The 57,671-nt window shown below is 71.4% G+C and carries 46 protein-coding genes, 3 tRNA genes and 1 pseudogene (1 of these 50 running past the window's edge); 37 read left to right on the top strand and 13 right to left on the bottom strand.

Annotation, left to right across the window (positions count from 1 at the left end):
• The 6 genes from NE235_RS30680 to NE235_RS30655 all read left to right on the top strand — a co-directional run.
• Positions 1–1,251 carry the 3' end of a substrate-binding domain-containing protein gene (locus NE235_RS30680; RefSeq protein WP_252809082.1) on the top strand. The gene continues 1,287 nt to the left of window position 1, outside the view, so the window shows 1,251 of its 2,538 coding nt (coding positions 1,288–2,538); its start codon lies beyond the left edge, outside the window; the stop codon is at positions 1,249–1,251.
• 190 nt (positions 1,252–1,441) lie between these two features.
• A complete protein-coding gene (locus NE235_RS30675; protein WP_252809079.1) occupies positions 1,442–2,956 on the top strand; it encodes a sigma-70 family RNA polymerase sigma factor in 1,515 nt (504 codons plus the stop codon).
• An 81-nt stretch (positions 2,957–3,037) separates the two neighbouring features.
• Positions 3,038–4,723, top strand: coding sequence for an AMP-binding protein (locus NE235_RS30670; RefSeq protein WP_252809072.1), 1,686 nt, complete (start codon positions 3,038–3,040; stop codon positions 4,721–4,723).
• A gap of 185 nt (positions 4,724–4,908) precedes the next feature.
• Positions 4,909–6,357, top strand: a complete 1,449-nt coding sequence (locus tag NE235_RS30665; RefSeq protein ID WP_252809070.1) for a hypothetical protein — start codon at positions 4,909–4,911, stop codon at positions 6,355–6,357.
• 231 nt (positions 6,358–6,588) lie between these two features.
• A complete protein-coding gene (locus tag NE235_RS30660) occupies positions 6,589–8,058 on the top strand; it encodes an RNA polymerase sigma factor (RefSeq protein WP_252809068.1) in 1,470 nt (489 codons plus the stop codon).
• Between the two features lie 76 nt (positions 8,059–8,134).
• A complete protein-coding gene (locus NE235_RS30655; RefSeq protein WP_252809066.1) occupies positions 8,135–8,926 on the top strand; it encodes an isocitrate lyase/PEP mutase family protein in 792 nt (263 codons plus the stop codon).
• Between the two features lie 7 nt (positions 8,927–8,933).
• Here NE235_RS30655 and NE235_RS30650 read toward each other — a convergent pair whose 3' ends face one another.
• Positions 8,934–10,001, bottom strand: a complete 1,068-nt coding sequence (locus tag NE235_RS30650) for a phosphotransferase family protein (protein WP_252809064.1) — start codon at positions 9,999–10,001, stop codon at positions 8,934–8,936.
• A gap of 300 nt (positions 10,002–10,301) precedes the next feature.
• On the opposite strand from NE235_RS30650, the gene NE235_RS30645 reads away from it, so the two are divergent.
• Positions 10,302–10,991, top strand: a complete 690-nt coding sequence (locus NE235_RS30645) for a hypothetical protein (protein ID WP_252809062.1) — start codon at positions 10,302–10,304, stop codon at positions 10,989–10,991.
• Here the strand turns inward: NE235_RS30645 and pdxR are convergent.
• Positions 10,915–12,333, bottom strand: a complete 1,419-nt coding sequence (gene pdxR, locus NE235_RS30640) for a MocR-like pyridoxine biosynthesis transcription factor PdxR (protein ID WP_252809060.1) — start codon at positions 12,331–12,333, stop codon at positions 10,915–10,917. The two genes, NE235_RS30645 and pdxR, sit on opposite strands and share 77 nt — an antisense overlap.
• Positions 12,334–12,401: 68 nt before the next feature.
• Between pdxR and NE235_RS30635 the strand changes: the two genes are divergently transcribed.
• The 6 genes from NE235_RS30635 (at position 12,402) to NE235_RS30610 (ending at position 15,974) form a co-directional block, all read left to right on the top strand.
• Complete coding sequence (locus NE235_RS30635; protein ID WP_252809058.1) at positions 12,402–13,061, top strand: pyridoxamine 5'-phosphate oxidase family protein; 660 nt, start codon at positions 12,402–12,404, stop codon at positions 13,059–13,061.
• 755 nt (positions 13,062–13,816) lie between these two features.
• On the top strand, positions 13,817–14,416 hold the full coding sequence (locus tag NE235_RS30630; RefSeq protein WP_252809056.1) for a hypothetical protein: 600 nt from the start codon (positions 13,817–13,819) through the stop codon (positions 14,414–14,416).
• Between the two features lie 20 nt (positions 14,417–14,436).
• Positions 14,437–15,033: an oligoribonuclease gene (gene orn / locus NE235_RS30625; RefSeq protein WP_252809054.1), complete on the top strand. Its 597-nt coding sequence runs from the start codon at positions 14,437–14,439 to the stop codon at positions 15,031–15,033.
• A 47-nt stretch (positions 15,034–15,080) separates the two neighbouring features.
• Positions 15,081–15,156, top strand: a tRNA-His gene (locus tag NE235_RS30620).
• 120 nt (positions 15,157–15,276) lie between these two features.
• Entirely contained in the window at positions 15,277–15,828 is a 552-nt protein-coding gene (locus NE235_RS30615) for a response regulator transcription factor (protein WP_252809052.1), read from the top strand.
• 73 nt (positions 15,829–15,901) lie between these two features.
• Positions 15,902–15,974 (top strand) — tRNA-Lys (locus tag NE235_RS30610).
• 304 nt (positions 15,975–16,278) lie between these two features.
• On the opposite strand, the gene NE235_RS30605 is transcribed toward NE235_RS30610, so the two are convergent.
• Together NE235_RS30605 and NE235_RS30600 are read right to left on the bottom strand one after the other, a co-directional pair.
• Positions 16,279–18,231 carry a WD40 repeat domain-containing serine/threonine protein kinase gene (locus tag NE235_RS30605; RefSeq protein ID WP_252809049.1) on the bottom strand — a complete coding sequence of 651 codons (1,953 nt, stop codon included), beginning with the start codon at positions 18,229–18,231 and terminating at the stop codon, positions 16,279–16,281.
• 5 nt (positions 18,232–18,236) lie between these two features.
• Complete coding sequence (locus NE235_RS30600) at positions 18,237–20,264, bottom strand: WD40 repeat domain-containing serine/threonine protein kinase (RefSeq protein WP_252809047.1); 2,028 nt, start codon at positions 20,262–20,264, stop codon at positions 18,237–18,239.
• A 427-nt stretch (positions 20,265–20,691) separates the two neighbouring features.
• On the opposite strand from NE235_RS30600, the gene NE235_RS38435 reads away from it, so the two are divergent.
• The 11 genes and pseudogenes from NE235_RS38435 (at position 20,692) to NE235_RS30550 (ending at position 29,443) form a co-directional block, all read left to right on the top strand.
• Positions 20,692–21,885, top strand: a complete 1,194-nt coding sequence (locus NE235_RS38435; RefSeq protein ID WP_252809046.1) for a sensor histidine kinase — start codon at positions 20,692–20,694, stop codon at positions 21,883–21,885.
• Positions 21,886–21,887: 2 nt separating this feature from the next.
• Positions 21,888–22,574 carry a response regulator gene (locus NE235_RS30590; RefSeq protein WP_252809165.1) on the top strand — a complete coding sequence of 229 codons (687 nt, stop codon included), beginning with the start codon at positions 21,888–21,890 and terminating at the stop codon, positions 22,572–22,574.
• Positions 22,575–22,701: 127 nt separating this feature from the next.
• Positions 22,702–23,625 (top strand): CPBP family intramembrane glutamic endopeptidase, encoded by a 924-nt coding sequence (locus NE235_RS30585; protein WP_252809044.1) that lies wholly within the window; start codon positions 22,702–22,704, stop codon positions 23,623–23,625.
• 140 nt (positions 23,626–23,765) lie between these two features.
• The gene (locus NE235_RS30580; RefSeq protein WP_252809042.1) at positions 23,766–25,373 is read left to right on the top strand and encodes an alpha/beta hydrolase; all 1,608 of its coding nucleotides are present in this window, start codon (positions 23,766–23,768) and stop codon (positions 25,371–25,373) included.
• A gap of 255 nt (positions 25,374–25,628) precedes the next feature.
• On the top strand, positions 25,629–25,973 hold the full coding sequence (locus NE235_RS30575) for a hypothetical protein (protein WP_252809039.1): 345 nt from the start codon (positions 25,629–25,631) through the stop codon (positions 25,971–25,973).
• 303 nt (positions 25,974–26,276) lie between these two features.
• A pseudogene (locus NE235_RS38430) lies at positions 26,277–26,480 on the top strand (helix-turn-helix domain-containing protein); the annotation flags it as partial.
• 252 nt (positions 26,481–26,732) lie between these two features.
• Positions 26,733–27,509 carry a DNA-binding protein gene (locus tag NE235_RS38425; RefSeq protein ID WP_252809167.1) on the top strand — a complete coding sequence of 259 codons (777 nt, stop codon included), beginning with the start codon at positions 26,733–26,735 and terminating at the stop codon, positions 27,507–27,509.
• A gap of 104 nt (positions 27,510–27,613) precedes the next feature.
• Positions 27,614–27,748, top strand: coding sequence for a hypothetical protein (locus tag NE235_RS37840; RefSeq protein ID WP_289849435.1), 135 nt, complete (start codon positions 27,614–27,616; stop codon positions 27,746–27,748).
• Complete coding sequence (locus NE235_RS30560) at positions 27,741–27,944, top strand: hypothetical protein (protein WP_252809036.1); 204 nt, start codon at positions 27,741–27,743, stop codon at positions 27,942–27,944. Before NE235_RS37840 ends, NE235_RS30560 begins: the two co-directional genes overlap by 8 nt.
• A complete protein-coding gene (locus tag NE235_RS30555; RefSeq protein ID WP_252809034.1) occupies positions 27,937–28,152 on the top strand; it encodes a hypothetical protein in 216 nt (71 codons plus the stop codon). The genes NE235_RS30560 and NE235_RS30555 overlap by 8 nt, the downstream gene beginning before the upstream one ends.
• 40 nt (positions 28,153–28,192) lie before the next feature.
• A complete protein-coding gene (locus NE235_RS30550) occupies positions 28,193–29,443 on the top strand; it encodes a tetratricopeptide repeat protein (protein WP_252809032.1) in 1,251 nt (416 codons plus the stop codon).
• 1 nt (position 29,444) lies between these two features.
• Here NE235_RS30550 and NE235_RS30545 read toward each other — a convergent pair whose 3' ends face one another.
• Entirely contained in the window at positions 29,445–32,990 is a 3,546-nt protein-coding gene (locus NE235_RS30545; RefSeq protein ID WP_252809030.1) for a ricin-type beta-trefoil lectin domain protein, read from the bottom strand.
• A 226-nt stretch (positions 32,991–33,216) separates the two neighbouring features.
• Here NE235_RS30545 and NE235_RS30540 point away from each other — a divergent pair.
• From NE235_RS30540 to NE235_RS30515, 6 genes are all read left to right on the top strand, one after another.
• Positions 33,217–33,289 (top strand) — tRNA-Lys (locus tag NE235_RS30540).
• A gap of 534 nt (positions 33,290–33,823) precedes the next feature.
• Entirely contained in the window at positions 33,824–36,025 is a 2,202-nt protein-coding gene (locus NE235_RS30535) for a S53 family peptidase (protein WP_252809164.1), read from the top strand.
• Between the two features lie 179 nt (positions 36,026–36,204).
• Complete coding sequence (locus tag NE235_RS30530) at positions 36,205–36,945, top strand: ABC transporter ATP-binding protein (protein ID WP_252809028.1); 741 nt, start codon at positions 36,205–36,207, stop codon at positions 36,943–36,945.
• Complete coding sequence (locus NE235_RS30525; protein ID WP_252809026.1) at positions 36,942–38,294, top strand: ABC transporter permease; 1,353 nt, start codon at positions 36,942–36,944, stop codon at positions 38,292–38,294. The genes NE235_RS30530 and NE235_RS30525 overlap by 4 nt, the downstream gene beginning before the upstream one ends.
• Before the next feature lie 72 nt (positions 38,295–38,366).
• Positions 38,367–39,887: a sensor histidine kinase gene (locus NE235_RS30520; RefSeq protein ID WP_252809024.1), complete on the top strand. Its 1,521-nt coding sequence runs from the start codon at positions 38,367–38,369 to the stop codon at positions 39,885–39,887.
• A 41-nt stretch (positions 39,888–39,928) separates the two neighbouring features.
• Positions 39,929–40,579: a response regulator transcription factor gene (locus NE235_RS30515; protein WP_252809162.1), complete on the top strand. Its 651-nt coding sequence runs from the start codon at positions 39,929–39,931 to the stop codon at positions 40,577–40,579.
• A gap of 95 nt (positions 40,580–40,674) precedes the next feature.
• Here NE235_RS30515 and NE235_RS30510 read toward each other — a convergent pair whose 3' ends face one another.
• The 7 genes from NE235_RS30510 to NE235_RS30480 are packed head-to-tail and all read right to left on the bottom strand — an operon-like array spanning position 40,675 to position 49,594.
• Positions 40,675–41,808 (bottom strand): CapA family protein, encoded by a 1,134-nt coding sequence (locus tag NE235_RS30510; protein WP_252809160.1) that lies wholly within the window; start codon positions 41,806–41,808, stop codon positions 40,675–40,677.
• A 15-nt stretch (positions 41,809–41,823) separates the two neighbouring features.
• Entirely contained in the window at positions 41,824–42,645 is an 822-nt protein-coding gene (locus NE235_RS30505; protein ID WP_252809022.1) for an alpha/beta fold hydrolase, read from the bottom strand.
• Between the two features lie 24 nt (positions 42,646–42,669).
• The gene (locus NE235_RS30500; protein WP_252809020.1) at positions 42,670–44,112 is read right to left on the bottom strand and encodes an alpha/beta hydrolase domain-containing protein; all 1,443 of its coding nucleotides are present in this window, start codon (positions 44,110–44,112) and stop codon (positions 42,670–42,672) included.
• Positions 44,109–45,149 (bottom strand): oligopeptide/dipeptide ABC transporter ATP-binding protein, encoded by a 1,041-nt coding sequence (locus NE235_RS30495; protein WP_252809018.1) that lies wholly within the window; start codon positions 45,147–45,149, stop codon positions 44,109–44,111. The genes NE235_RS30500 and NE235_RS30495 overlap by 4 nt, the downstream gene beginning before the upstream one ends.
• Entirely contained in the window at positions 45,146–47,074 is a 1,929-nt protein-coding gene (locus tag NE235_RS30490) for a dipeptide/oligopeptide/nickel ABC transporter permease/ATP-binding protein (protein WP_252809016.1), read from the bottom strand. The genes NE235_RS30495 and NE235_RS30490 overlap by 4 nt, the downstream gene beginning before the upstream one ends.
• Entirely contained in the window at positions 47,071–48,012 is a 942-nt protein-coding gene (locus NE235_RS30485) for an ABC transporter permease (RefSeq protein WP_252809014.1), read from the bottom strand. The genes NE235_RS30490 and NE235_RS30485 overlap by 4 nt, the downstream gene beginning before the upstream one ends.
• A gap of 40 nt (positions 48,013–48,052) precedes the next feature.
• A complete protein-coding gene (locus tag NE235_RS30480; RefSeq protein WP_252809011.1) occupies positions 48,053–49,594 on the bottom strand; it encodes an ABC transporter substrate-binding protein in 1,542 nt (513 codons plus the stop codon).
• Positions 49,595–49,988: 394 nt separating this feature from the next.
• Here NE235_RS30480 and NE235_RS30475 point away from each other — a divergent pair, with 394 nt between their 5' ends.
• From NE235_RS30475 to NE235_RS30455, 5 genes are all read left to right on the top strand, one after another.
• Positions 49,989–51,137 (top strand): 2-hydroxyacyl-CoA dehydratase family protein, encoded by a 1,149-nt coding sequence (locus tag NE235_RS30475; protein WP_252809009.1) that lies wholly within the window; start codon positions 49,989–49,991, stop codon positions 51,135–51,137.
• Positions 51,134–52,435 carry a 2-hydroxyacyl-CoA dehydratase subunit D gene (locus NE235_RS30470; RefSeq protein WP_252809007.1) on the top strand — a complete coding sequence of 434 codons (1,302 nt, stop codon included), beginning with the start codon at positions 51,134–51,136 and terminating at the stop codon, positions 52,433–52,435. Before NE235_RS30475 ends, NE235_RS30470 begins: the two co-directional genes overlap by 4 nt.
• Positions 52,436–52,483: 48 nt before the next feature.
• Entirely contained in the window at positions 52,484–53,740 is a 1,257-nt protein-coding gene (locus NE235_RS30465; protein ID WP_252809005.1) for a CaiB/BaiF CoA transferase family protein, read from the top strand.
• Positions 53,741–53,808: 68 nt separating this feature from the next.
• Positions 53,809–54,720 carry a PaaX family transcriptional regulator gene (locus NE235_RS30460; RefSeq protein WP_252809003.1) on the top strand — a complete coding sequence of 304 codons (912 nt, stop codon included), beginning with the start codon at positions 53,809–53,811 and terminating at the stop codon, positions 54,718–54,720.
• A 132-nt stretch (positions 54,721–54,852) separates the two neighbouring features.
• Positions 54,853–55,368, top strand: a complete 516-nt coding sequence (locus NE235_RS30455; RefSeq protein WP_252809000.1) for an SRPBCC domain-containing protein — start codon at positions 54,853–54,855, stop codon at positions 55,366–55,368.
• Positions 55,369–55,467: 99 nt separating this feature from the next.
• On the opposite strand, the gene NE235_RS30450 is transcribed toward NE235_RS30455, so the two are convergent.
• Positions 55,468–56,088 carry a cysteine hydrolase gene (locus tag NE235_RS30450; RefSeq protein WP_252808998.1) on the bottom strand — a complete coding sequence of 207 codons (621 nt, stop codon included), beginning with the start codon at positions 56,086–56,088 and terminating at the stop codon, positions 55,468–55,470.
• Positions 56,089–56,240: 152 nt separating this feature from the next.
• Here NE235_RS30450 and NE235_RS30445 point away from each other — a divergent pair, with 152 nt between their 5' ends.
• Both NE235_RS30445 and NE235_RS30440 read left to right on the top strand, forming a co-directional pair.
• The gene (locus NE235_RS30445; RefSeq protein ID WP_343887037.1) at positions 56,241–56,636 is read left to right on the top strand and encodes an MmcQ/YjbR family DNA-binding protein; all 396 of its coding nucleotides are present in this window, start codon (positions 56,241–56,243) and stop codon (positions 56,634–56,636) included.
• A gap of 460 nt (positions 56,637–57,096) precedes the next feature.
• A partial coding sequence (locus NE235_RS30440; RefSeq protein ID WP_252808994.1) for an RICIN domain-containing protein occupies positions 57,097–57,671 on the top strand: 575 nt, incomplete at its 3' end.

The following is a 57,671-nucleotide window of genomic DNA, read 5'->3' as shown; positions in this document are numbered from 1 at the left end:
GACATGCTGCTCAAGGCCACCGACGCCCTCGCCGCCGGCGCGGTGAGTAAGAACGACATGCTGCCGGCGAACTCCGTCCACCTGCAGATCCTCGACCCGACCCGCAACGCCGGCGGGCTCGGCGCGGTCGTCATGACCCGGATGCTGCTGAAGGGCGACCCGAACGCCGACGCGATCTTCACTCAGATCACGCGGAAGGTGCAGAACAGCCTCTCCCCGAACACGCAGGCGCTGTTCGCCAGTTTCCACCGCAACCTGCACGGCAGGGCGCCGGTGATCATCGCTCCGGAGCAGGCCGTCTGGAAGTACAACCAGGGCAGGCCGAGCGCGCCGGCGAGCGCGATCTATCCGAACGAGGGCATGCTCAGCCTCGACCACCCGTACACCCTGACGACGGACGACGACACGAAGATCCGCGCGGCGCAGGTGCTGGAGAAGGCGATGAGCACCGAGCAGGCGCACGCGGCGGTCCGCGCGCTCGGGTTCCGCACCCCGGACGGGCACGCCGGTGACGGGTTCGGCAGCAGGAGCGGGCTGAGCCCCCGGATCCCGCGGGCGCTCCCGACGCCGGGGTCGAGCGACGTGACCGGGGTCATGCAGGCCTGGACGAAGCTGTCGCTGCGCACGCGGATGCTGACGCTGCTCGACGTGTCCGGGTCGATGGCGCAGCCCGTCGGCAAGGGCGTCACCCGGATGGAGGCGACCGCCCAGGTGGCCCAGGGCGGCCTCGCGATGCTGCCGGACGACACCGATCTGGGGCTGTGGACGTTCTCCACGAATTTGAGGGGACACCAGGACTACCGGACCGAGGTGCCGATCGGCCCGCTGTCGACCCGGATCGGGTCGGGGACGCGCCGCCAGGCCATCCTCAGCGCGCTGGGCCGCGTACGGCCGAAGCCCGACGGCAACACGGGGCTGTACGACTCGGTGCTGGCGGCGTTCCGGTCGTTGAAGAGGACGTACAAGCCGGGTTACTACAACTCCGTCCTCGTGTTCACCGACGGGAAGAACGACAAGACGGACGGCATCTCGCTGAGCGCCCTCCTCCGGACGCTGAAGAAGGAGAACGACCCGGCGGCGCCGGTCCAGGTCCTGTTCATCGGCTACGGTCCGGACGTGGACATGGCCGCCATGCAGAAGGTCGCCGCGGAGACCGACGGCGCGGCGTACCAGGCGATGAAGCCTCAGGAGATCCAGCGCATCTTCCTGAACACGATCGCGCGCCGCATCTGCACGCCGGAGTGTCACTGACCTGCGAGAACCCGGCTCGGCGCCGTGGAGCGCCGGGCCGGGCGAAAAAAAATCCGGATTCTCTGGGGAATCCGGTGAACCTCTGAGACCGGCGCTGCGTCTCTCTTACGGAGGCCCGACGGGAGCGGGGCGTCGGGCCTCCTTCTTTTCTCCGGGGGCGCGTCCGACACCACACCTCCGGGAGGTCGCTGTGGCCGGTTGGCCCAGTCTCGGTCGCGTCGATGACCGCCGGTTCGCGCAGGAGCTGCGCGCCGGCGACGCCACCGCGCTCGCCCAGATCTACGACGTCTACGCGCCGCGCCTGTTCGACTACTGTCACGCGCTGCTGCGCGACGAGGACCTGGCGGCGGAGGCGCTCCGTGACTCGCTGATCGCGGCGCTCGCGCACGTCGGCGGGCTGCGGGAGCCGGAGCGGTTCCGCAGCTGGCTGTACACCCTCGTACGGAACGAGTGCCTGCGGCGGCTGCGTGACCCGCGGACGCCCGGGGAGCGGTATCCCGCCGCCGAGGAGGCCGACGACGCGTTCCTCGACGCGGAGGAGCGCGGTCGCCGCCTCGAGACCCGGCGGCTCGTGCACAGCGCGCTGGCCGGCCTGCCGGGCCGTCACCGCGAAGCCGTGGATCTCGCCGTACGCCACGAGCTGGCCGCGGAGGATCTGGCCGGCGTTCTGGGGATCTCCTCTCAGGAGGCCCTGGAGCTGGTGGCCGAGTCGCGTGACGAGCTCGACAACGCCCTCGCCGCCGCGATCATCGCCCGTACGGGCCGGGGCGACTGCCCGAGCGTCGCCGCGCTGGTCGACGAGCACGAGTGGCCACTGCCGCCGGAGGTGTCCCGCAAGCTCATCCGGCACATCGCCTCCTGCCCGGCGTGCCGGGACCGCCGCCAGCGGAAGGTATCGACCAACCGGCTCCTGCAGATGATGCCGGTCGCCGCGCTCCCGGCGCGGCTGCGCGGCGCGATCCTGTCGGCGGCGACCGACCCGGACCTGGCCGAGGCGCGGGCGCGCATCGCCCGGCGCGCGGAGCCGTTCGACGCCTGGGGCCGGCCGACGAGCCTGGACCGCGTCCGGCCCGCCCACGACGACGACCGGGGCGGTGTTCCCCGGCTGTGGCCGGTCGTGGGCGCGGCGGCGTGCGTCCTCCTCGTCGCCGGGGCCGTCTTCCTGGTCACGGGCGGGTCGTCCGCGCAGCACCCGTCCGGCGGGGCGCGCCGTCCGGTCGCGGCCGGCACGGGCGCCTCCCCGTCCGACAGCCCGTCCGCCGGGGACCCCGCCGACTCCGGTTCGCCCGACCCCACGCCGAGCAGCACGACGCCCACTCCGACCCCGACGCGTACGAGCAGGACGCCGACCCCGACGCCGACGCCGACGGCGACCACGCGGAGGCCGGCGCCGCGGCCGACGCACACGCGCAAGCGCCGGTCGCCCCGGCCCGTACCCGGCACGCTCGTGGTGTCCGCCGAGGGTCCGGGCGACGCGAAGACCATCACCCTGACCGCACGGAACGGCGTCGTCCACTGGGCGGCGAGCCCCGGACCGTACGTCACGGTCGGCGGCCCCACCAGCGGCACGCTCGCGCCGGGACGGTCGGTGACGCTCACCGCCACGGCCGACGAGGTCACCGCCTGCACGCAGACGACGCCGGTGGAGCGGTCGGGCGTCACGTTCACGCCGGGCGGCGCGGTCGCGCTGTCCTGGACCTGCTGACGCCCAGGTCGGGCCGGAAATCCGATCTGGGAGTGATCGGGTCCTTACGCGACGGGCGACGGTAGTGCCAGGATGCGGCCCATGACTCCTGACGTGGCCGCATTCCGATCCGCCCGTGACTTCCTGCTGGCGAACGCCGAGGACTACGAGACCGCCTACCGCGACTTTCGCTGGCCGGAGGTCGCCGACTTCAACTGGGCGCTCGACTGGTTCGACGGCGTGCTCGCCGCCGAGACCCCCGACCGGCCGGCGCTGTGGATCGTCGAGGAGGACGGCTCGGAGCTGAAGCTGACGTTCGCCGAGCTCGCCGAGCGGTCGAGCCGGGTGGCCGGCTGGCTGCGGGCCCAGGGCGTGGAGCGGGGCGACCGGATCCTGCTCATGCTCGGGAACCAGGTCGAGCTGTGGGAGACGATGCTGGCGGCGATGAGGCTCGGCGCCGTCGTCGTCCCCGCGACCACCCTGCTGACCGCCGACGACCTGCGCGACCGGATCGCGCGGGGCGGCGTCGCGCACGTCGTGACGGGGGCGGCCGACACCGCGAAGTTCGCCGACCTGACGGGCGGCTGGACGAGGATCTGCGTGGGCGCGGCGGACGGCTGGCTGTCGTTCGGCGACGCCTACGGGCACGAGCCGTACGACGCGGCCGGGACGACGACGCACGCGGGCGACACGTTGCTGCTGTACTTCACCTCCGGGACGACCGCCCGGCCGAAGCTGGTGGAACACACGTACGCCTCGTACCCGGTCGGGCACCTGTCGACGATGTACTGGATCGGCCTGCGCCCCGGTGACGTGCACCTGAACGTCTCCTCGCCCGGCTGGGCCAAGCACGCGTGGAGCAACGTGTTCGCGCCGTGGAACGCCGGCGCGTGCGTGCTGGTCCTCAACTACGCGCGGTTCAGCGCGCCCGCGCTGCTGGAGGTGATGCGGCGGTGCGAGGTGACGACGTTCTGCGCGCCGCCGACGGTGTGGCGGATGCTGATCCAGGAGGACCTGCGGTCCTGGGACCTGAACCTGCGCATCGCCGTCGCGGCGGGTGAGCCGCTCAACCCGGAGATCATCGACCAGGTCCGCGACCAGTGGGGCCTCACGGTGCGGGACGGTTACGGCCAGACCGAGACGACGGCGCAGATCGGCAACCCGCCCGGGCAGCCGCTGAAGCCCGGGTCGATGGGCCGTCCGCTGCCGGGCTACCGGATCGCGCTCATCGACCCGGTGAGCGGACGGCCCGCGGACGAGGGTGAGGTGTGCATCGACCTGTCCGCGCGCCCGGTCGCGCTGATGGCGGGGTACCGCGACGAGTCCGGGCGGACCGGCGAGGCGATGGAGGGCGGCTACTACCACACCGGTGACGTGGCGTCCGTGGACGCGGACGGCTACATCACGTTCGTGGGCCGTACCGACGACGTCTTCAAGGCGTCGGACTACAAGATCTCGCCGTTCGAGCTGGAGAGCGTGCTGCTGGAGCACGACGCGGTCGCGGAGGCCGCCGTCGTGCCCGCCGCCGACCCGGTGCGCCTGGCCGTGCCGAAGGCGTACGTCACGCTGGCCGCCGGGCACGAGCCGACGGCCGAGACGGCACGCTCGATCCTCGCCCACTCCCGGCGGCGGCTGGCGCCGTACAAGCGGGTGCGCCGCCTGGAGTTCGGCGAGCTGCCGAAGACGATCTCGGGGAAGATCCGGCGGGTCGAGCTGCGCGGGCTGGAGGGCGAGGACCGGCGCCCCGGGGAGTTCCGTGAGGAGGACTTCCGTGACCTGACCTCCTGACGGGCGCGATCACTCAGCGTCAGGATCTCTCGGACGACGCGAAAAGTGATCACGCAGAGTTGCTCACTATGCCGCAATTGCCATCAAAACGTCCTATCAGTTCTTGATCGATGGCAGGATGCGTGAACCGAAGACGCCTCTGGGGCGTCCGCAGCGCTTGTGGCAGGTGAGCAACGGGAGGACATGTGGCCGGGTGGCCGACCATCGACAGGGCCGATGAGCAGCGACTGGCGGAGGCTCTCCGCGCGGGCCACCCGACCGCCATGGCCGGGGTCTACGACGCGTACGCGCAACGGCTGTACGACTACTGTCACGTGCTGCTCCGCGACCAGGAGCTGGCCGCCCAGGGCCTGCACGACTCACTGATCATCGTGCAGGAGCGGATCGCGGCGCTGCCGGACCCCCGGCGGTTCCGCGCCTGGCTGTACGCCGTGACGCGGGCCGAGTGCCTGCGGCGCCGCGCCGAGACCGGCGTCCCCGAGGACCGCCGCAAGGCCCCGGAGGCCGTCGGTCTCGTGGAGACCGACGAGTCCACCCGCCGGCTCGTGCACGCCGCCCTGATGGTGCTGAGCAGCGGGCAGCGCGAGGCGCTCGACCTGGCGTTGCGGCACGAACTCGACCCGAACGAACTCGCCCAGGTGCTCGGCACGACGCCGCAGAACGCCTCGGTCCTCCTCGAGCAGGCGCGCAACGACCTGGACGACGCCTTCGCGGCCGTGGTCGTGGCGGCGACCGGACGCGACGACTGCCCGAGCGTCTCCGCGCTGGCGGGCCCGGAGGACCGGCCGCTGGACGCCGAGACCTGCGGCCGGCTCTCCCGCCACATCGCGACCTGCCCGATCTGCGGGCTGCGCGCGAACCGCAAGGTGGCGACCGCCCGGTTGCTGCACGCGATGCCGGTCGCGGCGGTGCCCGCCGATCTGCGAGCGCGCGTGCTCGGCACCGTGACGCCCGAGTTCGCCGACCTGCGCGCGTCGATCGCGACGCGCGCCGATGCGCCGCCGGCCCGGGACACCTTCGAGGACGACGAGCCGCGCCGGAGGGCCGGCCTGTGGATCGCCCTGGGAGCGGCCGCCTGCGGCGTCATGCTCATCACCGGGATCCTGCTCCTGCTGCCCGGCTCGGGAGGCAATGCCGACCCGGGAGAGCAGGCCGCCGCCGCGCGGTCCGGCGGCTCGCCGAGCGCCGACCCGTCCGAGTCGTCCCCGGCCGGTCCGGCCCCGAGCAGGTCCGCGAAGCCGTCGTCGTCGCACACTCCGACGCCCAAGCCGTCGAAGAGGAAGCGGACGCCGAGCCCGCGGCGCACCTCCGGGAGGCCGGAGACGCCCGCCCCTGCCCCGGCGCCCTCCGGCCCGCAGGTTCCGCCCACCACCGGGACGCTGACCGTGGCCGGGTGCGACATGCGGTACTCCGGCCGCTGCGACGTGAAGGTGACGGCCAAGGACGGGCCGGTGCACTGGGCGGTGCGCGACACCAGCGGGGCGATCGACGCCAAGGGCAGCGGCGACCTCGGCCCGGGAGAGTCGGCCTACGTTCCGGTCTCACGCACCTACAAGGACCTGTGCGTCATCGAGAACAAGGGCGCGGTGTCCTTCTCCCCGGGTTCGTCGGCCGGCGTGCACTGGAACTGCTGACCGCCCGCCGGTCCGGCGCCTCGAGCGATCTTCTTTCTGGTCGCAGCGGACTCCGATCACCGTCGGTGAGACTCATCTCACCGTACGTCCGGCGGCGAAGCGTAGCCAGTTCGCACACTTTCGTGGCAGAACGCGGCCATAAGGCGGTCGTTAGTGGCAGTATTCGGGATCTGATGGTGCGCCTGGGACTCCTGGGCTCTGGGGGACGAACCGAACAGCGGGGAGGGTGACGTGGCCGGGTGGCCGAGCATCGACAGGGCCGAGGACCAGCGGCTGGCACGGGCACTCGACGCCGGGGACACCAACGCCATCCCTCAGCTCTACGCCGCGTACGCGGCACGGCTGTTCGACTACTGCAACGTCCTGCTCCGCGACCAGGACACCGCCGCGCAGACCGTGCACGACACGCTCATCGCGGTGCAGGGGCGCATCGCCGCGCTCCCCGACCCCCGGCTGTTCCGTGCCTGGCTGTACGCCACCGCGCGCGGCGACTGCCTGCGCCGCCTGTCGCACGGCGAGCTCCCGGCGGAGCGCCGGCGGGCGCCGGAGACCGAGCTCCCGGGCGGCCTGGACCCGGCGGCCCGCGAGTTCCTGGCCGCCGCGTTCCTCGTGCTGAGCGCCCGGCAGCGGGAGGCCCTCGACCTGCTCGTCCGGCATGAACTGGACCCGCACGAGCTGTCCGAGGTGCTGGAGACGACGCCCCAGGAGGTGTCCGCGCTGATCGAGCAGGCGCGGAGCGACCTCGACGACGCGTTCGCCGCGGTCGTCGTGGCGGCGACCGGACGCGACGACTGCCCCACCGTCCCCACTCTGGCGGGCCCTCCCGGGGAGCACCTCGACACGGAACGGTGCCGGGAGCTCGCCCGGCACATCGCCGGCTGCCCGATCTGCGCCCTGCGCGTGAACGGCAGGGTCGGGGCCGACCGGATGCTGCGCGGGATGCCGGTCACCGCCCTCCCCGAGAACCTGCGCGGACGCGTCCTCGCCACGGCGTTCTCCCCCGAGCACGCCCAGACCCGGGCGGCGATCGCGCTGCGCTTCGCCCCCCCGCCACCCGAACCCCCGGCGGAGAAACCGCGGCGGAAGGTGTCTCCCGTGCTGGTCGCCGGCGCGGCGGCCACCGGCGCGGTCCTCGTCCTCAGCGGGTTCCTCCTCGTGTCCTCCGGGTCGGACGGCCCCGGCGACCAGCGGGCCGCCGGGAGCAGCGGCCCCGCGGCCGCGCCGAGCGAGTCCTCGACCGACGACGGCGCCATGACCTCCCCCTCCGCGGACTCCTCGCCCACCCCCAGGACGAGCACCCCGACACCGACGCCCTCGGCCACTCCGACGCCGACGCCGACCCCCACCCCGTCCAGGCACCGGAGGACCGCCCACCCGACCCGCCACCCCGGCTCGCCCGCCCGTACCCCCTCGCGTTCGGCGCCCCATCCTCCGCAGTCCGGCACGCTCGTCGTCTCGGGGTGCGACATGGGCTACGGGTACCAGTGCTCGATCACCCTCTACGCGGACGGCGGCTCCGTGAGGTGGGCGGTCACGGCCACCGACGGCGTCAGCACCGGCGGCAGCGGGTACCTCGCCGCGGGCACGAGCACCTCCCTCACGGTCACCCGCTCCGATCGATGCTGGCGAGGCGTCCGGCAGGGCTCGGTCACCTTCTCCTCCGGCGCCGTCGCCTACGTCACCTACTACTGCTCACGATGACCCGCCGGGTGGTCCCCGGCCATCGCCGCCGAGTGGCCATACCGGCGGCCGGGGCCGCGCCCGTACGGTCGGGCCCATGGACCTGCCTGCCAAGAAGGCGCTGCTGCGCGCCCTGCACGAGAACCACCCGGACGAGCGGGGACTCCCCCTGATCCTGCCGAACGCCTGGGACGCCGCGAGCGCCCGCGTGCTCGTGGACGCCGGCTTCGCCGCGATCGCGACCGCGAGCCACGCCGTGTCCGCGAGCCTGGGGTACGGCGACGGGGAGACCGCGCCGTACGCGGAAATGTTCGCCGCGGCCGGCCGCGTGACCCGCGCCGTGGACGTGCCGGTGTCCGTCGACGCCGAGGCGGGGTACGGCCTGCCGCCGGCCGAGCTCGCCGCCCGGCTGCGCGAGGCCGGCGCCGCGGGCTGCAACCTCGAGGACACCGCGCACGGCGCGCCGGGCGCGGGGCCCGCCCTCGCCGACGTGGCCGCGCAGGCCGGGCGGATCGCCGCGCTGCGGGACGCCGACCGTGAGCTGTTCATCAACGCCAGGGTCGACGTGTACGTCCCGGGAGCGCTGCCGGGCGCGTCGGACGCCGAGCGCCTGGAGGACGCCGTCGGCCGCGCCCGCGCCTACCTCGATGCCGGTGCCGACGGCGTCTTCGTCATCGCGGTCTCCGACGAGACGACGATCGGGAAGCTCGCCGGCCGGATCCCCGCGCCGCTCAACGTGCTGTACCGGCCCGGCATGCCCTCGCTCGCCCGCCTCGGCGAGCTGGGGGTGCGCCGGGTGACGTTCGGCCCCGGGCTGCAACGCGTGACGCTCACGCTGCTGGCCCGGCTCGCCGGGGAGCTCCACGCCGGCGAGACTCCGGGCCTGTGACGGCGGCTCAGCCCGCGTCGAGGGTGCGGTGGGCGCGGTCGAGGAGGATCGGCACCGACTCGCCGATCCGGTCGAAGCCCTCGCCCACCGTCGCCTTCTGCAGGTACCTGACGTGGATGCCCTCCAGCACCACGGCCAGCTTGAAGCAGCCGAACGCCACGTAGAAGTCCAGGTCGGTCAGGTCGTACCCGGTGGCCGAGGCGTAGCGGTCGGCGAACTCCCCGCTCGACAGGAACCCGGGCGCGGTCGTGACGGTCGAGCCGACGGGGATCGCGCCGCGCTCGTCGTCGCCGGGATCGGTCCAGTAGACCAGCGTCAGCCCGAGGTCGGACAGCGGGTCGCCGAGCGTGGACATCTCCCAGTCGACGACCGCGGCGATCTCCGGTTCGGGCGTCAGGCGTACGAGCGCGTTGTCGAGGCGGAAGTCGCCGTGGACGAGGCCGGTGACCCCCTCGCCCGGCAGGCGCGCGGCGAGCCGCTCGACGAGCCGCTCGTACGACGCGCGCACGGCGTCGCCGGCGGTGGGGTCGGCGGAGAAGGAGGCGTCCCACTGCTTGCGCCAGCGGGCGAGCTGGCGGGTCATGTACCCCTGCGGCCGGCCGAATCCGCCGAGGCCGGCCTTGTCGACGTCGAGCAGGTGGATCGCGGCGAACGCGTCCGCCAGGCGATCGCTGAGGGCGCGGGCCTGCTCCGGGGTGACGTCCGCGGCGTCCTCGACGGTCCGCAGCACCCGGCCCTCGACGTGCTCCATCACGTAGAACGGCGCGCCGATGACCTCCTCGTCCACGCACAGGGCCAGGGGTGTGGGCACCGGGACGTCGCTGCCGGTCAGCGCGGACAGCACGGTGTGCTCCCGGCGCATGTCGTGGGCGGTCGGCAGCACGTGGCCGAGCGGCGGGCGGCGCAGCACGACGCGCCGCTCGCCGAGCCGCAGGAGGTAGGTCAGGTTGGAGCGGCCTCCGGCGAGCATCTCGATGCCCGTGATCGGGACGTCGCCGCCGGGCAGGTGGTCCGCCAGCCAGGACGACAACCGCGGGACATCGATCCCGGGCACTCCGGCCACCCGCTCGGTCATGGTCCCTCCCTTTCCGTACACGGCGTACGGCCGGCCGGTCGCGCGCCGCTCAGCGCCTCTCAGCACCGTGTAGCGCCTATTAGAACGCGACTCGGGATACCGGCGCCAACCGGCCCCGCTCCGTCCGGATCCGGCCGTAGGGAGTGGCGAAGGGTGACGAAGGGTAGGCATTCGGCCCGTCGGGGTATCAGAACGAGAAAAGGTGACCCAAACCCTCAGAACCGCCTCAACTAGGGCGAATCTCCCAATCAGCCGAAACACCATCCAGGCAAGGACCCGACCCGATGAAGGGGAACAGACGTGGCCGACGCATGGCTGCCTGGCGCCGGACGCCTGCATACCGCGTATGACGGCGGATCGCTCAAGGGCGGCGCGCCCCGTGCGGTCTGGCACACCAGCGAGAACGACCCGCGCCGGATCTCCGCTCGCTCCGTGGCCCAGCGCCTGGAGCAGCAGGGACACAGCGCCCACCTCGTGTGGAACCCCTGCAGCGGCGAGATCGTGCAGATGGTGCCCGCCACGCGGGCCGCGAACCTCCTCCCCGACGAGGTGGGCCGCGAGGGCCGCGCCTGCCTCCAGATCGTCGTCGTCGGGCTCTCCCACGAGCCGTTCACGACCGGCCCCCTGAACGGCCTGGACCGGATCGTCGTCTGGCTCGACGGCTGGCACGTGCCGCGCCGGTGGCCCGCCGGCCCGCCGCTGCCCCGGCCGGAGGCGTACGACGCCGTCCGCGGGCGCCGGCCCTGGGCGCGCGGCGGGCACTACGGCGCGTCCCAGGTGCCCGGGGCGACCTCCTCGGACCCCGGCCGGATCGACACCCGGAAGATCACCGGCCCGGAGGCGCCCGTGGGAATTCCCCGGCCCCGGGTGGCGCCCGGTGAGGAGACCGCCTCGGCCAACCCGGACGCCCTGCTTAGCCGGCGGCCGCACGCGCCGGACCGGATAGAGCCTCCCGGACCAGCGCACGTACGAGCGCGCAGCCGGTCCTGACCTGCGCGAGCGCGGCGGCGCCGTAGCCGATCTCGAGGCCGTGCACGACCGGCGGCCCGCCGAACCGCCGCTCCATCGTGTCGAGCAGGACACCGTGCTCCGCCGCGCGCTCGACGACCCGGGTCGCGGCGTCCGGTGGCAGTTCGAGGACGATGTGCAGCCCGGCGGTCTCCCCGCGCAGCGGAAGGTCGCCGAGCGCCTCGACCACGGCCGCACGGCGCCGCGCGTACTCCGCCCGCATCCGCCGCACGTGCCGGTCGAGGTCGCCGCGCTCGATCAGGATGCGCACCGCCTCCTGCGGCACCATCGCCGTACGGTCGTTGACCCGATCCCGCAGGTCCGTGATCGCCGCGACGAGGTCCGGGCGCGCCACCAGCCAGCCGACGCCGACGTCGGGCGCCAGCGTCTTCGCCGTGGTGCCGAGGTACACCGTCACCTCGGGATCCAGCCCGTACAGCGCGGGCAGCGGCGCCACGTCGTACCGGAACTCGCTGTCGTAGTCGTCCTCGGCGATCAGCGCGCCGGTGCGCCGCGCCCACGCCACCAGCGCCTGACGGCGCGGCACCGGCAGCCGGCCGCCGAGCGGGTACTGGTGCGACGGGGTCGTGTAGACGACGCGGAGGCCGTCGGGCAGCGCGTCGACGATCAGCCCGGACCCGTCCACCGGGCACGGCACCACCTCCGCGCCCCGCGCCGCCAGCGTCGCCCGCGCCTTGGTGTACCCCGGCTCCTCCACACCGACCCGGTCGCCGGGCCGCAGCACGGCCGCCCCGAGCAGGTCCAGGCCGTTCGTCGCGCCCCGCGTCACCAGGATCCGCTCCACCGGGCACGCGACGCCGCGGCTGCGCCGCAGGTAGTCGACGAGCGCCGCGCGGAGCCCCGGCAGGCCGCGCGGATCCGGCCGCCCGTCCGGGGTCACGGTCCCCGCCAGCCGCCACGCGCGCCGCCACGCGGGCGTGTCCAGCCCGTGCACCCAGGGGACGCCGGGCCGCAGGTCGATGGCGGCCCCGCCGGCCGGCGCCGGGTCGGCCGGCACCGGCGGGACCGCACGGAGGAACCCGCCGCCCGGCGGGGCGACGCCGGAGATGTCGGCGACGTACGTGCCCGATCCGTGCCGGCCCTCGATCCAGCCCTCGGCGTACAGTTGCTCGTACGCCTCGGTGACCACGGTGCGGCTGACTCCCAGGGCGGACGCCAGCGCCCGGCTCGACGGGAGGCGTTCCCCGGCCTTCAGGCGCCCCTCGCCCATCGCCGCGCGCAGCTGCCCGCCCAGCTGGACGCTGAGCGGCGTCCCGGCGTCGCGATCGACGACGAGGGGCAGGTCGAAGTGGTCCCGCGACAAAGTGGTCCCCTGTTTCCGCTAGGAAGTGGCCATACCTGTCAGGCCACTTCGACCCTACCGTCGTGGCCATGACGACTTCGCCGATCTCCGAGGCACCTTCCGGCGGGGCGCCGCTCTCCCCCACCGAGCGCACGCGCGTCCGCCGCCTCTCCGAGCGCGCCGCCACCGACCGGCAGGCGCTGTACGACCTCCTCGACGCCGCGCGCATCTGCCACCTCGGCGTGATCGTCGACGGCGCGCCGCGCGTGCTGCCGACCGGGTACGGCCGCGACGGGGACACCCTCTACCTCCACGGCTCGACCGGCGCCGTCAGCCTGCGGACCGATGATGAGATCTGCGTCACGGTCACCCACGTCGACGGGCTCGTCCTCGCTCGCTCCGTCTTCCACCACTCGATCAACTACCGCAGCGCCGTGATCTACGGCCGGCCCCGCCTCGTCACCGACCCGGACGAGAAGCTCACCGGTCTCCGCGCCATCGTCGAGAACCTCACCCCCGGCCGCTGGGACGCCGCCCGCCGCCCCACCCGCAAGGAACTCGCCGCGACCGCCGTCCTCGCCCTGTCGCTCGACGAGGCGTCGGTGAAGACGCGTCAGGGCCCGCCCGGGGATGACGAGGAGGATTACGCGCTGGACGTCTGGGCGGGCGTGCTGCCGGTCCGGGAGGTGATCGGCGAGCCGGTCCCCGACCCCCGGCTACGACCTGGGATCAGGTATTCCGAAGCGTGACATAGGCCACTTACCCTGACCCCATGACTCCTCCGGGCTGGTACCGCGATCCGTACGGCGATCCGGGCCTTCTGCGCTGGTGGGACGGCCGGCAGTGGACCCAGACGACCCGATCACTGGGCGAAGACCCCCAGGCGGGGCAGGCCGAGGGGAATCCGGACCCGCCCGGGCCCGCGACGCAGGCGGAGGAGACCCCGGACAGACCCGAGGGGCAGGCCGAGGGAAGCCCGGCCGAGCCCGAGGCGCGGACCGGGGGAAGCCCGGCCCGACCTTCTGCGCGGGCCGAGGGGACGCCGGCCGGATCTGAGGCGCAGGCAGAGGGCGCTCCGGCGGGGCCGGCGCCCCAGGCGTGGGGAGGTCCCGGCGCGGCCGGACCCGAGACGCAGGCATGGGAGGCCCCCGGCGGAGCCGGTCCCGCGGCACCGGCCTGGGGCGCTCCCGCCCCGGCGTGGCCGGAGGCGGGACCGGGAACCGCGCCCGCGTGGCCGGGCTCCGGCCCGGGAGCCGCTCCGGCGTGGCAGGGCGCGAGCCCGGGATCCGCCCCGGGATGGCAGGGCGCGAGCCCGGGATCCGCCCCGGGATGGCAGGGAGCAGCCCCGGGGGCCGCCCCGGGATGGCAGGGAACGAACCCGGGATTCGCCCCAGGGTGGCCGGGAGCGGGCCCGGGGCAGGCGGCCCCGCCGCCGTGGACCCAGCCCGGACCGCGGACCCGGCGAAGCCGGCTCCCCCTCCTGATCGGCGGCGGTGCCGCCGCTGTGATCATCATCACGGTCGTCGTCGTCCTGCTCGCCACGAACATCTTCGGCGGCGGCGACGACAAGGCCGGCCGGTCCCCGGTCGTCGCGACCATCACCGACGCCCAGGCGGGCATCTCCTACCCCCGGCTCGGCGGCGCGTGGCGCACCGAGGCCGTCACCGCGACCGGCGGCCTCGGCAAGCTCGGCTTCGACCAGGGTGAGACCGCCCAGGTCATGGCCGATTTCCAGAACGGCGAGCCGTACGTCGCCAGCGCCTACAGCGGCGTCAGCACCGACATCTCCACCGACCCGCTGCAGACCAAGGCCAGGACCGTGTTCGCGGCCCTGGAGCCGGGCTCCTACCCCGCCCACACCCGCCAGGAGCTGGCCTCCGAGTCCCACCCCGTCGGCGGGCACGACGGCTGGCTCCTCAAGGTCCGGCTGACCTTCCCCCAGGCCGCGTCGCAGCACTGGAACTTCCGTACGGAGACGGCCGCGCTCGTGCTCGTCGACCGCGGGAACGGCCAGGCGCCGGCGGAGTTCTACGTCTCGATTCCGGACAGCCACAAGCGCCAGGGCGACCTCGATCTGCTCCTGACCTCACTCAAAGTGTCCTGACAGGACTTATGGTGAAGGTCATGAACGACCGGCTGGTCTGGATCGACTGTGAAATGACCGGGCTCGACCTGCGGCGCGATGCGCTGATCGAGATCGCCGCCCTGGTGACCGACAGTGAGCTCAACATCCTCGACGCGGGGATCGACCTGGTGATCAAGCCTCCCGAGGAGGCCGTGGAGCAGATGTCGAAGGTCGTGCGCGACATGCACACGACCTCCGGGCTGCTCGACGTGCTGCCCGGCGGCATCACCCTGGCGGAGGCGGAGAACCGCGTCCTGGAGTACGTCCGCTCCCACGTCCCCGGGGTCAAGAAGGCCCCCTTGTGCGGCAACTCCATCGCGACCGACCGGTCCTTCCTCGCCCGTGACATGCCCGCGCTGGACGCCCACCTGCACTACCGCATGATCGACGTGTCGTCGATCAAGGAGCTGGCCCGGCGCTGGTACCCCCGGGCGTACTTCGCCAGCCCCGAGAAGAAGGGCGGCCACCGCGCCCTCGCGGACATCACCGAGAGCATCACCGAGCTCCGCTACTACCGCGAGGCCGTGTTCGTCCCCCAGCCCGGACCCGACTCCGAGACGGCCCGCGCCATCGCGACGAATATCGGTGAGCGATGAGGTCCCGGAAGCCGCTACACTTCATCACGCCGCCTCGTGCGGACATGGTGGGTGTAGCTCAGTTGGCAGAGCACCAGGTTGTGGTCCTGGGTGTCGGGGGTTCAAGTCCCCTCACTCACCCCAAGAAGACGGCCCCGGCGCGCACGCGCCGGGGCCGTCGGCCTTTTCCGGCGTCCCACGGCCTTCGTCTCCCGACCCCTCCCGGATCACGCCCCCGCCGTGACCGAATCCCCCGGAGGCAGGATGAGTTCCGACGGTCCGCTGCCGCTCCGTGTCATGGTCGTCGACGGCGACCCCGCCCTCCTCTCCGTGCTGGAGGACAGCGACGAGCTCAATGTGGTCAACGAGCCCGGTGAGCCCACCGCGCCGGGAGAGGCCCTGGAGGCCGCGGAACGCCTCCGACCCGATCTCGTGATCCTCGGCCCGGAGTTCGCCGCTCACGCGGCCTCTCTGAGCCGCAGGGCGCGCGTCTTCGTCGTCTGCTCCGAGCCCAACGCCGCGACGGCGGCCCTCCGCGAGGGCGCGAGCGCCCACCTCACCCCCGACCGGTTCACCCCACGGGAGCTCCTCGAGATCTTCCGCGACGCCGGCCGCGCCGACCTCGACCTGTCCGCCCGCGAGGCGGAGGTCATGGACCTGATCGCCGGCGGCCGCTCCAACGGCGAGATCGCACGCGAGCTGTTCCTCAGCGAGAAGACGGTCAAGAACCACGTGAACCGGATCTACGCCAAGCTCCGGGTCGGCTCCCGAGCGGCCGCGATCACCCTCTGGCGGGCCCGCCCCCAGCCCCGCTGACCTGGGCCGACGGGGGCGGGTCAATCAATTCGCAACTAGGGCAAGGGGGCTGCTAGAGTTACGGACGTCGCAAGCGCCGCTAGCTCAATTGGCAGAGCAGCGGACTCTTAATCCGCGGGTTCGGGGTTCAAGTCCCTGGCGGCGCACCCGTCCCGACCTGGGCGCTCTCGGTACTCCGGGAGCGCCCAGTGTCTGTTTTGAAATGGTTCGGCAACGGTGGTCGCTCCATGGTCGCTCGGATGCCGGATGTGGTCGGCAACGTCGTCTACCCAGGTTCGGGTGCCTTGGTGATGGCGGCTTCGGGCGCCGGAGCGCTCTGCGTGGCCGTCCTGCCCGCTTGGTGTTCCGTCTCATCGAACCTGCTCGGCGTGTGGGGGCCTGAGCCGGTCGGATAGCAGGTCGGGCGAGATGACCGTCCTCACGTCCAGTCGGCCCTGGAAGGTCTGCGCGTCAGCGGTGGAGCTGCCAGATCCGGGCAGTGTCGTCGTAGGACCCGGTGGCCAGCAGCTTGCCGTCCGGGCTGAAGGCCAGGCTGGTGATGCCGGCGGTGTGGCCGGTGATGGTGGGTCCGGACTGCCGCTGGTCGGCCACGGTCAGCAGCCGGGCGTCGGCGCCGTCGGAGAAGGCGAGCAGCCTGCCGTCCGGGCTGAAGGCGACGGCCCGGCAGGTCGCCCGGCAGTGAATCGACGCGCCGGCCGGCTGATGGCCGGTCAGGTCCCATACCTGTACCCGATCACCGCCGGCGGCGGCGAGCGTGCGGCCGCCGGGACTGAACGCCACGCTCGAGATCCAGCCGTCGTAGCCGGTGAGGTCCGGTGTAACGTGCCGTTTCGCGGTGAGGTCCCACAGCTCCACCACACCCTTGGTGTTGTGGGTGTCCAGGTCTTCCTCTTTGCCAGTGGTGCCGATGGCCAGCACCCGGCTGTCCGGGCTGAAGGCCAGCGCGGTGACGTTGCCGGACTGCACCCGGGCCGCCTGGGTCGGCATGCCCTTGCCCGCGAGCGGGAAGAGCTGGATGTAGCCGTCCGGCTCCAGGGCCAGGAGGTTCCCGCTGGGGGCGAGCGCCATCGCCTCGATCGCGCCTCCGTCCAGGTTCACGCCGCTGGGCCTGCCGTGCCCGGACATGGGGAAGATGCGCAGGTACCCGTCGTCGCCGCCGGTGTAGAGCGCGGTGCCGTCCCGCGAGATCACCAGTGAGTTCACGCCGTCGGGATGCCGGTCCGGCGTGCCGCGCTCGGTGTGTGTGGCCACGTCCCACAGGCGGGCCGTCGCGTCGTCGCCCGCGGTGGCCAGCGTCTTGCCGTCGGGGCTGAACGCCACCGCCATGACCCAGGACGTGTGCCCGCGTAGCGTCCAGTTGGGCGGCGAGGGTGAAACGGAGGGGGTGGCCGGGTGCGGCGCGCGCTTGCGGGCCGAACCCGACCAGGGCGTCCAAATGAGGAGCCCGAGCAGCAGGGCGACGGTCAGCGCCGCGCCGACGGCCAGCAACCGGCCGCGCCGTGGCACCCGGACGGGATCGACCACTGTGGGCTGCGTACCTGCGAGCAGCCGGGCGAGCTCGGCTTGCCGGTCATCGATCAGCTGATGGACGGCGGGCGGCCAGGGCCGGGCGGCCGGCGCCACCTGACCGAGGAGCTCCAGCAGCCGGCCCGGCGACGGCCGGTCGCCGGGCGCCTTCGCCAGGCAGGCGGCCACGACCGGGCGGAGCGCGCCCGGCACACCGCCGAGCTCCGGCTCGGCATGGACCACGTTGTAGAGCGTCTGCATGGCGCCCGGGCCGTCGAACGGGCCGCGGCCGGTGCAGGCCAGCACCAGCACCGACCCGAGCGCGAAGACATCACCCGCCGCCGTCGGCGGCCCGCCGTGGGCCTGCTCGGGCGACATGAAGGCCGGCGTGCCGGTGGCGTCGCCGGCCATGCCGTCGGCCGATGCGATCCCGAAGTCGATGACCTTCGGACCATCGGCCGCCAGCAGCACGTTCCCCGGCGTGAGGTCGCGATGCACCAGCCCTGCGCGATGGATGTCACGCAGCGCGGCGGCCAACCCGGCCGCCAGCCGCCGTGCGGCGGGCTCGGGCAGCGGCCCGGCGGCCCGTACGGCCTCACGCAGCGACGGCGCCGGGACGTAGACCGAGGCGAGCCAGGGCACCGGCGCGTCCGGGTCGGCGCCGATCACCGGCGCCGTGTAGGCACCGGAGACGATCCTGGTCGCCATCACCTCGGCGCGGAACCGGTCCCGGTAGCCGGGCGCGCTCAGGAGCCGCGCGTGAACGAGCTTCACCGCGACCAGCCGGCCGTCCGGGCCCGAACAGAGCAAGACCCGGCCCATCCCGCCGCGGCCGAGTTCGGCCAGCGTCCGGTACGGCCCGATCCAGGGCGGGTCGGTGAGGGACAGGGGACGCATCGATATCAGCCCCGGGCGAGGGCGGCGAGATCCCAGAACTGGATCGTCCGCTTGCTCAGGGTGGCCAGGGTGCGTCCCTCGCCGTCGAATGCCACGCCGGTGACCTCGCCACCGAGGGCGATCGGCCGGCCGACCGGGCGTTGCGTGGTCACGTTCCAGAGGTACGCGTCGCCGTTGCTGGTGCCGCCGGCCAGAGTGTGCCCGTCCGGGCTGAAGGCGAGGAACTCGACCATGGTCGTCGAGCCGACGGTGATCGGCCGGCCGACCGCGCGGCCGGTCGGCACGTCCCAGAGCCGGACGGTGGAGTCGTAGGCCGCCGTCGCGAGGGTACGGCCGTCCGGGCTGACCAGCGCGGCGATGATGTGTGCGGTGTGGCCGAGCAGTGACTGCCCGGACTGCCGGCCAGAGGCGACGTCGTAGATCTTCACAGCGGTCTGGTCCGGGATGGCCAGGAGCTTGCCATCACCGGTGAAGCACACCTTGGACATGAGGTTGGCATCGCCGTAGTCGACCCTGCCGACCGACGCGTGAGTTCGGGCGTCCCAGATCTGGATCAGGTCCATGCCGGCGCCCCCCAACAGCCGGCCGTCGGGGCTGTAGCCGACGTCGTGCGCCGGGCCCGGGGCGTCCACGCTCGCCATGAGCGGGACCGTCAGGGCACCGACCTGCCGGCGGGTCTTGACGTCCCAGAGCTTGACGCCGTCGCCGGCGGTAGCCAGCGTGTCGCCGACCTCGTCGAAGGCGACGGCGAAGATCTTCGCCTTGTCACCGGTGCCGCCCTTGATCGGGTCTCCGGAGGGCTGCCGCGCGGCGACGTCGAACATTCGTACCGCGCCGTCGCCGCCGATCGCCACGAGCAGGCTGTCGTCCGGGCTGTAGCGCAGGTCGTCGAGCGGGACGTCGCTGCTCAGCGTGGCCACCGGCCGCCGTGTCGCGCCCGTGGCCGACTTTCCGGTGCCGGTCTTCCGCTTCTTGGAACCGCTGCCACCCGACGAGGCCCAGACGACGCCGCCCGCGGCCGTCGCGATGCCGAGGGCCGCCCCGCCCGCCGCCAGGAAGCGCCGGCGGCTGAACCCGGCGGGCGGCGCCTGGTCCACCGTGGTGTGGGCCGGGGGGATCGGCGGGCCGGCAGGCGGCCCGTCGGGCAGCAGCCGGTCGACCTCGCCCTGCTGGGCGGCGATCAGGGCATGCACCGCCGACGGCCATGGGCGGGCCGCCGGCGCCACCCCGCCGATCCGGCCCAGCAGCTGCTCGGGTGTCGGCCGACCAGCCGGATCCTTGGCCAGGCACGCCACCGCCAGCTCCCTGACCCGCTCCGGCAGCCCGCCGAGCTCGGGTTCGGCGGTGAGCACGTTGTGCAGAATCCGCGGCGTGCTGTCGGCTTCGAACGGGCCGTGCCCGGTGCAGGCGTACACCAGCACCGAGCCGAGCGAGAACACATCGCTGGCCGAGCCGAGTGACTCGCCACGCGCCTGCTCGGGTGACATGTAGCCGGCGGTGCCGATGAGCACCCCGGTCCGGGTGACCCGGGTGCCGTTGCCCTCGGCGGCCCGGGCGATGCCGAAGTCGATGACGCGCAGACCGTCGTGGGTGAGGAGCACATTCGAGGGCTTGAGGTCGCGATGCACCAAGCCCGCGTGATGTACCTCCATCAGCGCGGCGGCCAGCCCTGCAGCGAGCCGCAGCGCCGCCTCGGCATCCAGCACCCCCGTTCGCGCGACGGCGGTATGCAACGCGGGACCGGGTACGTACACCGAGGCCAGCCAGGGAGTCGGCGCCTCGGGATCGGCGTCGATCACCGCCGCCGTGTAGGCCCCGGCGACCTGCCGCGACGCCCGGACCTCTCGCCGGAACCGGGCGCGGAATCCGTCGTCGTCGACGTACTGCTCGTCCACGAGCTTGACCGCGACGAGCCGTCCGTCCAGGCCGCTGCCCAACAGCACCCGGCCCATCCCGCCCCGGCCGAGCTCGGCGAACATCCGATAGGGCCCGACCTGCCGAGGATCGGACGCGTCCAGAGACCTCAAACTCATGCCTTCCTTCTAGAAAGACAATCTTGTCTGACAGAGAGGAGCGCAGCAAGCTGCCGGCGCCTGAAACTCGGCGATCCTCTGTGACCTGGGAGTATTCGTGCATCAAACCACTGAGCCGGTCTTATCGGACGACCTTCATGTCGGCGTCGTCAGAGTCGGGTAACGCTCTCAACGGACTGGCCTGGTCCTTGAGCGCGGTGCGGCCGGCGTAGCTGAAATGATCCGCGTACTTGGCGCGCACCTCTCGCAGATGCGCGGCGTCGACGAACAGAATCCGGTCGAGGACATCTCGGCGTACGCCGCGGACCCAGCGTACTCACCCCCGTACGCGACCTTTTCTCGTCCAGCGCCTACACCCCTGACCCGGGGGCCGTCAACAGTCAGAAACTCGCGGAAATCGCCCAGCGCGGGCCGTTAGGCTTTCTGCGTGTTCGGGAAGATGCTGGCGATGCCGGATCGGGTCCTGCCGATCGGGAGATGGTGGCGGGCGCGCGGGCTGGCCGTGCGTGACGGTGCGCTGGCAGCGCTCTTCGCGGCCCTGGCGTTCACCCCCGGCGTGGCGCACGAGGGCATGATCATGGCGGAGAACGTCCGCCGCCCCGTTGACGGACTCGCCCTGGTGCTGCTGTTCGCCCAGTGCGTTCCCCTGGCCGGGCGCCGCATCCGGCCGGGTACGTGTCTGACGGTCATCGCCGCCGCGTTCGCGGTCCACGAGATCCTCGGCTATCCGCCCACGTTCGCCAGCGAGGGCCTGATCGTCGCGCTGTACAGCGTCGGGGCATACCAGGACCGCTTTCGCCGGGTGCCGGCCGTCGCCGGGATCGCCGGGTACGTCGTCCTCGTGGTCGTGGTGGTGGCCCAGGGCTCGCCCGAACGCCCGGCCGACTTCGTCGCGTTCTTTCTGATCGTCTATGCCGGCAGCTGGTCGCTGGGCGCCTGGATGCGGGCGCGTACCCGGCAGGAGGCCGAACACCGGCGGCAGGCCGCCGGCGCGGCGATCAGGGAGGAGCGTGCGCGCATCGCCCGGGAACTGCACGACGTGGTGACCCACCATGTGACGAACATGGTGATCCGGGCGGACGCCACCACGTTCCTCGCCACCGACTCGCCCAAGCAGGTGGTGAGCGGGCTGACCGAGATCGGTGAGACCGGCCGCCGTACGCTGGCCGAGCTGCGCTACTTCCTCGGCGTGCTCGACCCGGTGGACGACGAGCCGGAGCGCGAGCCGGCGGTCGGGGCCCTGCGGGACCTGGTGGAGGAGACCCGCTCGACGGGACAGCCGATCGAGCTGAGCGAGGTGGGCGAGCAGGGGCCGATGACCCGCGGCGCCGAGCTCGCGGCGTACCGGGTCGTACAGGAGTCGCTGACCAACGCCCTCAAGCACGCGCCCGGCCGCCGTACGGTCGTCCGGGTCCGCCACGACGCCGCCGAGGTCGACATCGAGGTGAGCACGGATGGCTCCCATGGCTCCGGCGGCGCCGCGCCGCGCTCGGCCGACGGACGCGGGCTGACCGGGCTGCGGGAGCGGGTCAGTGTGGTCGGAGGCGAGCTGCGGGCCGGTGTCCGCCCGGACGGCGGCTTCACCGTGCACGCCCGCATCCCGGCGGGAGGCGGGCGGTGACCATGCCCGACCCGCAGGCGGCGGGAGACCCGATCCGCGTGCTGGTCTGCGACGACCAGAGCATCGTCCGGGCCGGCTACGTCACGATCATCAACGCCCAGCCCGACCTGGAGGTGGTCGGTCAGGCGGAGGACGGCCGGGCCGGGGTCGAGCTCGCCCGGCGACTGCGTCCGGACGTGATGGTGATGGACATCCAGATGCCGCTGCTGGACGGCATCGCGGCGACCCGGCTGCTGGCCGGCCCGGACGTGGCCGACCCGGTGAAGGTGCTGGTCGTGACGACGTTCAATCTCGACGAGTACGTCTACGACGCGATCCGCGCGGGGGCCAGCGGCTTTCTGCTCAAGGACTCGCGGCCGCACGAGCTGGTGTCGGCCGTGCGCACCATCGCGGCCGGTGAGGCGCTGCTGGCGCCCGCCGTGACCCGCCGGCTGATCGGCCGGTTCGGCTCGCGGGTCCGCGCCGCGGAACGAGAATGGGACCCGCTCAAGCCGCTGACCGGCCGGGAGCGTGAGGTGCTGACGCTGATCGCGCGCGGCCTGTCCAATGGCGAGATCGCCGACGCCCTTGTCATCAGCCACGAGACCGTTAAGACGTACGTCTCGCACATCCTGACCAAACTCGGCCTGCGCGACCGTGTGCAGGTAGTGGTCTTCGCCTACCAGAACGGCCTGGTCAGCGGGTACTGACCGGCGTTATCCCCCGAGCGAGCTAGCCGGATCGCCCACGTCGGCGCGATGACTCCCCGGCCCTGCCATCCGTAGCGTTTCCGGCAGTTCGGCCTGCATCCGAGGCCGCGATCTGACGGAGGCCATCGTGAGGAACCGCGCCGATTCGACGGCGGTGCAGGAAGGGGTCGAGCAGCGGCCCGAGGACAAGCCCCAGAGGGGGCCGCGACCGGCGTGGGTGCGCCTGGTCGTCCTGCTGGTGCTGAGCGTGGTGGCCGACGGCGTCATCGGCTCGATCTACGCAGGCGTACAGAGCAACGCCGTCGCGCTCCTGATCGTGGGGGTTCTGGTCGGGCCGCTTCTCGCCTGGCTCGTGTTGCTGGGGTACGCCACGATGGTGCGCGTCCTCGAACGCCGCGACGCGGACGAGGTGGGACGGCCCGGCGCGGCCGCCGAGGTACGCCGCGGGACGTTGCTCGGGATCGGGCTGTTCTCGATCACCATCGCGGTCATCGCGGTCTTCGGCGGGTACGGCATCCACGGGTGGGGCAACCTCGCCGCCGCCATCGGCGCGTTCGGTATGACGTGCGCGGTGGCCGTGGCCGAAGAGGTGATGTTCCGCGGCGTGCTGTTCCGCATCGTGGAGGAGAAGACCGGCACGTGGGGCGCGATGGCGGTCTCCGCGATCCTCTTCGGGGCGTTGCATCTGATCAACTCCGGCGCCACGCTCTACGGCGCGGCCTCCATCGCCATCGAGGGCGGGCTGATGCTCGCCGCGGCCTACACCGTCACCCGTACGCTGTGGTTGCCGATCGGGCTGCACCTGGGCTGGAACTTCGCCGAGGGCGGCATCTTCGGGACCAACGTCTCCGGCTCGTCCGACCACACGCTGGGTCTGTTCAAGGGCACGGCGTCCGGCTCGTCGGTGCTGAGCGGCGGCAGCTTCGGCCCCGAGGCGAGCATCATCGCACTCCTGGTCTGTGGGACCACGACGGTCCTGCTCCTGCGTCAGGCCCGGCGCCGCGGCCGCATTCGCCGGCGCAAGGCGTCTGCCGCACCGACCCCGGCCTGAGCATCTCTGAGATTCCGTCTCCCACGAGGTGAAGCGCGGTATTCCGTTCCGCCTCATGGCTTTGGTTCATCGGCCGACGCGTCGGCCGTCCCGTACATCCCATTCGTGGCACACACCTGTTCGAAAGGCATGACTCGACGATGAGAAACGTTCTTCCACTCGGCAACTCCCAGGCGAGGAGCGCCGTCGCGGTGACGATGCTGGCCGGCATCGGGGTGCTGGCGAGCATGATGACGTCGTGTTCGTCCAACCCGGATGCCAATTCGGGCAAGGCGGCCGCTCAGACGACGATTCCGGTCTCGGCCGCCTCGGACAAGAACGCGATCGCGTGGGGAGCCTGTCCGCCACTCGCGGAAGGAGCGACGAGGGATCCGCGGGAAAAGTGCGGAACGGTGAAGGTGCCGTTGGACTATCGGCACCCGGGAGGTAAGAGCATCTCGATCGCGGTGTCCCGGATCGCCACGGCCAAGCCCGGCAAGCGGCGGGGCGCGCTGCTGCTCAACCCGGGTGGGCCGGCCCTGGAGGGCCTGGACATGCCCGGGCAGATGGCGCCGACCCTGCCGGCGTCCGTCCTCGACCGGTACGACCTGATCGGATTCGACCCGCGCGGGGTCGGGCACAGCGCGCCGATCAGCTGCCACCTGAACGACCCGAACCTGGCGAACCTGCTCCCCTACCCCGCCGCCGACGGCTCGATCACCGCCAACGTAGCCCAGGCCCGTACGACCGCACGGCAGTGCGCCTCTTCGGTCGGGGACGACCTGAGGTTCTTCACCACCCCGAACACCGCGCGGGACCTGGACCGGGTCCGCCGAGCCCTGGGAGAGAAGAAGATCTCCTACTGGGGCCAGTCCTACGGCACGTACCTCGGCGCGGTGTATCGCGCGCTGTTCCCCGGCAACACCGACCGGATGATCCTCGAAGGCAACGTCGACCCGAACCTCGTCTGGCAGAAGCAGTCCGCCAGCTGGAACAAGGGCATGGCCGACCGGTTCCCCGACGCCGCCCGCGTCGCGGCCGCGCACAACGACAGCATCGGGTTCGGCACCGACGTCCCCACGGTGACCAGGAACTACCTGGCCCTGGCCGACCGCCTCGACCGTGAGCCCGCCCCGCTGCCGGGCACGAACATGTCCTTGAACGGGCTGACTCTCCGGCAGGTCACCTACTCACTGCTGCTGCACAACGAGACACTCCCCGTGCTGACCCAGGTCTGGAAGGCCTCGGCCGACCTGGCCGACGGGAAACCGTCGGACCAGGACAAGGCCGTGCTGGCACAGGTAGCGAGCACCAGCCCGGCCGAACCCGGTGTGCCCGCGGACAACCAGACCAGCATGTTCCTGGCCCTCGTCTGCGGAGACGCCGCGTGGTCGCATGACATCAACAAGTACGCCGCCGACACCGCCGCCGACCGTAAGGCCTGGCCGCTCACCGACGGCATGCCGAAGAACATCTGGCCGTGCGCGTTCTGGCAGGCTCCGAACGAGGCGCCCGTGAAGGTCACCTCGCGAGGTCACCGCGACGTCCTGATCCTGCAGAACCGCCGCGACAACGCCACCCCGTGGGAAACCGGTCTCGGCCTGCGCCGGACGCTGGGCTCCCGTGCGAGCTTCGTCGGTGTCGACAACGGCGGCCACTACGTCTACCACGCGGGCTCGACGTGCGCCGACGCCGCCACCGTCGCGTTCCTCGCCGACGGGAGGCTCCCGGCCAGGGACCTCCACTGCACCGCCAAGCCGCTGAGCTAGATGAACCCCTCGCCCGGGGTCTGGACAACGGGCGAGGCCGTCTTCGCGGGAGGCACGGCGAGGCTGCCGGGACACCGGCAGCCTCGCCCGAGCTCGCCCTACGCGCTCTTACACCCTGGTGGCCAGGGCTCAGCGGGCCGGCGGGCCACCCGTGTCGTCGAGCATCGAGTGGTGGGCTCGAGCCCTATGATCTTGCCTGCGCATATCTGATCATCTGTCCGACGGTACGGACCACAAGCGCAGAAAAGGTGCGATATGAGCTTTATTGCCAAGGCATTCGACATCACCGAGAAGGGCTTCGATTCCGGCGTCGAGGCCATCGAGGAGTGGAACGAGCACCGGCGCGCGCAGAAGCTGCTGCTCAAGCTGGGCGTGGCCGTCTACGCCGAGCAGCGCCTGGGTCACGACCACGGCGCGGTGGAGCGCATCATGAAGGCCATCGATGGCCATGTCGCCGACTGCGGAGAGCTAGAGCTCGATCATTTGCGGGTGGCCAAGGATGTGCTGGGCGAGGACTTCGTCGCCGCACACAGCGGCGATGCCAAGCCGACCGACAGCGAGCCCGACGCCAGCACCACCATGACCACCTCTGCCGGCTGAGCTCGAACGGCCGTCCAGCGGGTCTTCGGGTAGCCATCGAGTAATGGCGGCATGCCGGGCCGGGCCGGGAGCGGCTGCCGGGCCCGGCCCACCGAAGACCTTGGTCAGATCACGGTGGCCATCGTGAGAGGTGATGCCCCACAACCACCACCACTCCGACGCGACAGTATGAGCAACGATAGGCATCACGGCAATTCGCCAGCCATCAAAAAATCGAAAATCCCGGTGAAGTGAGCGTCGGTGCAAATATGAGCCTCGATGCCGTAACCTGAGGTCGTCGAGTCTTCAGGAGGTGCAGGGCTCATGCCCGAGCCTAGAATGGATTCAGTCGGGCCGGACCTCACATTCGGGGATCGCGTCAAGTTGCTGCGGAACCGTCGCGGTTTGACCCGAGATGTCCTAGGGGCCCTCGTCGGTAAGTCCGGAAGCTGGGTCAAGGCGGTCGAAGCTGGACGTCTGCAACAGCCGAAACTCCCCATTCTGCTCCGTCTCGGGGAGGCACTTCGCGTTCGGGACATTGCGGAGCTGACCGGTGATCAATCTGTACCCGTCCAGCTGTTCGCGGGCCCGGGGCATCCTGCTCTACCTGCCGTACGCGACGCCATCAACGCCCTGGTCCCTCCCGATGCACCCCCTCCCCCACTCGACCATCTCCGGGCGCGCATCAATGCCGCCTGGCGCGCCCGCCACGCCGCACCCGACCATCGAACGGTTCTCGGACGGCTACTCCCCGACCTGATCAGGGACACGCAGCGCGCCGTGCAGTTCTATGAGAGCGGAGACCGGCGGCAGGCTCAGGCGATGCTCGCAGACGTCTATAACCTGTCCCAGTTCTTCCTTGCCTATCAACCCGCTGCGGATCTGCTGTGGCGCGTCGCGGAGCGAGCGATGGCCGCCGCCCAAGAAGCCGATGCCCCTGAAGCGATCGGCGGCGCGGCGTGGCTCCTCATCGAAGCTCACCGGGACGCGGGCGAGTTCGAGATCGCCGAAGGCGTCAATCAGCAAGCCCTGGACCTGCTTCGCCCGTACATGGACGACGCTGACCACCGGTTGCGCGCCAGGTGGGGAGCGCTGCTGTTCGCGCGCGCCTACACGGCCGCGCGTGCGGGCGAGAGCGGTACGGCGTGGCGTATGTGGGATGAGGCGAACGATGCCGCGCATCGGCTGCCGCAGGACTACTACGACAGGATGACGTCATTCAGCCGCACGATCATGGGCGCTCACGCGGTCACTATCGCAGTTGAACTGCGCCAGGGTGGCGAGAGCAGGCAGCAGGCTCGCCGCGCCGCGCGCCCGCTCATTCCGTCTCAGCCCAGGCGAGGCCGGCACCTCATCGAGGTCGCACGTGCATATCACCTCAACAACGACCGGGAGAGCGCGCTCGGAAGCCTGAAAGAGGCTTACGTCGCCGCGCCGGAGACGATTCGTTACAACGGCCATGCGCGCCGGCTCCTGCTCGAGTTCACTACCGGAGGACCGCGAGAAATCCGACGCGAGGCCAACGCCCTCGCGGACAAGATCGGCCTCATGGTCTGAACGTAGGGGTACGAACTGTGCCCCTCGCCTCTGACCGGCTGTCATACCGTCACTGCCGCAACGGATCGTGACTGATCGATCACGTTAGGCGAACGGGGCACGTCATGAGTCAGAGACGCACCACCGTGTGCACGGCGACCGTGCGGGACTGCTCGGTCCTGCACGCATCTCACCTGCGCCTGATCGTTGAGGAGAGCCGCCGGTTCCTCCAACGCGCCGCGGAGGCGTCCCATGGCTGACCCTCAGCGCGTGGATGAGTACGTCGGCAGGCTGCCCGCGGCACTCACCGAACTCGGTCCGCGTCCCGTCGTACGTGGCGCGCCCCGGCCGGAGCCGGACGTCGAGCCGTTCTCCCCCGCCGACGAGATCGACTATGCGGCGCGGCGGATCGCCGCCGTCGTCGCCGGACGCCTTCAGGAGTCCGCCGATGGGTGAGGAGCAGTGGGCGGTGATCGTCGCGCAGGTGCAGCGCCGGTTGCCCGGCTGGGTCATCGTGCGGGCGCCGTACCACGGTGGCCTGAGCGCGTTCGGGGCGTGCACGCGTCAGACGACGGTCATCGACGCGTCCGACCCGGACACCCTCATCGCCCTGTGCCGCGCCGCCGAACTCGCCGCGGCGTCCAGCGCCCGCACCACCCCCTGAACGGCACCCCAATTCCGCTTCCGAGACAGGCGACGGAGCCATGAGCAGATCCTTCGACAGCGCATACCGGGCTCTGCCCGACGAGGAGACCCGCCGTACGTATCGGCTGGCCAGCCACCATCCGGGGCTCGACCTCACCCCCGACGACGCCGCCGCGCTCACCGGCGGCACAGTCGAGGCCGCCGCCGTCCACCTGGAGCGTCTCGTCAAGGCCCGGCTGCTGGAGCGCAGGGCACCCGGACGGTATGCCTTCGGTGACCTGGCCTTCGATCACGCCCGGGCGATGGCCGAGGAGTACGGCATCGGCGATGACCCTCTCGCCGCGCTGGTCCGGCTCGCCTACCGGAAGCTGCGCATGGCCGCCGCCGCCCACCAGGCGCTGACGAGCCGCTGGGGCCTCGGCCGCGTCCTTCTCGAACCTCCGGCCGCCCGGTTCACCGAGACCACCGCGCTGGACTGGCTGGAGACCGAGCGCCACACTCTCCTGGCCCTCGTGAACGCCACGCACCAGCGCGGCCTGCACGCGCTGTCCTGGCAGATCGCGGAAGCGGCCTGGCCGCTGTTCTCCCGCCGCCGTCACTACGGCACGTGGATCACCATGTACGAGATCGGCGACAGGGCGGCCAGGGCCGCCGGCGATCTCGAGGCCCAGGCCAGGATGCTCCAGGGTCAGGCCTCCGCCTGGCTGGGCCGGCGGAACCACGGCCACGCCGCGACGCTGGCCGACCGAGCGCTCGTGCTCGCGCGGCTGAGCGGTCACCGCCACGCCGAAGGCACGTCACTGGAGCAGCTGGGCCTGGCCGCGCTCGGTGAGGGCGACCACACCACCGCCGCCGGCCGCTTCACCGCGGCTCGTACGATCTACCACGACCGCGACGACGCACGCGGGGTGGCGATGACGACATGTCGGCTGGGCGAAGCCGCCCTCGCCGCCGGGGACTGCAGCGAGGCCGTCGAGTACCTGGTGGACGCCGACGCCTGGTTCGCGCGGCAGCCGAACGAGGGTCATCTTCGGTCGCACTGTCTCGTACGGCTCGGCCGCGCGTACCGCCGCCTCGGCCGCCATGAGGACGCTCTGGAGGTGCTGGAGACGGCGCTGGAGTCGGCTCGGACGACCCGCGCGCATCAGCGGCAGGCCGAGGTGCTCGTGGAGTTCGCCGGCCTCGCCGATGACCTGGGCAAGATCGATCTCCGGCAGCGGCACCTGCGCGAGGCGTACGCCATCTACGCGGAGCTGGGCGCTCCGGAGGCGGCGGCGGTCGCCGGCCGGATCCTCCCGGAGACGCGATGAATCAGCCCAGGCGGAACCGCTGGGCGGTGCTGGTGTTGCAGGCGTAGATCTGCAGGGCGTCGCCGGGGCGCTGCCGGTTGCCGGGGTCGTCGAGGCAGCGTCCGGACTGCGGGTTGTAGAGGGTGCCGTCGCTCCGGCTGGTCCACTTCTGGGAGCCGGTGCCGTTGCAGTCGAACAACTGGACCGGGGTGCCGTCGGCGGTGGCGCCGTGGCTGACGTCCAGGCACTTGCCGAACACCCGGACGGTTCCGTCGCCGGGGGTGGACCAGCGCTGGGCGTCGGTGTCGTTGCAGGTGTACAGCTGCACCGCGCCGGCCGAGGAGGGGTCGGCGTCGGCGATGTCGGCGCAGAGCCCGCCCGGGCCGGTGACCGGTCCGGGCGGCAGCCGCCAGATCTGCCCGTCGGTTCCCAGACAGTCGTACAGCTGCAGCTGGACGGCCCCGGGGTCGCGGTCGGAGTTCGGGACGTCCAGGCAACGGCCGGATGCGGGATTCAGCAGCGTGCCGTCGGCTCGGCGGGTCCAGGACTGGCCAGGGGCGCCGGTACAGGAGGCGATGGTGACCGGCGCGCCGTCGGCCGTGCCGCCGGCGGTCAGGCAGCGGCTCAGCAACCGCACGGAGTCGTCGCCGGCGTGGCCGGCCTGCTGCGCGGTGGTGTGGTTGCAGGTGTAGACCTGGACCGGCTGCCCGTCCGCGTCGACACCGCCCCGTACGTCCAGGCACAGGCCGCCGACGCCGACGACCTCGCCGGTGGCCGGGTTGTCCGCGGCGGATCCCGTGAGCGTCACGGTGTGCGCCGCCCCGGTCGGCAGGCTGTCGGTGGTGACGGTGACGGTACGGCTGTTGCGGTTGTACGCCCACGCCGTCTCCGGCACCCGCACTCCGTCGATCAGGACCGCGGTGGGCGCGGCGCTGTTGGCGACGCGCAGGGTGTACGCCCGGGCGGTGGGCGCCCCCGGGTAGCCGCCGGTGGCGGCGCCGACCGTGAAGGTGCGGGAGCCGTCGGCCCAGGACAGCGGGGTGGTGGTGAACTGCCCGGACGCGTACCCGTTGCCCTCCCCCGCGTCGCCGTAGAGGGTGAACGAGCCGTCCGCGCCGGCGGTGACGTTGACGGTGAGCCCGCCGGCCGGTCGCTCCTTCTGACCGTTCACGTAGTCGGTACGGAGGGGCACGATGCCGCCGGCCTTGACCAGCACCGGCATCCGGGACAGCGGGGCGGTCATCGTGACGGTCGCCGGCCCCGTGTACGTCGCGCCGGTGAAGTAGTCGCTCCAGGTGCCCGGCGGCACCCACACCGACACCGACCCGTTCCCGTTCGCGTCATTCGCCGTGGTGACCGGCGCCACCAGCAGGTCATCGCCGTACATGTACTCACCGGAGGCGCTGTAGGCGGCGTCGGCGGCCGGGTGGTCGAGGTACATCGGCCGTACGATCGGCACTCCGGTCCGGGCCGCCTGCCATGCCATCGTGTAGGTGTACGGCACCAGCGCCTCCCGCAGGCGCAGGAACCGCTGCGCCGCGGCCTGGGCCGCGCCAGAGTAGTCCCACGGGAGCCGGTCGCCGTGGTCGGAGTGCAGCCGCAGCACCGGCTGGAAGGTGCCGAACTGCACCCACCGGGCGTACAGGTCGTCGGCGAGGTGACCGCCGTGAAAACCGCCGATGTCGTGTGTCACACCGGTCAGGCCGGCGGCGGCCTCCCCGGCGGTGAACCGCGCCTCGTAGGCCAGGGTGTCCCAGGTCGAGTACGTGTCACCGGTGAACGCCAGGGTGTTGCGCCGCTCGGACCACGGGCCGACCGGGAAGTTCGTGGCGTCGAGGCCGCCGTGCTCGGTGCCGCCGATCCGGCTGAACGCGAACCCGCGCAGGCCTCGCCCGGTGTCGTGGTCGGCGTACGCCTGGTTGATCAGGTTGTCCGGCGCGACGTGCGGATCCGAGGCGATCGACGACCCGCACCCTCCGCAGTAGTCCAGCCACCAGGCCCGGACGCCCTGCTGCTCGAACGGCGCGTGCAGCCCCTGGTAGGCGGCCAGGTGCGCTGGATTCGACCAGTCGAAGTAGTGGGTGTGCCCGTCAGGCTGGACCGGCAGGCCGCCGGCGGCGCTGTTCGCCGCCGGGAACCTCGGATCGCTGTCGTCGATCTCGGGGTGGACGTTGAGGCTCACGTCCAGCCCCATCTGCTTCGTCCAGGTGAGGAACGCCTGCGGATCCGGGAACAGGTCCGTGTTCCAGTTCCACCCGTCCCACTCCACCGGCTTCTTCCAGTCGGTGTCGACGACGAGCCAGTCGATCGGGACGAAGTTCCTCCGGAAGGCGGGCAGCAGCGTGTTCTGGTAGTCGGAGGTGCTGTACCCCCAGAACCGGGAGAACCACACGCCGTACGCGGTCTGCGGGAGCAGGTTCGCTCCCCCGGTCAGCGCGTTGAGGTCGCTCAGGGCCTGCTTGTAGTCCTGCCCGTACCCGAAGAAGTAGCCGTCCTGATAGGGCTGTGCGCCGTGGCCCGGCCGGTCGCCGACCGTGTGGTTCGCGCCGATCAACGCCGTACGGGTGTCGTCCAGCAGGTACCAACCGCCCCGGTCCAGGATGCCCGGGTGCAGCGTGCCGGCGTCCGGCAGGCCGTTCGGGAGATTGTCCAGCGACCGGTACCAGCCGCCCAGCTGGCTGGTCGGACCCGCGCCGTAGCCCGTGGTGCGCAGATCGGTGGCCGGCGCCGGATAACCCGTGGCCGTGGCCGGTGTGACGGCGAGACTGTCGAGGTTGACGCGGCCCGAATCGGCGGCGTCCTCGGCGACGGTGATCGTGTTGACACCGGCGCGCAGGCCGACGTTCACCGACGCCGTGGACCAGGTGTCCCACGAACCGGTCGCCGGCAGGCTGAACCGCGGCCCCACGGTGCCGTTGACGTGCGCCGTCAGCGTACGCGTCGCGGACTGGCCGTCGCTGCCGGTGGCGTTGGCGTACCGGACGGCGAGCCGCCACGTGCCGGCGCTGGGCACGTCGACGTCGTACTGCACGCCGCTGCCGGTGCGCTCGTATCCCGAGGCGAATCCGGTGCCCGTGTAACCCTTGTGGTCGTAGGCGGGCGTCGCGTTCCCCGTCAGCAGCGCGTTCTCGCCCTCGCATGCGACCGACACGGGACAGTACGACGGGAACGCCGGCCGCGCGGTCGTGCCCGTCGCGGTGATCGCGACGCTTAAGTTCGACGCGGTGAACGGGCCGCTGTTCTGCTTGTACCGCAGGGTCAGCGCGCTGGTGCGGATCTCCCGGTAGCCGTCCGCCGTCACCGTCGTGGTGTACGCCGGCGGCGTGAACGACCGGTTCACGGCGTTGAAGGTGGTCGCGTCCGTGAAGACGCCGTCACCGGCGTACTCCGTACGGATCAACGTTGGCGTCAGCACTTCGAACCGGGCGGCACCGTCCGTCACGGCCGCCGCCGGGGCCGCGGTGGCGGGCGAGGACGGCAGGGCGACGACGACCGAGACGGCCGTCGCGAGCGTGGCCAGGGCGGACACCACCGCCGAGCGCCGGACCGGTGATGTCTGGAGACGCATCGGCACCTCGCACGCTCGGCTTGCCGTCCCCCGCATCAGATCATCGGACCGGCTTTCTGTAAACACTCTGAACGGTTTCCGCCCGAGCGGGCCGGATCACCGGCGAGATCAAGGTCCACGACCGGTCACCGACAGTGGCGGCCCCTATGGTCACCTCGGTGGCGGCGGCCGGATCGAGGCGCGCATGGCCGGGGCATGGGGACTGCTAGAGTTACGGACATCGCAGGCGCCGCTAGCTCAATTGGCAGAGCAGCGGACTCTTAATCCGCGGGTTCGGGGTTCAAGTCCCTGGCGGCGCACCCGTCCCGACCTGGGCGTTCTCGGTTCCACCGGGAGCGCCCAGTGTCTGTTTTAGGGCAGTTTGGCGACCGTGGTCGCTCCGTGGCTGCTCGGATGCTTGGTCTTGGTGCTCCACCCCCGGCACCGACAGAACGGCGCGCCACCACGACCGGGAGCCCCGCCCGCGAACCGGCCGGGGATCACCGATACGCCGGCCGAGACGGCAGGCGACCAGCCGGCACGTCACCGCCTCTGGCACAACCGAACATCCCCTCCCCCGCAGAGCCGCCTTCGGGGCGCGGCACGTGTCGTCGGGGATCGGCCGCGATGGCGGACGTTCAAATCCCTACCTCGTCTTTGATATCGGGATCCGCACCCATGGAGGACCGGCCGAGCCCGGGTTCGGAATAACCGAACCTCGTTCACGGGGGATCTCACCATTGTGGCGCTGAGTCGCGGGTTCCTAGCGTCAATGGCATGAACAGCGTTCTTGAGCTGGATGAGTCAGCCGGTCCTACGGCCGCGGCGGGCGTACGGTGAACGCCTTGTGGAAGGTGAGATCGATACGCGTTTCGTCGCCGGTCGGCCGCCGTCCGCGGGGCGGTGGCGTCCTGAGCGTCGCAGCGGCCGGCGTCGCGATCGCGTGCGCCGGAGTTCCGTCCAGCGCCGCCGCGTTCGCGGCCGGGACCGGCCCCGCAGGCGGGCGGCACGCGCTGCCAGGTTACGTGCCGCTGTGGACGCTGCCGCCGGAGGCCGGGGGCACCGATTCCGCGGATCTGGGGCCGGCGCCGACCGGTGCGCCGATCGCCGCCCGGGTGTACCTGACCGGACGCGACCCGCATGGGCTCGCGGCCTACGCGGCGGCGGTCGCCGACCCGCACGGCGCGCTGTTCCATCACTACCTGACGCCCGCCGAGGTGCGGCGGCGGTTCGATCCGGCGCGCGCCCAGGTCACGGCGGTGCGGTCCTGGCTGGCCGCCACCGGGCTGGACGTCACCGCGGCGAACCCGCATTACCTGTCGGTGCGCGGGAGCGCGGCCGAGGCCGCGCGCGCGTTCGGTGCCGTCTGGCACGGCTACCGGGTCGGTGCGCTCACCGAGCAGGCGCCCCCGCCGGGGGCGCGGCTCAGCGTGCCGGCGCGGGCCGCCGGGGCGGTGCTGACCGTGGCGCCGACCGAGATCGGCCTGCCCGGCTCCGGCGGCGAACCCGCGGCGGGCGGCACGCCCACCGCGCCGGGCCGCGCCGAGACCGCTCCGGCCTCACCTGGCCGCGCGGGCACCTCCACCCCGGCCTCGCGCGCGGCCGGATCCGCATCGGCCGGGTCCGTTGCGGCCTCGACGTTGCCCTGCTCGGAGTATTACGGGCAGCGGCGGGCGACGAATCTGCCGCCCGCCTACGGCCGGACGGCGCCTTACGCCGGGTGCGGCTACACTTCGCAGCAACTCCGCAGCGCCTACGGGGTTCCGGCCGCCCTGACCGGCAAGGGCGTGCGGGTCGCCGTGGTCGGCCCCGGGCGCAACGCCACCACTTCGGGCGATGTGGCGCGATTCGCTAGCGACCACGGCGTGCCGCTGCGGCCCGGCCAGTTCACCGAGATCATCCCGCCCGGGCTGGACGCCTCGTGCGAAGGCCGGGAGTTCCCGTTCTCCGAGGACTACATGGCCATCGAGGCCGTGCACGGAATGGCGCCCGACGCGGACATCGTCTACCTCGGCGCGAAATGCGATGACGACGATCAGGCCCTGTCGATGCTCGACGAGCTTGGCACCGTCACCGACCGGCACCTGGCCGGGATCGTCAGCGGGCGGACGATCAGGCACTACGATCCCGACCCCTCACCCGGGCTGATCGCCGCTTACGAGCAGATATTCCAGCGGGGCGCGGCCGAGGGGATCGGTTTCTACAACGGCACCGCGGACCACGGTGACGGATCGAACTGCCAGATCAGCGGAGAATGCCATCCGCACCCCTCCAAGCCCGCGATCAGTTACCCCGCCGGCGACCCGTGGGTGACGGCGGTGGGCGGCACCAGCCTGGCGATCGGGGCGCGCCGCCAATACCTGTGGGAGACCGGCTGGGGTGACCACCTCACCGGGCTGACCCCGGACGGGAAGAGCTGGGCGCAGCCACCGGGCGCGTTCGCCTTCGGCGGGGGCGGCGGCACCAGCGACGTGCTCGGGCAGCCGTCCTACCAGCGTGAGACGGTTCCGGCGGCGCTCAGCCAGGCACATGGATCCCGCGTGCCGATGCGCGTCGTGCCCGATGTCGCGGCCGACGCCGGCGGTGGCACCGGCGTTCGCGCCGGCCTCACGGTGCCCCCGGGCCAAGCGGTGCCGCCCGGCTATCGGGAAATAACCGTCGGCGGGACCAGCGTCGCGACGCCGGAGTTCGCGGGCATGCAGGCCGACGCCCAACAAGCCGCAGGCGAGCCGATCGGGTTCGCCAACCCGGTCATCTACGCGCGCTACGGCACCTCGGCCTACCACGACGTCACCGACCACCCGCTCGGCCCGGGCGTTCCCCTGTTCGCCGCGGGGCCGGTCGCCAACCAGATTCCGGGGCTCCCCACCGAGCCCTACCTCGACACCTTCGGCCTCGACCAGAGCCTGGCCGCGACCCCGGGCTACGACGACGTGACCGGCGTCGGCACGCTCACCACCAGCTACTTCGACTCCTTCCGACCAGCGCAGCATCGGGAGCGGCCTGGCCGGGTGCCGCATTCCGTAGCCGAGCAGGCCGTGGGCAGGAAGCGTTGAGGGGCCATCATGCGCTCTACCGGACGGATACCGCCTCACGGCCTGGTCACCGCGGTCGCCGAGGAGGGTCCGCACTCATGGAGGGCCGGGCCGTGTCCGGGGGTTCGGAAGAACCGAACCCCCTTTTCGGGGGAGCTCCCCATGGTGGCTCGGAGCTGCGAATTCGTAGCGTCGGTGGCATGAGCAACGTGCTGGAGTTGGAGCGAGTCAGCCGGTCCTACGGCCGCGGCGGGCGTGCGGTGCACGCCTTGTGCGAGGTGGACGTCCAGGTCCCGGAACGCTCGCTCACGGCGGTGATGGGCCCGTCCGGCTCGGGCAAGTCGACGTTTCTGCAGTGCGCCGCCGGGTTGGACCGGCCCACCTCCGGGGTGGTGCGCCTCGGCGGTCGAGTGATCAGCGGGATGAGGGAGCGCAGCCTGTCCAGGATGCGGCGTACGCGGATCGGGTTCGTCTTCCAGTCCTTCAATCTGCTGCCCGCGCTCACCGTGCAGCAGAACGTACTGCTGCCGCTCCGGCTGGACGGCCGGCGCCGCGATCCGGCGGGCGCCTGGGAGCTGCTGGCCCGGGTCGGCCTGGACGGACGCGAGGACGCCCGTCCAGGCCAGCTCTCGGGCGGGCAGCAGCAGCGGGTGGCCATCGCCCGGGCCCTGATCACCGAGCCCGAGGTGATCTTCGCCGACGAGCCGACCGGGGCCCTTGACCAGGAGACCGGCGCCGAGATCCTGAGCCTCCTCCGCGAGGCGGTCGACCAGCAGGGGGCGACCGTCGTGCTGGTCACGCACGATCCTGCGGTGACCGCCCGGGCGGACCGGGTGCTGCGGCTCGCCCACGGGCGGCTGGTCCACGACAGCGGCGCCGGAGACGTCGCCGTGAGCAGCGTGGCGGACGCCGCCGCGGCGGCAAGGGGGCAGGTCCGATGAGCGTCCTCCGTCCCACCGGTCTGGCCACCGCGGCCGTCCGCTCCCGCCCGTCCGCTCTGGCGGGCACCTTCGCGGCGCTCGTGCTCACCGCGACAGTGCTCGTCGCGAGCGTCGCGATGACGGTCTCGGCGTCGGCCGCGCCGCCGGAGGGCGATCCGGCCGCCCGCGCGCAGCTCGCCGGTCTCTCCGACATGGGCATCGCCTTCAGCCAGATGATGGCGTATCTGTCCATCTTCGTGATCGGTCAGGTGATGGCGCTGGCGGTGGCCCAACGCCGGCGGGAGATCGCGCTGCTGCGCGCGATCGGCGCCGAGCCCCGGCAGATTCGCCGGATGGTCGCCGTCGAGGCTCTCGGCACTGCGCTCGCCGCGCTGCCCGTCGGATGCGGACTGGGGACGCTGCTCGGCCGCTTCTGGCTGCACGGCCTGGCCGCGCACGGCATGGCCCCGGCCGGTGTCTCCTTCCAGGTCGGGTGGCAGTCGCTGGTCACCGCGGGCGGGGTGCTGCTGGTCTGCTCACAGCTCGGCGGTCTGATCGCGGGCTGGCGAGCGTCCCGTACCCGGCCGTCGGCGGCGCTCGCCGAGTCCTCCGTTCAGGGCGGCGAACGAGCGGGCGTGGTAAGGGGGATGGCGTCCCTGGCCGCCCTGGCCGGTGCGGTCGCGCTGACCGTGGCCGCGGGCGTGGGGCCGGCCGAGAGCGCGGCCGAGGTGATCCCGCTGGTGGTGCTCGCCTACCTGGTCGCGATCGGCCTCGCCGGGCCGTGGATCGGGCGGTGCACGATCGCGCTGTGCGCCCCCTCGCTACGGGCGTTCGGAGGGGCGCCCGGGGAGCTGGCAGTGGCCGGTACCCGGGCGAGAGCGCGCCGGCTGTCCGCGGCGATCACGCCGGTCGCGCTGGTCACGGCGTTCGGGGTGGTCAAATTGCCGTCGTTCACCGGATCCGGGGCCGGGTCCGGGGAAGACTGGGGCGAGGTCTTCGGCACACTGCTGTACGTCGGCTTCGCCGGACTGGTCGCCGCCAACACCCTGGTGATGCTGTCCCTGGAGCGCCTGCGTGAGTTCTCGCTGCTGCGCGCGGTCGGCGCGGAGCGGCGGCAGATCGTCAGGACGGTCGCGACCGAATGCGCGATCATCACGGTGGCCGGTGTCGGCGCGGGGATGGCCGCGGGCTGCGCGGTGATGCTGCCGCTCGGCGCCCGTACCGGAACACCGCTGGGCGGGGTGCCGGGATGGGCCTGGCTCGCCGTTGCGCTGTGCGGAGCGGTGCTGGTCGGGGTCTCCTCGGGTGCGCCCCTGCCGCGGATGCTGCGGGTGCGGCCGATGGACGGCCTGACGCGTCACAGCAATTGACGGCCCGCGAGGGAGCGGTCGGTGATGACGAGAACCGCTTCGAAGCGGTGTGCTACGCCGAGAGAGACGACCATGAATTCCCCACCCCGGCAACTCCCTGACCACTCCCAGCCCGCCGAGCCCACCTCCGGAACCCTCGCGGAGGGGGCTCCCGGTCCCGGCCGGGGGCGAGGCTTCGAGGCCGACGGCGGGGCGGCGACGCCGGACCGCTCGGGGCGGCGGCGCCGACGGCCGCGGCGGCTGACGCGGGGCCTGCTCCGCGCGGTCTTCGGCTCGCCGGGGGAGGTCGCGTATGAGCTGTTGGCACCGCTGCCCGGGTTCGTCTGCGGGGCCGCGCTGCTGCTGATACTCGCCTCGGGTCTGTTCGCGTCGGTCATTCTGGTCGGCCCGGTGCTGCTGATCGGCGTGCCGTTCGCGGCGCGCGGCACCGGGGCCATGCACCGCGTGCTGCTGCGCGGGCTGCTGGGCGAGAGGATCCAGCCGCCGCCCCGCAGGTCCCGGTCGCCTCGCGGGCTGCTCGGACGCGCCCGCGCCGCGCTGACCGACGCCGACGGCTGGCGCTCCGCCGCCTTCACCATCGCCTTCCTGCCGGTCGGGGCGCTCCTGGTGCTGGTGCTCGCGACGATCCGCCTGTACGGGCTGGTCACACTGACCTATCCGATCTGGTGGTGGCTGGTCCGGTCGGACGGTGACCACCGCGGTCTCGGGCTCGGCTTCGGCGGCGTCCACCTCGACAACTGGGCGGCCGCGCTGCTGACCGGTCTGGCCGGTCTCCTGCCGATGGTGCTCTCCACCTGGTGCACCCGAGGGCTGCTCGACCTGGCCGTCCGGCCGATGGCGCACGCACTGCTCGGGCCCGGCCGGCTGGACGCCCGCGTCCACGTACTGGAGGACACCCGCGCGCTCGCCGTGCAGGACGCCGCCGCCACCCTCCGCCGGATCGAGCGCGACCTGCACGATGGCGCGCAGGCGCGGATGGTCGCGGTGGCGATGACGCTCGCCCGGGCACGTGAGCGGCTGGCCCGGCTCCCCGGCACGGAGCCCGGACTCGTCTCCGGGCGTGAGCTGGTGGACACCGCGCTGGCCGAGTCCAGGACCGCGATCGGCGAACTGCGGGAGCTCATCCGCGGCATCCACCCACCGGCCCTCGACGACGGTCTGGACGTGGCCCTGGAGACCCTGGCCGCCCGGGCCGGGATCCCGGCCACGGCAGAGACCGACCTGCCGGTACGGCCGCCGGAGGCGATCGCGTCGATCGCCTACTTCTGCGCGGCCGAGCTGCTCACCAACGCCGCCCGGCACTCCGGAGCCACCGCCGTTCGGATCGGGGCGCACGTCGACGCCGCGCCCGACGGGCGGGTACTCCGGCTGACCGTCCGCGACGACGGACACGGTGGCGCACACCTGCGCCGGCGGGGCGCGGCACGGCATGCCGGCGGCACCGGCCTCGCCGGCCTCGCCGAGCGGGTCAGTACGGTGGACGGACGGCTGCTGATCGTCAGTCCGGACGGCGGCCCCACCACCATCACCGTCGAACTGCCGTTCCCCCGGAGGGACGACGCAGAGCCGGACGTCCTGACGGAGGCGCGTTGAGTCTCGGAGCCGGGGAAGACCGCATGCCACCCACCGCACCGCTGCGGATCGTCGTCGCCGAGGACGCGGCCGTCGTCCGCGAGGGCCTGGTGCAGCTCCTGCGCGACCGCGGTCTGGACGTGCTCGCCGCGGTCGGCGACGCCGAGGCCCTGGTCGCCGCCGTCGAGGAACAGCGCCCGGACGCCGTGGTCGCCGACATCCGGATGCCGCCGACCCACCGCGACGACGGCCTGCGCGCCGCGCTGAAACTCCGCGAGCGCCATCCTGACCTCGGCGTACTGCTCTTCTCGCAGTACGTCGAGACCCGATATGCCGACCGGCTCGTGGCGGGCGGCCTCGCCGGATTCGGCTATCTGCTCAAGGAACGCGTCGTGGACATCGACGAGTTCGTCGACGCGCTGCGCCGGGTGGCGGACGGCGGCACGGCGCTCGACCCGGAGGTGGTCGCCCAACTCCTGGCAGCGCGCCGCTCGGCCGAATCGCTGTCGGCGCTCACGGGACGGGAGCGCGAGGTGCTGTCGGCCATGGCCGAGGGCCGCACCAACGCGGCCATCGCGGACGCGCTCGGCGTCTCCCGCCGGGCGGTGGAGAAGCACACCGCAACGATCTTCGACAAGCTGGGCCTGCCCCGAACCGCGTTCCAGCACCGGCGCGTCCTCGCGGTCCTGCGCTACCTTGAGCGGCGTAACTGAGCGGCTTCAGAGCAGCCCTCGATCCGACCGGCACGAACGAGTGGGCGGTTCGGCGACCGTGGCCGCTCTGGGCGGCCAGGTCACTCTGCCGGCCGTCAGGCCGCCGCGCTGTCCTCCACCTCGACGAAGTCGTCGTCGCGCCAGGAGAAGCGCGTGGCCGGATGCAGTCGGCGGGTGATCGACTCCACGTAATCGGCGATCTGCTGGCCGCCGTCGTGCCGGCGTCGCGGGGTCGGCCGGCCGCGCTCATCGATCCAGCAGGGAATGAACCCGGCGGTGATCGCGCCATCCTCGGCGAATCGCATCGACGCGATCATCGCGTTGCGGCTTTCCGGATGGAATGGATAGAAGGGCATGCCGGGGTCGGGGGTGAAGCCGAAAAGCTCCTTGCGCTTGCGCGCCCAGGCTTCACGTTCCGGATGGTCGCCGTCGGCCGGGGTGAGCGCGCGCGTCACCGTGACGAAGTTGCCGAGTCCGTGAAAGATCGGGCGACCGCGATGCATCTCGATGCCGCGAAGGATGTGGGCGTGCTGGCCGATGACGGCGTCCGCGCCCGCGTCGATCGCGGCGCGCGCCAGCGGCCCCTCGTACATCGCCAGGGCGCCCGGCGTGTGCACGATTCCCTTATGGAAGGAGACGAGGACGATATCCGCGTTCTCCCGGGCCGCCGCGATATCGGTGGCCAGCCAATTCAGATGGTCCGGTTCCGCGAAGGTGTAGACCCGTGGTGGTCCGCCGGGGTTGGCGCCTTCGAGCTCGTAATGGGTGAGGATGTGGATGTAGGCGCAGCCGGGCTTCGCCGAGGTCGCCCAGGACTCGCGTGGCCCGACGCAGTTGTAGCTCAGGATCGCAACAAGCCTTCCGCCGGCTGCGCAGATCGCCGGGGTCCGTGCCTCGGCCAGGGTCGCTCCGGCGCCCGAGGTGCGGAGGCCGGCGGACCGGGCATGATCGACGGTGTCACGCAGCCCTTGCGGCCCGGCGTCGCAGATGTGGTTACCGGCGAGGGTCACGGCGCCGAAACCGGCATCGGCGAGCGCGCCGAGCGCCGCCGGGTCGGCGGGCGGAGCCGGCACGTCGGTACTCGTCTGTGTCCTCGTCGTGGAGTGCGGCACCTCCACGTGCCCGATCACCAGATCGCCCGTATGGAGCAGCGCACGACTCGGATCGAAGAACGAGCCCGGGTCCGGCTCGTCGAGGATGAGGTCCCCGACGGCGAGGATGTTCACCATCACGATCCCGTCCGGTCAGGAGTTCAGCTCGTCGAGGTACACGGCGACCTCGGCGGCGAGCCGTTCTGGACGTTCACGCGCGACGAAATGCCCCTCGTCCTCGAACAGCACGGCCTTCGAGCGCGGAACGCTGCGGGCGGCCCGTAGCGCCGACTCGGGCGAGATGACGCCATCGCGCATCCCGGCGAGAATGAGCACGGGAACGTCGATGGTCCGCAGGATCGCGCTGAGTTCTTCGTTGGTCCTGGCCTCGGGAAACGGCATGCCCTGGTTGATCTGGGCCTCCTCTGCGCTGTACTCCAGGTGGTGCCGCACCAGCGAGGCGATGGTCTCCTCCCGGAGCGCGGCCCGTTCCGGCGTGTCCGTGGAGCCCCCGAGGATGCGGAACTGCTTCTCGATGACGTCCCTGTTCCCCCGGTTCTCGACGACGGCGCGGCGGCCCACCGAGGAGGACGTGTCACCATCGCGGTCATGCGGGGTGCCCACCACCGAGATGAGCGCTTTCAGCCGCTGCGGATGGCGCCGGGCCAGATGCCAGCCGATGCCGCCGCCGTGCGAGACACCGGTGTAGATGAACCGGGACACGCCCAGATGGTCGGCGAAGGCGATCACATCGTCGGCCCATTGGTCGAGCCATCCCTGCTCCGGCGCCGCCCGCAGATGGGTGGAACGGCCGAACCCGCGCGCCTGGATGGTGAACACGTGGCAATCCGTCGGCTCGTTCGCGAGCACGGCCGGGTAGCCGTCGAATCCGGAGGCACTGGACAGGACGACTTCGTCACCGTTCCCGTATTCGTCGTACCAGAGCTGCACGTCGTCCGTTTCAAAGATGGGCATGAGAACCTCCGTAGTAGCCCGGATTCAGCAGGCGGGGAACAGGGTCAGCGCGCGCTGCTCGGCCGCGACCAGCAGCGGCTCCACCTCCGGCCAGAGGAGGAAGCCTTGAGCGAGCAAGGCCAGGCAGCTCTCCCGGTAGCGGTCGAGGTAGTCCTCCGCGGTCGGGTACCTGGCGTTCAGCGACTCGGCGGAGAACGGCGTCATGTTCCCGGCCAGCCAGGTCATCGCCGCCGGCTCGATCGTCGGCATCCACGGTGAGGGCCGGCATGCCCCGGGCACCGGTGTGCTGTGCGGGTGGTATCGCGCGACCGGTGTGGAGATCCACGGGGTGCGGATGCCTCCCAGGACGTTGCCGTCTTCGTCCCGTGCGAGGGACACCGCGTCCCCGTGACGTTCCCCGTCGAACACGAACCGGTCCGCGTGCGGCGGCGCCTGGCCTTCGGCGACCCATCGGTCCAGAAGGGAGAAGACGGCGCGGGCGACGAAATCCAGCCGGGCGTCACTGCGAATCTCCACGATCCGCCGGCTCGGGACCGGCAATCCGCGGCGGCGGTACTGCTCCTGGTTGGTGTTGACCTGATCCGGGCCGGTGCTGTCGTGTGAGGTACCCGCCACCTGATAGAGCCGGTACCGGTCGGCCGGATCGTCGCCGTCCGGGCGCAGGACCGGGCCATGGGTCTCGGACTCCACCTCACTGAGGAGTTCGATCACGGGCGCGTCGTGCCCGCCGATGGTGCGCCGGCCGTCCTCCATACCGGGCAGGCCGGGGTCGTCCGACAGACCGGGGTAGCCCGCGCCCGCCGCTCCGCCCGAGGAGATGCCGACGACGTAACCGTCGAAGACGGCCGCACCGCCGGGCAGCCGCCGGCGTTCGTGAAAGCCCTCGCCGAGGAACACCCGGCAGAAGCTGCCGGTCATCGACCAGCCCGAGAGGTAGGCGCGGGCGATGTCCGGTCCCTCGTCCCACAACCCGGCGGCGCGTGTACGCAGCGCGGTGACGATGTCCGCGACGATGTCGTAGCGCAGGCTTGGCGCAGGGATCGAGAGCTCGCCGTACCGTACCGGGTCGAACTCCGTTCGCATGGACTCGGCGATGCGCGGTTCCTGGGTGATGCCCACCCAGGCCGCGCCGGTGCGCATGATCCACGGGTGCAGCACGCGCCACGTGTTGGCCGTGTCGTACTCGGGATGCAGCGGTTCGGCCTGCACCACGCCGTTGAACCGCGCCGGGTCCGCGGGTCGGCGGATGAGAACCCGGGTCGTGTAGGGGACGTCGGTGTCGGCCGGCACCGCGCGCAGGCCGGCGTCATAGGTCCACGCGGTCGCGGTGCCTGTGACCAGGTACTCGTCTTCGCGGTACCCGGCGGAGGCGAGGTCGACGCCGAAGCCGGTTCCGGGGAGCCGGGCGGCTCCGAGCGGCAACGAGCCGGCGGACGTCTCGATCGGACGGGCGCGGAGGACTGTCATTTCGAGCCTCCGGTCGCCGTTGACCGCGGCTCGCGGGGAACATCGTCCTCGGCGTCCGACGGGAGTTCGCCATGGCGGTGGCACGCGACGGCGCCGTCGGCACCGGTCGGTTGCAGCACCGGTCGTTCCTGGAGGCACCGGTCCACGGCGAACCGGCAGCGGTGCGCGAACGGGCACGAGTCCCCGAGGGGCGCCGCGGCCTTGGGCTCGATCCGGTAGCTCGCACGCAGTTCACGCCGTTGTCGTTGCCGCAGCGGGTCGTGTACGGGGGCGGCGGCGAGCAGAGCCCGCGTGTAGGGGTGCTGGGGCGACTGGACCACGGATGCGGCGCTGCCGGTCTCCATGACGCGTCCCCGGTAGAGGACCAGGACGCGGTCGGAGACGTGCTCGACGACGCTCAGGTCGTGGGAGATGAACAGATAGCTCACCCCCAGGTCACGCTGGACATCGGTGAGGAGGTTGAGGATCTGTGCCTGGACGGACAGGTCCAGGGCGCTGACGGCCTCGTCGCAGACGACGAGCCGGGGACGAACGATGAACGCCCGCGCGATCGCGATCCGTTGCCGCTGACCGCCGGAGAACTGTGCGGGATAGCGGGAGGCGGCGTTCTCCGGCAGTCCGACCCGGTCGAGCATCTCCGCCACCTGCCGGCGTACGTCTCCTGTCTCGCCGCCCTCCCGCCGTAGCTTGGCCACGAGCGGCTCGGCGATGGTATGACCCACCGTTTTGGTCGGGTCCAGTGAGCTGACCGGATCCTGGAAGACGACCTGGATGTCGGTGATCGGCTTGCGCCGCCGTACGCGACGCGGATCCAGTTCGCGGCCCTCGAAGCGTATGGTGCCGGCCGTGACGGGGGTGATCCCGAGGATCGCCTTGGCGATCGTGGACTTTCCGGAGCCCGACTCACCGACCACGCCCAGCGTTTCGCCGGGGGCGACGGTCAGATCGACGGAGTCGACGGCACGGAAGCGCCGGCGCCGCCTGACCGGATAGTCGACGCACAGCCCCTCGACCTGAAGCAGCGGCTCGGTCTTCATCGGCGCGCCTCCCCGCCCAGCAGGGTGTCGACCCTGAGGCAGCGGGACAGCCGCCCTTCGGATATGTCCTTGACGGGGATCGCTCCTTCCGTGCATCCCGGCTGCGCGAGGTCGCACCGGCTCGCGAAGCGGCAGCCGGCCGGCCAGCGCTGTGGCGTGGGAACGGAACCGGGGATGGCCTGGATCCGCTCGCCGACGTGGGTGTTCTCGGGGCTGGACAGCAGCAGGGCCCGCGTGTAGGGATGTGCCGGCCGGTCGAAGACCTCGCCGGTCGGCGCGGTCTCGACCACCTGGCCGGCGTACATGACCACGACTTTCGTGCAGACGTCGGCGACGACACCCCAGTCGTGCGTGACCAGCAGGATCGCCATGTTGTTCTGCTGCTGCAGCGAGCGCAGCAGGTCGAGGATCTCCGCCTGCACGGTCACGTCGAGAGCCGTGGTGGGCTCGTCGGCGATGAGCAGTTCGGGGCGGCCGGCGATCGCCATCGCGATCGCGACCCGCTGGGCCATCCCACCCGAGATCTGGTGCGGGAATCGGCGGGCGACGGCCTCGGGGTCGGGGATCTCGACCATGCGCAGCAGCTCGATCACGCGGGCGTGCACCGCCTTGCCCTTGATCCCGTCGACTGCCCGGACGACCTCCGCGACCAGCGACCCGATGCGGAAGGAGGGGTCGAGCGCGGCCATCGGTTCCTGCGAGATCATGGCGATCCGGCGGCCGCGCAGCTTACGGAACGCGCGCTGGTCCAGATCCTGTACGGGGCTGCCGTCGAAGACGACCTGTCCCGAGGTGATCCGGCAGTTGCCGGGGAGCAGCCCGATCACCGCGCGCGCCGTCATCGTCTTGCCGCTACCCGACTCACCGACCAGGCCGACGGTCTCTCCCGCCGCGATGTCGAAGCCGACGGCGTCGAGCAGCCTGAGTGGACGACCGCCATCGGTCGCCACTGACAGGTCGCGCACCGAGAGCAGCATGTCCGTGGCGGGTTCGGGCCGGCCCGCCGTGTCGGGCGTGCCGGATCGCCGTTTGCGGCGTGCGGCGGGTGCGGCGGCGTACTTCTCCGCGCTGACGTCACGGACGACGTCGCCCAGCAGGCCGAAGGCCAGCACCGTGAGCGCGATGGTCACCCCGGGCGGCACGAGCATCCACGCGTCCTGGTTGAACACGGACGCGGCGTCGGCGACCATCCCTCCCCAGGTCGCCGCGGGCGGGGGAGGTCCCAGGGACAGGAACGTCAGACCGGTCTGCACCCCGAGGGTGACGGCCGCGAACAACGATGCCTGGATGATGATCGCGCCGCGACATCGGGGAAGCACGTGCCGCACGACGACCTGCAGCCGGGACAGGCCCATCAGTTCCGCCGCGGTCACGTAGAGCTCCTCGCGGGCGGCGAGCGCCGACCCGCGGATCACCCGCATCAGGCCGGACGAGCCCAGCACGCCGAACGCGATCATGGCCGAGGTCATGCTGTGCTCGAAGATCGACAGCACCGCGAGCAGGATGATGATGACCGGCACCGACATGACCACCTCGGCGACGCGCATGGCGATCCGGTCGAAGGTGCCGCCGAGGTACCCGGCGAGCAGACCCGTCGGCACCGCCACGATCAACAGCGTGACCACCGCCTCCAGCACGCCGAGCAGGGAGCTGCGACCACCGTGCAGCAACCGGCTGAGCAGATCGCGTCCCAGGCTGTCGGTGCCCAGCCAGTAGCGGCCCGACGGCCCGGACCGGACCGCGGACAAGTGCTGTGCCAGGGGGTCGTACGGCGCGATGAGCGGCGCGAGCGCGCAGGCGAGGATGAGCACGACGAGGAACGCGACGACGATCGCGCCCCTGGGCGACCTCAGCACCGACCGCACCAGGCCCGTGTTCGCCGCATCCGCCGCCGGGCGGGGCGCCGGCTCGGGCAGCGTTGTCAAGATGCCCTCACTTTCGGGTTCAGCATTCCGTACGCGAGGTCGACGAGCAGGTTGAGGATGATGACCATGACGGTGAAGTAGACGCCGATGCCGAGGATCACCGGCAGATCGTGGTCCGTGGTCGCCTGCGTGGCCAGGCTGCCCAGACCGGGGAGTACGAACACGCCCTCAACGAACACCGTGCCGCTGAGCATGGACACGGCGACCACGCCCAGCACCGTGACCACGGGGATGGCGGCATTGCGCAGCATGTGCTTGAGCACGATCCGCGACTCGGAGACACCGTTGCCGCGCAGGACCCGGATGTAGTCGGTGTCCTGCACCTCCAGCGTCGCGTCGCGGGCCTGCTTGGCCACCGCCGTGACTCCGAACAGGCTGAGCGCGATCACCGGCAGGACCAGTGAACGTACCCAGTGACCCGGCGACTCGGCGAGCGCGACGTAGCCGGTCGCCGGGAACAGGCGGATCTTCACGGCGAACAACGCCACCAGGACGATCGCCACCCAGAAGTTCGGCAGTGCGAGCCCGGTCAGCGACAGCACGTCGACCACGCGCGCCGCCGGCCCGCCGCGGATCGCGCTGAACATCCCGAGGGCGGTGCCGGCCACGGCGCTGACCAGCACGCAGCACAGCACCAGCGACACCGTGACCCCGAGCCGGGAGTTCAACTCCGAGGTGACGGCGTCTCCGGTGAACAGGGAGGCCCCGAGATCGCCGTGGAACAGCCCGGAGAGCCAGTGCCAATAGCGCTCGAGCCACGGCTGGTCCAGACCCATCTGCTGGTGCAGGGCGGCGATGCCCTCCGGCGTCGCGTTCTCCCCCAGGATGGTCCGCGCCGGGTCGCCCGGCACGAGCGATTCGAGGGCGAACACCACCACCGATACCAGCAACACCAACGGAATCGACAGGGCGACCCGGTGGGCCAGCAGCTTCAGCATGTCCGTCGTCCTCCTTCCGGCGTGGACGATTCCCCGTCGCCTACTTGATCTTCCAGGCGAGATCGGCCGTGGGAGCCACCGGCATCGGGTTGGGGTTCAGCACCGAGGTCTTGACGTTGGTCAGCTTCGGGCTGGCGTACAGCAGGTTCTGGGTGGAGAACACCGGGACGTACCAGGTGAGGTCGTGATAGCGCTGGGAGGCCTGCTGATAGAGGCGCGTGCGGTCGGCGCCGTTGGACGCGAATGCCTTCGCCAGCGTCGACTCCAGTTGCCGGTCCTTGTTGCCGAATGGGTTGAACAACCCGTTGGCGATCTGGTTGTGCGCCTGGAACATGTCGGTCCCCGCGCTGGGGAAGATGATCGCGGGGTACTTCTTGCTCATCGCGTCACCGGCGAACTGCCCGATACCGGTCGACTGCACGTGCAGCGTGGCCTTGATGCCGATGGCCCCGAGCGCGTGCACGATGGCCTGCGAGTAGGTGGTGTTCCGATCGAGGAGGGATTCGGTGAGGATGGTCATCGAGAAACCGTCCGCGTAACCCGCCTCGGCCATCAGGCTCTTCGCCTTGGCCAGGTCGTACTCGTATCCGGCCTGCGGCAGGTACCCGTCGGTTCCGGGTAGCAGCACCTGTGTGCTGGGAGCGGCGTACTGTCCGCCGAGGGCGTTCGCCAGGCCCTTGCGGTCGAGCGCGTAGGCGATCGCCTGCCGGACCCGAGCGTCGCCCAGCGGCTTACTGATCTTCCCGGCGGAGTCGGCCAGGATCAGCGTCCAGTTGAAGAACGGCGCGGACAACACCTGCAGCTTGGCTTGTTTCGCCGCATCGGCCGTCGAGGCGGCGCCGCCGGCGAACTGCACCTGCCCGGTCTGGGCGGCGGACAGAACGGCCTGCGCGTCGCCGATGACGCGGATGGCGACCCCGCTGAACATCTGGGCGGAGGGGTTGAAATAGCTCGGGTTCTTTTCGTAGTTGTAGCGACTGTTCGCGACCGACGTCTTACCGTTGTAGACGTACTGGCCGGTTCCGTCGCTGGCCGTCAGCAGAGACTGCGGATTCGCCAGGCCCTTCGGCCCGATGATCATCCCGATCCCGTGGTACTGCGTCATGGTCATGGCGGCGTCGGGGTTCGGGGCCTTGTACGTGACGCGGACCTTGTCCGGCCCGACGGCGGAGATCGAGTCGACCGGGCCGGCGTCGCCGACCAGGCCGCCACCGGCCTTGCGGAAGTAGTTCATCGACGCGACCACCGCGTCGGCCGTCAGCGGGCTGCCGTCAGTGAACTTGACCCCATGGCGCAGGGTCATCTCGAAGACCTTGTTGTCCTGGCCGACGTAGTTCCAGGAGGTGGCCAGGTCCGGCACGAGCTTGCCATCGCCACTGAGATGGATCAGCGAGTCGTAGGCCAGCGCGGTGAACGCCGTCGAGAGCCCGTTGCCGCCCAGCGCCGGGTTGAGGCTGATCGGCGGCCCCGCGAACTGCAACGTGAGCTTCGATGACGAGGCACCACCCGAAGACCCACCGCTGGACGACGAACACGCCGCCGCGCCGAGCAGCGGCAGGGTCATCGCGACAGCGCTGATCACTCCCACCCTCATCGGTGAGCGCCGTCCGCTACGTGAAGGTCTGCGCATTGTTTCCTCCTCATCTCCGGGGAGCGGCTGACCGCCTCACGCCTGCGCGGCAGTGCCGACCGTGATCGGGCAACGACGGCCGTTGTGGTGGCGCCGTTGAGCCTGGGGCCATCGGATCGCCGTTGCGCGAGTGTGGGCTGGATCATATGGACTGGATCTGCCAGGCGTCAACGCTTGTGTCGCACGTTCTGCCCCGCGTACTGTTTGCAGGTGGCTGGGCAGATGGATAAACGGTGCGGCTAGAAGGCTTCCCGTGGCCAAAAGGATGTAGCTCGTTGCCATTGGTTGCGAGCTTGTGTCGTGTTATCCGGTCCGCTGGTGGGCTCGCGATAACGGAATGGGGTGAGTGAACTTGGATGCGCTCGGCCAACTCGCGGCGCTGTACGAGACACGTACCGGTCCGGTGCCCGCCGCCCTGGACGACCGGCCGACGGTGGCGTACGTGGGCGCGGACGTTCCCACGGAGGTGCTCTCCGCAGCCGGATTCGCCCCGTTCCGCTTTCCCGGCCGGTCCGGCGCGTACGAGTCGGCCGCGCGCTACTGCGGCCCGGGCATCGACGGGGCCGCCGTCTCCCAGCTCGCGCGGTTGCTGGACGGGGACGCGGCCGCCTCGGCCGGCCTGGCGCTGTCCGCCGACTGCGAGGGCACCGTGCGATTGTTCTTGTACCTGCGCGAGATCCAGCGCCTGGAACGACGCCCGGGCATACCGCGACTCTCCTACTTCGACCTGCTGCACCTGCCGCAACGCACGTCGGCCGTCTACAACCGGAGTCGGCTGGACGCCTTCATCGCCGAGATGAGCGAGTGGGCGCACCGGCCGATCACCGACGCGGACCTGCGGGAGGCCGCGGCCGAGCACGACCGGGTCCGCGCGCTGATCCGTGCGGTGGGAAGCGAACTCCGCACCGCGCCGGACGGACCACGGCTGACCGGGGTCCAGGCGCTCGCGGTGATCGGCGCGGCCTTCGTCAGCTCACCACGGGTATGGTGCGCGCTGGCCGAGCAACTGCTGGCCGACGCCGGCGACCTGCCGCGCCGGCCGGGGATCCGGGTGTTCCTCACCGGCTGTGGCCACGACAACCCGTCGGCCTACCAGTTGATCGAATCGCTCGGCGCGGTCATCGTCGGTGAGGACCACGACTGGGGCGCCCTCGCCGGCGAACGGGACATCGGGCCCTCGCAGCACCTCCGCAGCGCGCTCGTGCGATCCCGCGCGCTGGCCGCGCCCGCATCCGCCGGGCATGCCGCGGCACTACGCGCCGAGCAGACGGCACGGATGGCCGCCGCCTGCGGCGCGGACCTGGTCGTCGCCTGGACTCGGCAGTACGACGACGCGCCGGCGTGGGATGTGCCGGTGCAACGCGAGTCCCTCGAGCGCGTGGGCATTCCGCTGGTGGCCGTTCCAGCACAACCGTACGGCGCGGCGAGGCACGACGACGCCGCCGACCTGCTGATGAGCGCACTGCACGAGCGGACCGCGGAGATGTCCCGATGAGCGAATTCACCCGAGGCCGTCGCACCGGCGCCAGCCTGCCCTCGGCCAAGGCGGCCACCACCTACCAGCGGCAGTGGTTCGCCCGCCTGAAGGAACGCGCCGCCGCCGGTGATCCGGTCGCGCTCGTCAACGCCGACGCGCCGCAGGAGATCCTGCGGGCACTGGACATCCCCTATGTGGTCAACCAGTGGTGGGCGTCGGTGTGCGCGGCGAAACAGCGGTCCGGCCCTTACCTCCGGCTCCTCGCCGAGCGCGGCTATCCGGCGGACCAGGAGCAGTACAACAGCCTGGCGCTGGCGTCCACGTTCGACGACGATCCCCCGTGGGGCGGGCTTCCCCCGATCAGCTTCGTCCTCGCCGAAATGACGGGGGACGCGCTGCGGAAGGTGTTCGAGGCCTGGCAGCGCGAACGAGGCGCCACCTTCCTCGGCTTCGAACGGACTGTTCCGCGCGAGGTGGACCCGCACTGGTGGGACCGCATCGAGGACGATTGGGAAGCGCTGGTCGGCAAGCCGCGGATAGACCTGATGACCGCGGAACTGACCGGCGTCATCCGCCACCTCGAAGTCGCCACCGGCCGGACCTTCGACGAGGAACGCTTCCGTACGGTGATGGAGCTGGTCAACGAGCAACAGCTCTACAACCGGGCGACTCGTGACCTGATCGCCCGCACGAGCCCCGCCCCGATCACCATCGCCGACAGCATTCCCAGCGTCATGATCCCCCAATGGCATCGGGGAACCGAATGGGCCCGCGATGCGGCACGCACCTTCTACGAAGAAGTGCGCGAACGCGCCGACAACGGCGAGTCACCGTGCCCCGACGAGCAGATCCGCCTGATGTGGGTCGGTACGGGTCTGTGGTTCGACATGGGCTTCTACAGCTGGTTCCAGGAAACGTATGGGGCGATGTTCGTCTGGTCGATGTATCTGGGCCTGGCGGCCGACGGATACATCCGCCACGGCGAGGACCCCTTGCGCACTCTCGCCGGCCGCTTCGCCGCGTTTCCCGACATGATCAACGCACCGCCCTGGGCCAGCGAATGGTACGCCAAGGAAGCCGTGCACAACCGCATCGACGGCGCCGTGCACATGGCGACCACGGACCGGAGAGGCAACTACTTCGTCAACCGCGCCATCGAGGCGGCCGGTGTGCCGGTCCTGCAGATCGTCGGCGACAGCGGCGATGCGCGCAGCTGGGACCAGGAGGCCGTGCAGGCACAGGTCGCCGAGTTCATCGAGAAGCGGGTCGCACCCGTGGCCGCGCGGCGGCGAGCCCGCGAGGAGCGCCGCCGATGAGTACCCGGCAGGACGCGACCCCACCTTCGAGCCACCAAGGAACCTTCCATGACTGAGTCCACTGCCGAGATCCCCCGCCCGCTGGAGGGCGTCACCGTCGTCGACCTGACCATCGCGCTGGCCGGCCCGTACGCGACTCTCCTCCTCAGTGGTCTCGGCGCCCGCGTCATCAAGGTGGAGAACCCGGACGGGGGCGACCGGGTGCGTAACAACGCGCCCTACTTCGGCCGCGATGGGCTGTCGATGCGGCGGCAGCACGACGACGACATGTCGCTCGGCGTGCTCGAACGGACCCGCGGCAAGGAGAGCGTGACGCTCAACCTCAAAGATCCGGCGGCCGCCGAGGTCTTCGCCGACCTCGTCCGCCATGCGGACATCGTGGTGGAGAACTACAGCCGCGGCACGGCCGATCGGCTCGGTGTCGGTTATGCGGCGGCACAGGCCGCCAATCCGCGCATCGTCTACTGCTCGATCTCCGGATTCGGGGCACAAGGCGTCCCGGGCGCGGGCAAGGCCATGGACGCGATCATCCAGGCGCTCTCCGGCACGATGATGACCTCCGGCGAGGACGGCGATCCACCGGTGCGTGTCGGCATCCCGATCGGGGACCTGTCCGCGCCGCTGTTCGCCGTGATCGGCATTCTCGGTGCGCTGCGCCAAGCGGAGGCCACCGGAATCGGGCAGCATGTGGATGTGTCCATGCTCGGTTCCCTCACGGCGTTGGTGGCCGGCGAACAGTCCCATCTGCTCGAGCCGCTCGGCCGGTCCGGTCGCACCGGTCGCTTCATGCCGCGGCTCGCGCCGTTCGGGGTCTTCCGCACCAATGACGGATGGGTCGCGATCTGCGCCCCGGAGACGAAGTTCGCCCAAGGCGTCCTTGCCGCACTCGGGCGGCCCGAGTGGTGCGACGACGAGCGGTTCGCCAGCCGAGACGGCCGGGTGGAGCATGCCGACGAACTGCACGAGCTCATCGAGGAATGGACGACAAAGCGCACTACGGAAGACGTCGTTGCGGCTCTAGAGGCACGCGGCGTGCCGTGTGCGCCGGTGCGCCGGCCGGCTGAAGCGGTGGGCGATGAGCTGTTGCTGTCCCGGGGGGACACGATGCCACTACGACACCCGGCCTACGGGACGACCGAGGGACTGATCGGCAGCGGCCTGCCAGTGCATTTGTCGCGTTCCCGGACCGGTTACCGTTCGTCGGTGCCGGCCCTCGGCGAGGACAACAAACGGGTGTACCGCGATCTCCTCGGATATTCCGAGGGCCGGATCGACGAGCTCGCCAGCCGGGGAGTGATCGGATGAGTCCGACGCCGTCCCTGGACCTGCCGAGATCACAAGCGGGCTCGTCATCGCAGCACCTGCTGACCACGTTGCTCGGTGACTACTGGCTAGGGCGCACCGAGCACCTGCCTTCCGCCGCGCTCGTCGCCCTGCTCGGTGAATTCGACATCGGCCCCACAGCGGCCCGCGCCGCGCTGGGCCGCCTGGCCCGGCGAGGAGTCGTGGTCCCTTCGAAAGTGGGCCGCAACTCCTACTACGGCTTGGCGCCCGGGGCCTCGGACATGCTCATGGCGGGCGGCTACCGGTTCGTTTCGTTCGGCCAGGAGAACGAATCCTGGGACGGGCAGTGGACCGTTGCGATGTTCACCCTGTCCGAGCGCGAGCGCGAACAGCGCTACTCGATCTACTCGCGGCTGCGCTGGCTGGGGTTCGCGCCGCTCTACGACGGTACCTGGGTCTCGGCCAGGCCGGTCGCGGAGCAAGCCCGCCAGGAGTTCGACGAGCTGGGTCTGGGAGAGGTCACCATCTTCCGTGCGGTCGAGCACACGCCGTCGGCACGGCGGCCGATCGATGCCTGGGACCTGGACGAGATCGCGGCACGCTACACCGAGTTCGTCACCGCCTACGAACCGCTCCGCACACAGGTCCGCAACGGTCACGTCGGCGCGAGCCAGGCCCTGCTGTCCCGCACGCACATCATGGACAGTTGGCGGAGCTTCCCGGGGATCGACCCGGACCTGCCGTCGAACCTCCTGCCCAGCAGGTGGCCGCGCCGCGAAGCGTACGAACTGTTCGTCGAGGTCTACGACATGCTTGGTTCCCTCGCCGCGATCCGGGTGCGGCAGATCGTCGAACGGTACTCCCCCGACCTCGCCGAACTGATCAAGTACAACACGACCGACGATCTTCTCGAGCTCGGCCGCCAAGCTCTCGAACGGCGCCGCGTGCCGCATCAGATGGAGACCGCCGGCGAAGCGCTCGGCCTGAACGCCACAGCCTGAACGGTCGATCGTATCTTGGTGTGGTTTCTTTTCAGGGACTGATTGATCGAGGGGAATATCACCGGCCGGCCCGCGTTCACTGCCGGTGATGACCATCAAGCCTCCTACCGCCGCCTTCGAAACGGAGCTGGGATGAACGACCAGGACACCGCACCAGGACGGCCGGCCGACGCACTCGACGTCCGCCACGACACCTTCACCGTCTCCCGGCGCCTGGACGCGTCCCCGGCCGCGGTCTTCGCCGCCTTCGCCGACACCGCGATCCGACGCCGCTGGTTCAAGCTCCCCGGAGCGGGCGCCACCTACCAGCACGAGTTCGGTGTCGGCGGTGGCGAGACCGCCCAGAGCACCTTCACCGTCATGGACGCGCCGCCGGAACACCTCGACTACCGATCGCGCTACATCGACATCGTGCCGGACCAGCGCATCGTCTTCGCCTACGAATCCACCGTCAACGACGTACGGCGCTGGACCTCACTCGTAACGGTCCTGCTCGCCGACGAGGCCGGATCCACCCGACTGACCTGGACCGAACAGGTCACCTTCCTCACCCGGACCGGCGACGGCTCCGCCGACCTCCCGCACCTGCGCGGCGGAACAGCGCTTCGCCTCAACGGCCTGGCAGCGGCACTCCAGCCGCCGGCGTGACCCTCTCCGCTGCGCTGATCCCGCAGGTTCCCACCCGGCAGAACTCGGAGGCCGCTTCCGAGCGTTCGGCCGAACGTACGAGCGTCTTGTCGCTCGCCGTCACGGGCGGCGCTCTCCCGTCAGCGCGGCCAGGCATTCGGCGGCCGATAGGCATCCCGCCGTCGTGAGATCCAGGTTCGCCAGCGAGGCCTTGTGCGCGTCCTCGGTCGCGGCCGTCACGCAGTCGGTCACCGGATGCACGTGGAACCCGAGGTCCGTGGCGTGGCGGGCCGTCTGCTCGACGGTCAGGTTGGTCGCCACCCCGGTGATGAAGAGCGTGGTGACGCCGTCGCCACGCAGGCGCTCCGCCAGGTCGTTGCCCGCAAGACCGGACAGCTTCTGGTTGTCGACCACGTTGTCCGCCTCAACGAGATGGTGCATCTCGTCGATGATCCGCGCGCCCGGCGCGTCCGGACGGAAGCTCTCCTGCGCGTCCGCGACGGCCCGCATGAAGGCGGTGTTCCGCACCAGCCCACCCTCGTCCTCGGGGATGGTGAAGCGCGTGAAGTAAAGCGGGACCCCCGCTCGGGTCGCGTCCTCATGGAAGCGCACCGCCCTGGCGATCACACCGCTACGTTCGACCGGCTCGCCGAGCATCCCACCGAAGTAGCCGTCGCGCCGGATGACGTTCACCTGCCAGTGCAGCGCCAGTATCGCCGCTCGCCGAGTCTCGATCGCCATCGGCCGTCCCCCATCCCGATCCACCGCCGTGTGCCTTCGCATCTTGGCATGCGACCTCACGCACGTCGCATCGGCACCGACCCGGCCCCGTCGGCGGTGGCCGGGCCGATAGCCTGCACCTGTGCAGAAGGCGGTGCCCGGGGGCGACCACGATGGCTGACGACGAGGACGTCCGCAGGTTGGCGCTCGCGCTCCCTCACGTGGTCGAGATCGACAGTGACGGCTTCGATTTCCGGGTCGCCGGCAAGGGCTTCGTCTGGTCCTACCCCGAGCGCAGACCGGGTAGGCCGCGTGTCATCCGGACGGACATCGCCGTGCTGTACGTCGGCGACGAGGCGGAGAAGCAGGCGTTGCTGCTCGGCGAGCCGGAACGCTTCTTCACCACGCCCGCCTACGACGGGATGCCTCTGGTCATGCTGTGGCTGGAGAAAGTGGATCTCGATCGTCTGGAAGAACTCGTCACCGACGCCTGGCGCATGCGTGCACCGGACACGCTCGTCGGTGAACTCGGCATCGCGGCCGAATCGCCCGGCCCGGGCCCAGGCTGAGCGGAGCCGGCCGCCTCGGGCCGCACCTTCCCATCCCGGCCGGACCGGAACGGCCGGGATGCCGCGGCCGCTGAAACTTTCAGCTCGGGGCGGCCCGCGAAGGTGACCTGACGACCTCCTGAGCCGCCTTCGTACCGGCGATCCCCCGCCCGGTCCCGGCTTCGGATGCCGGCGGCGGTACCAGGCGATTACCGCCGTTTCCATCCGCCGCTCGGGCATTCGCGGATACACCCACGCTCGGTGGCGCGTCGCGGCAGGCCCGGCTCGGCCGGTCGCCGCCCGATTGACATCCGTCTGTGCGGGCGTCAGGGTGACGGCCAGTGTTACCGGTAACACAACTGAGGCAGGCCCCGGTCATCCCTCCTTCACCCGTACCCCAACGACGTCCTCCGGTCGGCGGCACACCCCGTTGCCCGCCTCATTCGTCCCGTACCGTCAGTTGTCCCGGGAAGAGGTTCCCATGCACAGAACACGTCTCAGGAAGGAGCGCCGCGCGCTGATGGCGGCGCTGGCCATGCTGGCCGCGTGCGCCGTCGCCCTCGCGGTCAGCCTCGTGGCCGACCCGGCTCGGGCCGACGTCACCGGCGCCCTGCGCGGCGTCGGTTCCGGCCGGTGCCTGGATGTGGTGGGCCAGAGTCAGAACGACGGCACCTCCCTGCAGATCTATGACTGCTGGGGCGGCGCGAACCAGCAGTGGACCTCGACCTCCAGCGGCCAGTTGACCGTGTACGGCGGCAAGTGCCTGGATGTGCCGAACCACGCGACCGCCGCCGGTACGCGAGTGCAGATCTGGACCTGCAACGGTGGCACCAACCAGCAGTGGCGCGTCAACTCCGACGGCACGGTGGTCGGCGTGGAGTCCGGACTGTGCCTGGACGTCACGGGCGCCGGTACGGCCAACGGCACCGGGGTGGACCTCTGGACGTGCAACGGCGCTTCCAACCAGCAGTGGACCGGCCTGCCGGGCTCGACCCCGACCTCGACCCCGACCGGGGGTACGTGCTCGCTTCCCTCGACGTACCGCTGGACCTCGAC

It is taken from the genome of Actinoallomurus spadix, from assembly GCF_024055725.1.
GTDB lineage: Bacteria > Actinomycetota > Actinomycetes > Streptosporangiales > Streptosporangiaceae > Actinoallomurus > Actinoallomurus spadix.
This window is presented reverse-complemented; position numbering and strand designations above follow the sequence as displayed.

Excerpts from the sequence above, each read along its gene's own strand:
- NE235_RS30670 (WP_252809072.1), top strand. The coding sequence starts at position 3,038 with ATGACTCCTGACGTGGCCGCATTCCGATCCGCCCGTGACTTCCTGCTG.
- NE235_RS30655 (WP_252809066.1), top strand. The coding sequence starts at position 8,135 with ATGGACCTGCCTGCCAAGAAGGCGCTGCTGCGCGCCCTGCACGAGAAC.
- NE235_RS30650 (WP_252809064.1), bottom strand. The coding sequence starts at position 10,001 with ATGACCGAGCGGGTGGCCGGAGTGCCCGGGATCGATGTCCCGCGGTTG.
- NE235_RS30635 (WP_252809058.1), top strand. The coding sequence starts at position 12,402 with ATGACGACTTCGCCGATCTCCGAGGCACCTTCCGGCGGGGCGCCGCTC.
- orn (WP_252809054.1), top strand. The coding sequence starts at position 14,437 with ATGAACGACCGGCTGGTCTGGATCGACTGTGAAATGACCGGGCTCGAC.
- NE235_RS30615 (WP_252809052.1), top strand. The coding sequence starts at position 15,277 with ATGAGTTCCGACGGTCCGCTGCCGCTCCGTGTCATGGTCGTCGACGGC.
- NE235_RS30605 (WP_252809049.1), bottom strand. The coding sequence starts at position 18,231 with ATGCGTCCCCTGTCCCTCACCGACCCGCCCTGGATCGGGCCGTACCGG.
- NE235_RS30600 (WP_252809047.1), bottom strand. The coding sequence starts at position 20,264 with ATGAGTTTGAGGTCTCTGGACGCGTCCGATCCTCGGCAGGTCGGGCCC.
- NE235_RS30590 (WP_252809165.1), top strand. The coding sequence starts at position 21,888 with ATGCCCGACCCGCAGGCGGCGGGAGACCCGATCCGCGTGCTGGTCTGC.
- NE235_RS30580 (WP_252809042.1), top strand. The coding sequence starts at position 23,766 with ATGAGAAACGTTCTTCCACTCGGCAACTCCCAGGCGAGGAGCGCCGTC.
- NE235_RS30575 (WP_252809039.1), top strand. The coding sequence starts at position 25,629 with ATGAGCTTTATTGCCAAGGCATTCGACATCACCGAGAAGGGCTTCGAT.
- NE235_RS37840 (WP_289849435.1), top strand. The coding sequence starts at position 27,614 with ATGAGTCAGAGACGCACCACCGTGTGCACGGCGACCGTGCGGGACTGC.
- NE235_RS30560 (WP_252809036.1), top strand. The coding sequence starts at position 27,741 with ATGGCTGACCCTCAGCGCGTGGATGAGTACGTCGGCAGGCTGCCCGCG.
- NE235_RS30555 (WP_252809034.1), top strand. The coding sequence starts at position 27,937 with ATGGGTGAGGAGCAGTGGGCGGTGATCGTCGCGCAGGTGCAGCGCCGG.
- NE235_RS30550 (WP_252809032.1), top strand. The coding sequence starts at position 28,193 with ATGAGCAGATCCTTCGACAGCGCATACCGGGCTCTGCCCGACGAGGAG.
- NE235_RS30545 (WP_252809030.1), bottom strand. The coding sequence starts at position 32,990 with ATGCGTCTCCAGACATCACCGGTCCGGCGCTCGGCGGTGGTGTCCGCC.
- NE235_RS30530 (WP_252809028.1), top strand. The coding sequence starts at position 36,205 with ATGAGCAACGTGCTGGAGTTGGAGCGAGTCAGCCGGTCCTACGGCCGC.
- NE235_RS30525 (WP_252809026.1), top strand. The coding sequence starts at position 36,942 with ATGAGCGTCCTCCGTCCCACCGGTCTGGCCACCGCGGCCGTCCGCTCC.
- NE235_RS30520 (WP_252809024.1), top strand. The coding sequence starts at position 38,367 with ATGAATTCCCCACCCCGGCAACTCCCTGACCACTCCCAGCCCGCCGAG.
- NE235_RS30510 (WP_252809160.1), bottom strand. The coding sequence starts at position 41,808 with ATGGTGAACATCCTCGCCGTCGGGGACCTCATCCTCGACGAGCCGGAC.
- NE235_RS30505 (WP_252809022.1), bottom strand. The coding sequence starts at position 42,645 with ATGCCCATCTTTGAAACGGACGACGTGCAGCTCTGGTACGACGAATAC.
- NE235_RS30500 (WP_252809020.1), bottom strand. The coding sequence starts at position 44,112 with ATGACAGTCCTCCGCGCCCGTCCGATCGAGACGTCCGCCGGCTCGTTG.
- NE235_RS30495 (WP_252809018.1), bottom strand. The coding sequence starts at position 45,149 with ATGAAGACCGAGCCGCTGCTTCAGGTCGAGGGGCTGTGCGTCGACTAT.
- NE235_RS30485 (WP_252809014.1), bottom strand. The coding sequence starts at position 48,012 with ATGCTGAAGCTGCTGGCCCACCGGGTCGCCCTGTCGATTCCGTTGGTG.
- NE235_RS30470 (WP_252809007.1), top strand. The coding sequence starts at position 51,134 with ATGAGCGAATTCACCCGAGGCCGTCGCACCGGCGCCAGCCTGCCCTCG.
- NE235_RS30465 (WP_252809005.1), top strand. The coding sequence starts at position 52,484 with ATGACTGAGTCCACTGCCGAGATCCCCCGCCCGCTGGAGGGCGTCACC.
- NE235_RS30455 (WP_252809000.1), top strand. The coding sequence starts at position 54,853 with ATGAACGACCAGGACACCGCACCAGGACGGCCGGCCGACGCACTCGAC.
- NE235_RS30450 (WP_252808998.1), bottom strand. The coding sequence starts at position 56,088 with ATGGCGATCGAGACTCGGCGAGCGGCGATACTGGCGCTGCACTGGCAG.
- NE235_RS30445 (WP_343887037.1), top strand. The coding sequence starts at position 56,241 with ATGGCTGACGACGAGGACGTCCGCAGGTTGGCGCTCGCGCTCCCTCAC.